Here is a 56,172-nt window from a genome sequence, read left to right on the forward strand (position 1 = left end):
ACCAGTACCTGCGGATCGTCTCCCTGGACGAGTTCGACGGGACCGAGTGGAAGTCCTCCGGGCGCAGCCTGACCGAGGTGCCGGGCCGGTTCCCGCAGCCCCCGGGGCTGAGCAGCCAGGTGCGGCTGAGCGGCACCGAGGTGCGGACCAGCGTCTCGGCGGCCCAGGACTACGTGCAGCGGTACGTGCCGATGCCGTACCCGGCGACCCAGGTGGAGATCGAGGGGCGCTGGCGGTTCGAGCAGGTCGGCCGGACCGTGATCGGCGACGACCTGGGCAAGAACAAGAAGCAGACCGTGCAGGGCGCGCAGTACACGGTGACGAGTCTGCTGCTGCGGCCCACCGCCCGGCAGCTGTCGGCGGCGCCGAAGCCGTCCGCGGAGTTCCTGCAGGAATTCACCCGGCTGCCGGACAACCTGCCGCCGGTGGTGGGCGAGACGGCCCGGCAGGTCACCCGCGGGGCGCGGGACGACTACGCCAGGGCGCTGAAGCTGCAGAACTGGTTCGCGCTGAAGGAGCAGGGCGGCTTCACGTACAACACGAAGACCTCCTCGGGTTCCGGCGCGAACGCCATCGCCCGGTTCCTGAAGGACAAGGAGGGCTTCTGCGTCCACTTCTCCTTCTCGATGGCGGCGATGGCGCGGTCGCTGGGCATTCCGGCCCGGGTCGCGGTCGGCTTCACCCCGGGCACCTCGCTGTCGGACGGCAGCATGCAGGTGACCATGAAGGACGCGCACGCCTGGCCGGAGCTGTACTTCGAGGGTGTGGGCTGGACCCGGTTCGAGCCGACCCCGACCCGGGGCACGGCGCCGGACTACACCCGGCCCGAGGTCCCGGCCGCGCAGCCCTCGGCGCCTGCCCCGCTGCCCTCGACGAGCGCGAGCGCCCCGGCGCCGGCCCCGTCGAAGAGCGCCGACAGCTGCCCGCCGGAGCTGAAGCGGCTCGGCGACTGCGACTCCGCGGCGGCGCCGGTCACCGGTGGGGACGACGAGGACTTCCCGTGGGGTCCGGTCCTCGGGTTCACCGGGCTGGGCCTGGCCGTGCTCGCGCTGCCGCTGCTGCCGCTGCTGTGGCGGAGCCGGGTGCGGGCGCGCCGGCTGGCGACCGGGAACCCGCTGACCGCCTGGCGGGAGCTGGGTGACGCCGCGTGGGACGTGGGCATCGCCCCGGACGGAGCGCTGTCCCCGCGCCGGGCGGCCGCCCGGGTCGTGGAGCTGGGCGGGCTGGATCCGGTGGCCGCGGCCTCGGTGCACCGGGTCGCCTCGTCGGTGGAGCGGGCGCTGTACGCGAAACCGGGTGCGGCCGCCGGATACCCGGAGCTGGCCTCGGACGTGCTGCTGGTACGGGGCGGGCTGCTGGCCGGGGCGGGCCGGGGCGCCCGGCTGCGCGGGCTGCTGCTGCCGCGGTCGGCGGCGCGGATCGGCTGGGCGGTGTCCGCCCGCTGGTCTGCCCTGTCCGGTCGGGTGGCGGAGGGTCTGGCCCGGTTCGGCGCGGCCCTTCCCTTGCCGAAGCGGCTGAAGCGCGGCTGACGGACGGCGGGTGGCCGGCGGGCGGGCGGCGCCCGCGGCCGGGTGCCCGCGCCGCGCGGCCCGCTCGCGCCGCCCGGCCGGGCGCACGCGAAAACGCCGGTGCGGCAGGACCCGTTCCCCCTGGGTCCTGCCGCACCGGCGTTCCGCTTTCCGGGCCCCCGTACTCCCCTGGCTCCCCCGTACCTCTCCCGGATTGGCCGAGGGTACCGGTCCCGCTCCGCAGCCCCGTGTCGGCGGTGCGGGACCGGTACCCCTGTCCATGGCTTCCAGTCTGCTGTTTCCGCAGATGGGAGCCCATCCGTACGCATACTCATCTCTGCGTCTAGGTACGGATACCTAGGTGACGGACACCCAGTTGTACGCGGTGGGGGCCGCGGGCGGCACCGCCGACCGGGGGTCAGCCGGGTTTTCCCGGCCCCCGGACGGCTTCCGTTTCCGCGTCAGCCTCCGCTCACCCGTCCGCGCAGCAGCAGCGAGAGAGCGGAGTGGACGTCGTCCAGGGACCGCTCCCGCTGGAAGGACTGCCAGTCCAGCGCGGCCACCAGCACCATGCCGACCAGGGCGGCGGCGGTGAGCGGGACGTCGATCTCGGCGCTGAGCTCGCCGCGCTCCACGCCCTCGCGCAGCACGCCCTCGACCACGGCCACCGCTTCCTGACGGACCACCATGAGGGTGGACTGCCAGGCGCGGTTGGTGCGCCAGAGCTCGGCCACGTACATCTGGGTGAAGGACGGGTAGCGTTCGATGAAGACCAGGCCGGCGCGGATCATCGCGTCGAGCGCCTCGACCCGGCTGCCGCCGCGCGCCTCGGTCTCCTCGGCCGCCGTCCGCAGCGAGGCGGTGAGCAGGCCGACCCCGTGCCGCAGCAGCTCTTCGAAGAGCTCCGTCTTGCTGGCGAAGTTGTAGTAGACGGTGCCCTTCGCGACGCCCGCGCGTTCGGCGATCTCGTCGACCGTGGTGGCCGAGAATCCCTGTTCGGCGATGAGGGTGACGGCCGCTTCGTAGAGCTTCTGGCGGGTCGCCTGCCGGCGCGTGCTGGTGCTGCTTTCCATGGCGCTGATTGTCACAGGTGTCACCGGTCCCTACAGGCTGAGTTCAGGGTGCAGACGGTCCATGGTCCAGACCTGCTTGCCGCGGGCGGCGAGCGCGGTGAGGGCCAGTGCGCCGAGGGTGAAGGCCAGCAGCACCGCGGAGCCCTGCCAGACCGGGGTGAGGTCACCTCCGGTGATGAGCCGGCGCAGGCTCTCCACCACATAGGACATGGGCAGGTACGGGTGGATGGCGCTGAAGAAGCCGGGGCTGGTCTGCACCGGGTAGGTGCCGCCCGCCGAGGTCAGCTGGAGCATCAGCACGACGAGCACCAGGATCCGGCCGGCCGCGCCGAACTTGGCGTTGAGCCACTGCACCATCGCCGCGAAGCAGGCGGTGACCAGGGCGAGGAAGCCGATGGTCGCGGCCGGGTGGGCCATCTCCAGGCCGAGGCCGAAGTGGAGCACGGACATCAGCAGGGCGACCTGGAGCACTCCGAGGGAGGCCACGGGCAGCCAGCCGGCCAGGGCGATCCGCCAGGCGGGGGCGCCTGCGGCGAGTGCCCGCCGGTTGAGCGGGGTGATCAGCATGTACGCGACCATCGCGCCGACCCAGAGGGACAGCGGGATGAAGTACGGGGCGAAGCCGGTGCCGTAGTTGGGCGCCTTGTGCAGGGACTCGGCGGCGAGCCGGACCGGGTCGGCCATGACCTCGGTGCGGGCGTCGCGCTGCTGCTCGTCGTAGTCGGGGATCTGGCCGACGCCCGCGTGCAGGCCGGAGGCGAGTTCGCCGGAGCCGTCGACCAGCTTGAAGATGCCGCCGTCCAGGCTGTGCGCGCCGTCGCCGAGCTTGCCCACGCCGGTGTCGATCTTCGCGGAGCCCTTGCCGGCGGAGGTGATGCCGGTGTGCAGCTTGTCCATGGCGACGGCGACCTTGTGGGCGCCGGTGTTGAGGGCGTTGACCTTGGCGACGGCGGCGTCGAGGTCGGCGGAGAGGCCGGGGGCCTTCCGCACCACCTCGCGCGCCTTGTCCTCCAGGTCGGTCAGCTGCTTCTTGAGCGTGGCGAGGTCGCCCTTGGAGGTCTTGACGACGGTGTTGAGGTCGCCTGCGAGTTCGGCGGCCTCGGCGGCGTCGTTCTTGAGCCGCTTCATCGTCGGGCAGGTGGCGGGCGCCGGCTTGGGGCCCTTGACGCAGGTCTTGGTGTAGACGGTCTCGGAGTCCTGGGACATCCGCTTGGTGAGGGTGGCGACGGCCGGGGCGTGCTTGGCGAAGTCGTCGAGGTGGCCGCGGACGATCCGGGCGGAGTCGGCGACGAGCTCGGCCTGGGCGGCCAGGTTCTTCGGGTCCTTCAGGAAGGGGCGGGCCTTGGCGGCGGCCCCGTTGACCTTGTCGGCGAGGACCTGGGTGCCGGAGGCGATGTCCTTGGTGCCGGTCTCCAGCTGTCCGGCGGCGGAATCAAGGGTCTTCAGACCGCTCGTCAGCTCGCCGGTCTTCTCCTTGGCGGTGTCCAGGCCGTCGGCCAGGTCCTTGGCGCCCTGCTTGGCCTTGACGGTGCCGTCCTTGAGGCGGGTGGCGCCGTCGGCCGCCTCGGCGGTCTTGTCGTGCAGGTCGGAGAAGGAGATGAAGATCTTGTCGAGGAAGTCGCGGGAGGCCTTGCTGGAGGCGGCCGCGCGGACCTCGGAGAACACGGTCTTCGAGATGGAGCCCACGACGTAGTTGTTGGCGTCGTTGGTCCGCACCTGGAGGGCGCCCGTGGTCGGGTCCTCGCCGGAGCTGGAGGCGATCCGCTCGCTGAAGTCGGCGGGCATGGTGAGGGTCAGGTAGTACGTCCCGTCCTCCAGGCCCTTCGCCGCCTCCTCCGCGCCGACCTCCTTCCAGCCGAAGATCTTCCTGTCCTTGAGCTTCCGGGCGATCTCGTCGCCCGCGTCGATGCGCTTGCCGTCGACGGTGGTGCCGCGGTCGGCGTTGACGAGGGCGACGGGCACCTTGTCGAGCCGGCTGTAGGGGTCCCAGAAGGAGCAGAGGTAGAGGGCGCCGTAGAGGAGGGGGAGCAGCAGCAGCGAGACCAGCGCGGCACGCGGCAGCTTGCCGCGGCCGAAGCGCTTGAGCTCAAGCGCGGCGAGCTTCGGCGAGCGCATCGGCTGCCTCCTTCGTCGTGTCGTGGGTGTCGGCCTTCTCGGCCGGCTCGGGGCCGGCCTTCGGATCGGGCTGGACCGCGCCCCGGGCGGCGGCCTCGGGGGCGGCAGCCTCGGCGGCCGCCTCGGGAGCGGCCTCGGGAGCGGCCTCGGGGGCCGGGCTGCCGGCCTTGGCGGCCGGCTTCTCGGCCGTTCCGGCGTCGGCCGGGGGCTCGGCCCCGGGGGCGGTGCGTCCGGCGGCCGGCTTGCCGGTGGGCTTCGGGACCGACCCGGCGGACGCCTTGGCGTCGGCCGGGGCCGGCTGCGCGGCCGGGCCGGTGGAGCCCCCCGGCTCCACCGACTCGGCCGCGGGTCCGGAGGCCGGGACGGACCGCGGTCCGTCCGCGGGACCGGCATCCGCGGCGGGTACGGCACCCGTGACCGGGGCCGTGCCGGGCCGGGCGGCGGAACCGCCCGGCTCCGCCGCCGTCGGCTTCCCGGTGGCCGCCGCCCGGGACCTGGTGCGCCTGCCGGACCGGGCGGTCCCGGATCCGGCGGGGGCGAAAGCCGCCGAAGCGGGCGCGGCCGGGGCGGAACCGGCCTCGGCGGGAGCCGTGGTGCCGGTCCGCACGACGACCGCGTCGGCCGGGGCTTCGCTGCAGACCGCGAGGACGGTGGTGCCCTCCCCGGCCAGGCCCCGCAGCAGGTCCCAGGCCTCGGCGCGCTCGGCGTCGGAGAGCTTGAGGTCGGCGTCGTCGACGGCGATCAGCCCGGGGTCGCCCAGCAGGGCGATGGCCAGGGAGAGGCGGAACCCCTCCAGCCGCTCCAGGTCGCGCACCGAGGTCCGCATCCCCTTCGGCAGGGACTCGACGTCCAGGCCGACGGCCGCGACCGCCGCGTCGATGCGGGCGGCGGTGGCGGCGGCGCGGACCCGCGGGGAGCGGAGCAGCGCCCGGACCGGCCCGCCGTAGCGGCGCCGCAGCAGCGCGCCCTCGCGCAGCTGCTCGGCGACGGTCAGGGCGGGGTCGAGCTCGTTGACGCCGGTCACGGGGCCGAGCGCGGTGTTCCGGCGGACCGCGGCCAAATGCTTGGGCAGGTCGTGGCCGCCGACCCGGGCGTGGCCCTCCGTCGCCTTCATCCGGCCGGTGAGCGAAAGCAGCAGACAGGTGCGGCCGCTGCCGGACGGTCCCTCCACGGCGATGAGCGAGCCGGGCGCAGCGTCGATGCCGACGCCCCGGAACACCCAGCCCCGCGGCCCCTTCAGGCCGAAGTCCTCGGCCTTGACGGCCGCGCCCCGCGGGCTGTCCACAGCCCTCCCCTTTCTTTTGAACTGACTGGTCAGTTCAAAAACTAGCATCCTTCGTAGCCGGGCCCGAACCGCAGGGCGGGTTCCGCCGTGAAACACGGGAAAAGCGCAGGTCAGCGCAATTGTCAGTGGGTGCCTTCACGATGGGGACAGAGAAGGAACCGGCAGTACCCCTTGAGCAGTACGCACTGACAGGAGGTTCGTCATGGCCACACCGTCCCCGTCCCCTGTCCACCCGGTCCCGCGGAGGTCGGCCGCCCCGCCGGCCGCACTCGACCTGCTCGCCAAGGCCCGCCGCGGCCTGGACGAGGCCGCCCTGCTCCCCGTCCCCAACGAGCGCTACGCCACCGCCCACCTCGCCGCGCTGCGCACCGCCGCCGCCGTGCTGGCCGCCCGCGGCCGCCCGGAGCCGGTGAATCCCCGCCGCCGGCCCCGGATCCGCAGCGCCTGGGAGGTGCTGCCGGAGATAGCACCGGAACTGACCGAGTGGAGCGCCCTGTTCGCCTCCGGAGCCGCCCGCCGGGCCCGGGCCGAGGCGGGCATACCGGGCGCCGCCGGCGACCGGGACGCGGACGACCTGCTGCGCGCGGCCGGGATGTTCCTGCGCCTGGTCGAGCGGATGCTGGCACTGCATCCGACACTGCCGCAGCCACGCCCCGACGCGGGATGACCGGCCCGGCGACGGAAGGCAATAGGGTGTGGAGAAGCCGCACGTCCACCCCTTCCGCGCCGAGGAGCCACACGTCGTGTCCGACAATTCCCGTCCCCGCGCCTCCCTCCGTACCGCCGTGGTGTGGGAGGTCCTCAAGGACGCCCTCGACCGCCGGGTGAAGGCGACCGGACGGGACGTGCTGGACGTGCTCGACACCGGCGGCGGCACCGGCAAGTTCGCGGTCCCGGTGGCCCACCTCGGCCACCGGGTCACCGTGGTCGACCCGAGCCCGAACGCCCTGTTCGGGCTGGAGCGCCGGGTCGCCGAGGCCGGCGTCGCCGACCTGGTGCGCGGGGTCCAGGGCGATGCCCAGGGCCTGCTGGACGTCGTCGAGCAGGGCTCGTACGACGTGGTGCTCTGCCACGGCGTCCTGGAGTACGTGGACGACCCGGCCGAGGGGGTGGCCAACGCCGTCGCCGCGCTGCGTCCCGGCGGCACCCTGAGCCTGCTCGCCGCGGGCCTCGGCGGGGCCGTGCTGGCCCGCGCCCTGGCCGGGCACTTCACCGAGGCCCGGACCGCCCTCACCGACCCCGCCGGCCGCTGGGGCGCCGGCGATCCGGTGCCGCGCCGGTTCACCGCGGACCAGCTCGCCGAGCTGGTCGGCGGCGCCGGCCTGGAGGTCGGCGCGGTGCACGGCGTCCGGGTCTTCGCGGACCTGGTGCCGGGGGTCCTCGTGGACACCGAGCCGGGCGCCGTCGAGGCCCTCCTCAAGCTGGAGGAGGCGGCCGCCGAGCTGCCCGCCTTCCACGCGGTCGCCACCCAGCTGCACGTCCTGGGCGAGAAGCAGGCCTGAGCTGCGGCGGCGCCGCCCGGCGGCCGCCCGCGCGACCCCGTCGCACGGCCGGTCACACCCCCATCACCGCGAGGTGATGCAGTCCTGCGCAAGCCCTCCGTTTCAGCCACCGGACCCGTATGATCGGGGCAACGCCGTCCGGTGTGGTGGAGTTGCCGTTGGGGAACAATGGCCTCACCGGCCCACCCGCCCGACGGTACGGTTGGCCGCAGTGCTGATGTCGGCAGTGCTTGTCGTTGAAGCACTGCTCTGTTCTCGAAAAGCGTGGCCTTGAAAAGCGTGGCGTCGAGGGGCGGGTTTCACGGGGGCGATTCCCTGCCTATCCTGAAGGGGACCCCGGTCGCTCCCCCCGCGACCGACGGATGAGGAGGACTCCCGTGCCGCTCTCGGAGCACGAGCAGCGAATGCTCGAGCAGATGGAGCGAGCGCTGTACGCCGAAGATCCCAAGTTCGCGACAGCGCTTGAGGGAAGCGGGCTGCGTACGTACACCCGGCGACGGGTCTACCAGGCGGTCGCAGGCTTCCTGGTGGGTATCGCGCTCCTCATGACCGGAATGGTCGCGCAGGGAAATCTGATCTGGATCAGCGTGGTGGGTTTCCTCGTCATGCTGGGCTGCGCGGTCCTCGCGGTCACCGGATGGCGCAAGGCACCCAAACCCGGCGAGCAGCCCGTCTCCGGCAGTGCCGGCGGCTCGGGCCGCGGCCACAACCGGCAGCGCCGGTCGATGATGAACCGCATCGAACAGCGGTGGCAGCGTCGCCGCGACGAACAGCAAGGACACTGACGCTCTTGTGACGAGGGGTGGCCGCCCGGGGCGGCCACCCCTCGCGCGCACCGGCCTGTCCCCCGGCCCGATGAGGGCTTCCTGGGGCATGCTGGCCGGATGAGTGTGCTCCCTCTGGTGTTCACCAGCGGCTGGGCCAGCGGGATCAACGCGTACGCCGTGGTCCTCCTGCTCGGCCTGTTCGGCCGGGCCGGGCTCACCGACGAGGTCCCCGCCTCCCTCCAGCGCACCGACGTCCTCGTCGCCGCCGGCGTGCTCTTCCTCTGCGATTCCGTCGCCGACAAGATCCCGCTGGTGGACTCCCTCTGGGACACCGTCCACACCGTGATCCGCCCGCTCGCCGGCGCCGTGATCGGCGCCCTGCTCGCCGGGCAGAGCGGCTCGCTCTCCGATCTCGCGGCCGGGGCGGTGGGCGGGACCACCGCACTGGCCAGCCATCTGGTCAAGGCCGGCACCAGAATGGCGATCAACACCTCCCCGGAGCCGTTCAGCAACATCGCCATGAGCACCGCCGAGGACCTGGGGGTCGCCGGGATCGTCACCTTCGCCATGTTCAACCCCGAGGCGGCCGCGGTGATCGCCGGCGTGCTGCTGCTGGCCGGCCTGATCGTGCTCGTCTACCTGTGGTCCCGGATCCGCCGCTTCCTGCGCCGCCGCGCCCAGCGCCGCGAGGAACGGCGCCTGGCCCGCCCGGAGCGACCGGGATCCGCGGCGCGCACGGACCCGGCGGCCCGGGGCGGTCCCCCCGGCGCCCCCTCCGACCGGACCACCGCGCCGCCCCGCTGAGCAGGGCCGATAAGGTCGGCCGCATGGCACGAATTGCGGTGATCGGCGCCGGGATGGGCGCGATGGCGACGGCGGCCCGGCTGGCCGTGGCAGGCCACCGGGTGACGGTGTACGAACGCTCGGCGACCTACGGCGGAGCGGTCGGACACCACGAACGGGACGGGTTCTCCTTCGACACCGGCCCCGGCCTGCTGCACCTGCCCGCCGTCTACCGCGACCTGTTCGTCAAGACCGGCAAGCGGAGCCTGGAACAGTGCGTGGACACCGTCCAGATCGACCCGCAGGTCTGCCACGTGCTGCCCGACGGCACCGCGGTCACCCTGCCGGGCGCCTCCCGGGGCGGCGTGGCCGCCGCCCTCGACGAGGCGTTCGGAGCCGGCGCCGGGGACCGCTGGAACGCCCTCCTGGGCCGGGCCCGGGACGCCTGGGAGCGGACCCGCCGCCCCCTGCTGGAAGAACCACTGTGGACCGACTGGCAGGTCCTCGGCCGGGACCCCTATCCCGCGCTCCGCAAGTCCGGCCTGCTGCGCCGCCGCCCGCCCACCCTGGCCGAGGCCGCCGAGCGGGAACTCGGCGGCCACCTGGCCGCCCTCCCGCAGGGCGCGGTGCTCGCGCACGGCCTCACCCCGCACACCGCCCCCGCGGCCGCGGCGGTGATCCCGTACATGGAGCAGACCTTCGGCAGCTGGTACGTGCGCGGTGGCATGCGCGCCCTGGCCACCGCCGTGTACGAGCGCTGCCGGGAACGGAAGGTGGAGTTCGTCTTCGGGGCCGAGGTGCGGGAGGTCCTGACCCGGGACGGCCGGGCCTGCGGCCTGCTGCTCGCCGACGGCACCCGGACCGGGTGCGACACCGTGGTCAGCGCCGTCGACCCGCGCCGGTTCCTGGCCCCCGCCCTCCCCGGCGGCCTGCCCTGGTCCGGTGACCGGGCGGAGGACGCCGCGGTCCGGCCGCGGGCCGGAATGCCCAGCCGGTTCACCCTGTTCCTCGCCCTGCGCGGGGGACGCCCGGGCGGCACCCCGCACCGGACCGTGGTCCACTCCCCCGACGCGGCGGCGGAGGGCCGCGCGGTGTCCGCGGGGGCCCACGCCGAACGGCCCACCGTCACCGTGCTGCGCCCCGACGACCCCTCGCAGGTGCCCGACGCCGGCCACGAGGCCGTCACCCTGACCGCCGTGTGCGCCCCGCAGGGCGTGCTGGACTGGGCGGATCCGGCCCTGGTCGCCCGCTACACCGAGGATCTGCTGGAGGCCGCCGGGCGGGCCGTCCCGGACCTCCGCGAGCGACTGCTGTGGCACGAGGCCCGGACCCCGCTGGACGTCGAGGCCGCGACCGGGGCGGTGGGCGGCTCGGTGCCGGCCCCGGCCCTCGCCGGCGCCGGGGGCCGGATGCTGTACCCGGCCAACGCCACCGCCCTTCCCGGGCTCTACCTGGCCGGCGGGTGGGCGCACCCGGGCGGCGGGCTGGCGCACGCCGGGATGACCGGCGCGCTGGTGGCCGGGCTGATCGTGGAGGGCGCGGACTTCCGCGGCTCCCAATAGCCGGCCCCGGCAACGGACCCCGGCGGCGGACCCCGCCGGCGGTCCTCAGTAGCGGTACTGCTCGTACTCGCCGGTGCCGTGGTACGGGTACTGCTGCGGGTCGTACTGCTCCTGGCCGGACCACTGCTGGGGGTAGGCGTCGGGCTGGGCGGCCTCCGTGGACCGCTGCTGCGGCACCCACACCCCGCCGGGCGGGGTGTCCGTGGAGTACTGCGCGTACTGGGCGTACTGCTGCTGGTACGGGTCCCCGTAGCCGTACGGCTGCGGCTGGGCGACGCCCGCGGTGCCGATGTACGGGTCGGAGTACGCCGCGTACACCTGCTGCTCTCCGCCGGGCTGGAAGCCGCCCTGGTAGGCGTAGCCGCCCTGGGTCTGCGGGTCGTAGTAGGCCGCGTACTGGTGGGCGTCCTGCTCGGCGGTGGTGAAGGGCGAGGCGAAGGGGGCGGTCTGCGCCGGATCGGCCGCGGGCGCGAAGCCGCCGGCGCCGGGTGCGAAGCCGCCGCCGTCGGGGCTGAAGCCGCCGCCGTCGGGGGCGAAACCGGCGCCGGGCGCGAAGCCCGGACCGGGGCCGGCGGGCTGTCCCTGGCCCTGGTTGCGGTCCGGCAGGCTCTGGATGCCGTACGAGCCGGTGTCCTCGGGCAGCGGCTCCGGGCGGAAGAAGGCCGGCTCGGGCCGGTCGTCGGCCTCGTCCTCGGGGCTGCCGGGGCCGGGGCCGCCCGCCGCGCCCCGCTCGTCGTACGCGAGGTCGGAGACGCGGAGCCCGCCGGCCGGGCCGCCCGCGGCGCCGCGGCGGCGTTTGGCGGCCGGCTGCGGCTGCTCCTCGGGCGCGCCGCGGCGCAGTGCCCAGCCCGCCACGAATCCCTTGCGGAAGGACAGTGTCACCAGGGTCTGCCCCACGGCGAAGGCCAGGGCCCCGGCGCCGATGACCGGAACGGAGGGGAGTATCACGCCGGCGACCACGCCGAGGAACCCGGAGAAGGCCAGCAGGCGCCAGCGGAGCCGGGCCTTGTACTGGAGCAGGACCTCGGCGAGCAGCCACAGCGCGACCAAGCCGAACGCGCCGTAGAGCACGTACATCCCCATGCCTGGCCCCTCTCGCTACGGCCGCCCCGGGGTGCGGCCGGTCTAGGCCCGCTGGTGCAGACCGAGGTTCTCGTAGATCTCGAGAGTCGCCGTGGAGTTGTTCAGCGTGATGAAGTGCAGCCCCGGGACACCCTCGGACAGCAGCCTCGCGCAGAACTCCGTGGCGAACTCGATGCCAATGGAGCGTACAGCGGCCGCGTCGTCCTTGACGGCGAGCATGCGCTCTTTCACGTCCGCGGGGAAGACCGCGTTGCTGAGCTGGGGCAGCCGGTCGAGCTGCTTGATGCCCACAACAGGCATGACCTCAGGGATGATCGGGGTGTCGCAGCCCGCCTTCTGGACGCTGTCGCGGAGCCTCAGATAATTCTCCGGATCGAAGAACATCTGGGTGATCGCGTAGTCCGCACCGGCACGGCATTTGTCCACGAAGTGCTGGATGTCCGTGTCCCAGTCGCTCGACCGCGGGTGCATCTCGGGGAAGGCCGCGACGCCGACGCAGAAGTCGCCGGACTCCTTGAGCAGCCGGACCAGGTCGGCGGCGTAGTGGACGCCGTCCGGGTGCGGCACCCACGTCCCCATCGGGTCGCCCGGCGGGTCGCCGCGCAGGGCGAGCATGTTGCGGATGCCGGCGTCCGCGAACTGCCCGATGACGTGGCGCAGTTCGGCGATGGAGTGGTCGACGGCGGTGAGGTGCGCGACCGGGGTGAGGGTGGTGTCGGCGGCGATCTCCTGGGTGGCCTTGACGGTGCCGCCGCGGGTGGAGCCGCCGGCCCCGTAGGTCACGGAGACGAAGCTCGGGGAAACCGCCTCGACCCGGCGGAGGGCGTTCCAGAGGTTCCGCTCGCCCTTCTCGGTCTTGGGCGCCCAGAACTCGAAGGAGTACGAGGGCGCGCCGGACGAGAGCAGTTCATGGACCGTGCGTGCACGGTCCGTCCAGGTCGAAGCGGTTCCAAGGGCCATACGGGCAGGTTAGACGGGCGCCAGTGCACTCCGAAGCCCTGTCCACGTATTGGACGCGTTTTTGGACACCCTGCCCGCCGGGCCGCAGGGAGCCCGGCGATTCGGACAAGCTGATCCAGAGGGCGCGTATCCGTCGGTCCGCGGCCGGGGTCGCCGCCGAGGTCCTCGTCAAGATCCCCGTCAGGGTCCTCGTCAGGCGAGCCGCTCGCGGACCCGCTTGGCCAGGTCCGCGGCGGCGGCACCGGGGTCGGAGGCCTCGGTGAGGGCGCGGACGACCACGACCCGGGTGGCGCCGGCGTCCAGCACCTCGTCCAGGTTCCCGGCGTCGATGCCGCCGATGGCGAACCAGGGGCGGGGCTGGTCGAGGGAGGCGGCGTAGCGGACGAGGTCCAGACCGGGCGCGTGACGGCCGGGCTTGGTGGGGGTGGGCCAGCAGGGGCCGGTGCAGAAGTAGTCGACGCCGGGCTCGGCGACGGCCGCGTCCACCTCGGCCTCGGCGTGGCAGGAGCGGCCGATGACCACCGAGGCGGGCAGGATGGCGCGGGCGGCCGGGACGGGGATGTCGCCCTGGCCGAGGTGCAGCACGTCGGAACCGATGGCGTGGGCGACGTCGGCGCGGTCGTTCACCGCGAGGAGCTTGCCGTGGCGGCGGGCCGCCTCGGCGAAGACCCGGAGGTGTTCGAGCTCCTCGGCGGCCTCCATGCCCTTGTCGCGGAGCTGGACGATGTCCACGCCGCCGCCGAGGACCGCGTCCAGGAACTCGGGCAGGTCGCCCTGGCGCTTGCGGGCGTCGGTGCAGAGGTAGAGCCGGGCATCGGCCAGGGACATGGGAAACCCCCCGGGTGGGCGGGGTACGGGCCCGCGAGGGGCCCGTACGCCCGTGAGTGGATCGGTGGTGTCTGTCGCGACGCTGCGACGGGTGCGGCTGTGCGTCCGTCGCGACGTCGCGACCGGTGCGGCTGAGCGGGACGGTCAGACGGCGAGCGCCTGTGCGCGGCGCTTCACCTCCGTGCCGCGATTCTCGCTCAGGGCCTGCGCGGGGGTGCCGGGCAGGGTCGGGTCGGCGGTGAAGAGCCACTCGAGCATCTCTTCGTCGGTGAAGCCGTCGTCCCTGAGCAGGGTCAGGGTCCCGGCGAGGCCCTTGACCACCTTGTCGCCGTCGATGAAGGCGGCGGGCACCTGGAGCGCCCGGTTCTCACCCCTCCGTACGGCGATGAGCTGGCCCTCCTTGACCAGCTGGCGGATCCGGGTCACCTCGACGCCGAGCATGTCGGCGATGTCGGGGAGGTAGAGCCACTCGGGGACGAGAGCGTCGGTTTTTGCGTCAATCTCGGTCACGCGGCCAAGCCTGCCATCCCTGGCGGGCGCCCGGTACCCGAGCCGCCCGTCCGGGGGCCCCACCCCCCGGACGGTCGGCGGCCCGGCGGAGGACGGAGCCGCCAGGGCCTGTCCGGCGGATCATGGCCGGACAGACCCTAAGCGGTGGCGGATTTGAGGGGGACCGCGGGGTCGGAGAGCTTGGACGGGTCCATGGGGGTGGCCGATTCGATCAGGCGGCGGCCCTGGGCGATGTCGCGGGGGCGGCCGACCGCGAGGAGGGCGGTCAGGGCGCCGTCCCGGAGCCAGCAGACCGACCAGGACGCCTCCGCTGGGTTTCCGCGGAGCAGCCGGGTGTCGGCGCCGGCGTGGTGGCCGGCGTACTGGACGAAGCGGCCGAACTGCTCCGACCAGAAGTACGGCACCGGGTCGTACGCCCGGTCCCCGCCCAGGATGTTCAGCGCGACCGTCCGCGGGCCCTGCAGCGCGTTGTCCCAGTGGTGCACCAGCAGCCGCTTGCCGTAGCGCGCGGAGGGGAAGGAGGCGCAGTCCCCGACCGCGTAGACCTCCGGCAGCGAGGTCCGCAGCCGGTCGTCGGCGGTGACCGAGCCGTCCGGGCCGAGCTCCACGCCCGTGCCGGCCAGCCAGTCGGTGGCGGGGCGGGCGCCGATGCCGACCACCACCGCACCGGCCGGCAGCTCCCGGCCGTCGGCCAGCCGGACCAGGCCGGGCTCGACCGAGGCGACCTTCACGCCGGTGAGCAGGCGGACGCCGGCCTCCGCGTACCAGTCGGCCATCGGGCCGGTGACCTCGTCGGGCAGCGTGCCCGCCAGGACCCGGTCGGCGGCTTCGACCACGGTCACGGCGCAGCCGGCCGCGCGGGCGGCCGTGGCGAACTCCGCGCCGATCCAGCCCGCGCCCACGACCACCAGGTCACGGGCCTCGGCGAGGACCGGCCGCAGCCGCTCCGCGTCGTCCAGGGTGCGCAGCAGGTGCACGCCGGGGACGCCTTCGGTGCCCGGCAGGGTCAGCGGTCCGGCGCCGGTGGCGAGGACCAGGTGGCCGTACGGGACCGGGCCGGCGGCGGTGTCCAGTTCCCGGGCCTCCGGGCGCAGCGCGGTGACTTCCAGGCCGAGCCGGAGCTCGATGCCGAGGTCCTCGAAGTCCACGTCGAAGGCGGAGCCCTCGGCCTCGCCGAGCAGGACCGCCTTGGAGAGCGGGGGCCGGTCGTAGGGCTGGTGCGGTTCGGCGCCGATCAGGGTGACCGGGCCGGTGTACCCCGCCTCGCGCAGGGCCACGGCCGTCTGTACGCCGGCCATTCCGGCCCCGACGATGACCACGCCACCCGCGGCCGGCGCGTCCGCGGGGTCCTTCTGATCCGTCAGTTCGATCTGATTGCTCACGCCCGACACCCTAACTATCTGACGCTCCGTCAGGAATAGGCGGCGGCCGGTCGCCCTTACCCGGGTCCGGCGGCGGAGGTAGGGTGGCCACCGTATCCAACCGCGGGAGTCCGGGCGCACCGGACTGAGAGGGAGGCTGGCCGGCCTCCGACCGTACGAACCTGATCCGGGTCATGCCGGCGAAGGGAGGGGCTCGACGCCCATGCGTTCATTCACCCACGGATCCGGGGATTCCTCCGGGCTCCCGTCCGGAAGTCCGTCCCAGGGCTCGACCCGGAGCTCGTCCCGGGGCCGGTCCGCCGGCTCGGACGTGCTCGTCGTCGGGGGCGGCATCATCGGGCTGGTCACCGCCTGGCGGGCGGCCCGGCGCGGCATGTCCGTCGCGCTCGCCGACCCGGCGCCCGGCGGCGGCGCCGCCCAGGTCGCGGCGGGCATGCTGGCCGCCGTCACCGAGCTGCACTACGGCGAGGAGACCCTGCTGGGCCTCAACCTCGCCTCCGCCGCCCGGTACGAGGAGTTCGCCGCGGAACTCGGCCACGCCAGCGGCGGACTGGACATCGGCTACCGCGCCTGCGGCACCCTCGCGGTGGCCCTGGACTCCGACGACCGCCTGCACCTGCGCGAACTCCACGCCCTGCAACGGCGCTGCGGCCTGGAGTCCGAGTGGCTGACCGGCCGCGAGTGCCGCCGCCTGGAGCCGATGCTGGCGCCCGGCGTCCGCGGCGGGCTGCGCGTGGACGGCGACCACCAGGTCGACCCGCGCCGGCTGGCCGCCGCCCTGGTCGCCGCCTGCGAGCGGGCCGGAGTGGTCTTCCACCGCGCCACCGCAGAGCGGCTGACCGTCACCGCCGGCCGGGCCTCCGGCGCCCTGCTCGACGACGGCACGCAGCCGGCCGCCGACCAGGTGGTGCTGGCGGCGGGCAGCCTCAGCGGACGGCTGGACGGAGTCCCGGCGGAAGCCGTGCCGCCCGTACGCCCGGTCAAGGGGCAGGTGCTCCGGCTCACGGTGCCGGCGGCGTACGCGCCCTTCCTGTCCCGGACGGTCCGCGCGGTGGTGCGCGGCAGCCACGTCTACCTGGTGCCGCGGGAGAACGGCGAACTCGTCGTCGGCGCGACCAGCGAGGAACTCGGCTGGGACACCACGGTCACCGCGGGCGGGGTGTACGAACTCCTGCGGGACGCCCACGAGCTGGTGCCCGGCATCACCGAACTCCCGCTCACCGAGACCCGGGCGGGACTGCGGCCCGGCTCCCCGGACAACGCTCCGCTGCTGGGCCCGACCGAACTCCCCGGACTGCACCTGGCCACCGGCCACTACCGCAACGGGGTGCTGCTGACACCGGTCACCGGGGACGTGCTGGCCGAGGTCCTGGCCACCGGCGAACTCCCCGACGTGGCCCGCCCGTTCACCCCCCGCCGGTTCTCACCCGGCCCCGTCGGGGCGACGGCCGCCCGAGAGGAGTCCTACGCATGACCATCTCCGTCAACGGCGAGCCCCGCGAGGTCGCCGCGGGCACCACGCTGGACCTGGTGGTGGCCACCCTCACCACGGCCCCGTCCGGGGTCGCGGCCGCCCTCAACGAGACCGTCGTACCGCGTGGGCAGTGGCCGGCCACGCCGGTCGGCGAGGGCGACCGGGTCGAGATCCTCACCGCCGTCCAGGGAGGCTGAGCGCGATCATGGCTGATGACCTGTTCTCCCTCGGCGGGCGGACCTTCTCCTCCCGCCTGATCATGGGCACCGGCGGCGCGCCGAGCCTGGAGATCCTGGAGCGGGCGCTGGTCGCCTCCGGAACGGAGCTGACCACCGTCGCCATGCGCCGACTGGACCCCACGGTCCAGGGCTCGGTGCTGTCGGTCCTCTCCAAGCTCGGCATCGGCGTGCTGCCGAACACCGCCGGCTGCTTCACCGCGGGCGAGGCCGTGCTGACCGCGCGGCTCGCGCGGGAGGCGCTGGGCACGGACTGGATCAAGCTGGAGGTCGTCGCGGACGAGCGGACCCTGCTGCCTGACGGCGAGGAGCTGCTCGCCGCCGCGGAGACGCTGGTGGACGACGGCTTCACGGTGCTGCCCTACACCAACGACGACCCGGTGCTCGCCCGGAAGCTGGAGGACGTGGGCTGCGCGGCGATCATGCCGCTGGGCTCGCCCATCGGCTCGGGGCTGGGGATCCGGAACCCGCACAACTTCGAGCTGATCGTGGAGCGGGCGGGGGTACCGGTGATCCTCGACGCGGGGGCGGGCACCGCGTCGGACGTCGCGCTGGCGATGGAGCTGGGGTGTGCGGCGGTGATGCTGGCGTCGGCGGTGACCCGGGCGCAGGAGCCGGTGCTCATGGCCGCGGCGATGCGGGACGCGGTATCGGCGGGCCGGCTGGCGTACCGGGCGGGGCGGATCCCGGTCCGCCGCTTCGCCCACGCCTCGTCCCCGGCCGAGGGCGTCGCCGCCCTCGACCCCGAACGCCCGGCGTTCTGACCGCGTCCGCCGCGCGGCACGTTCCCCCTCCCCACCCTCCCCCACACTTCGTGCGGGGGACCCCCATCCCGAAACCGGGGCCTGCGGCCCCGGACCCCGCCCACCTGCGGGCCCCGGGGCGCCCCCCGGTGTGAGCAGGCGTTCCGCAGGGCGGAACGGGTGGGCACACCGGAACCCAGCTCCGCTCGTGCAGCGGGGTCCGGGGCGGAGCCCCGGTTTCGGGAAAGGGGCGGGAAGGGGAATGGCCCCGCGCAGCGGCAGGCGCAGCCATGGCCACGTCACAGGTGTGCCGCAAGCTCGACCACCACGGCCAGGCGCAGCCGGCCCGCTCGTAGAATCGCCGGGTGGATACGACCCTGGATGACCCCCTCGTCGGGCGCGTGCTCGACGGCCGCTACCGCATCGACGCCCGGATCGCGGCCGGCGGCATGGCCACGGTCTACCGCGCCCTCGACACCCGCCTCGACCGCGTCCTCGCGCTGAAGATCATGCACCCCGCCCTCGCGGCCGAGCCCGGCTTCGTCGAGCGGTTCATCCGGGAGGCGAAGTCGGTGGCCCGGCTCGCCCACCCCAACGTGGTGGCGGTCTTCGACCAGGGCACCGAGGGGCCCTACGTCTACCTCGCCATGGAGTACGTCTCCGGCTGCACCCTGCGCGACGTGCTGCGCGAGCGCGGTGCGCTCCAGCCGCGGGCGGCGCTGGACGTCCTGGAACCGGTGCTCGCCGCGCTCGGCGCCGCGCACCGCGCGGGGTTCGTGCACCGGGACATGAAGCCCGAGAACGTCCTGATCGGCGACGACGGCAGGGTGAAGGTCGCCGACTTCGGGCTGGTCCGCAGTGTGGACACCGTCACCAGCACCACCGGGGCCGTCCTCGGCACCGTCTCCTACCTCGCCCCCGAGCAGATCGAGAACGGCACCGCCGACACCCGGGCCGACGTCTACGCCTGCGGCGTGGTGCTGTACGAGATGCTCACCGGCGGCAAACCGCACACCGGCGACACTCCCGCCCAGGTGCTCTACCGGCACCTGGGCGAGGACGTGCCCGCGCCCTCCGCCGCCGTGCCGGGCCTGCCGGCCGCGCTGGACGGGCTGGTCGCCGCGGCCACCGCACGCGCGCCCGAGCGGCGCCCGGACGACGCGGTGGCGCTGCTGGGCCTGGCGCGTGACGCCCGTGCCGGGCTGACCGAGGCCGAGCTGGACGCCGTACCGCCGCAGGCGCGGGCCGAGGTGCGCTCCTCCTCCGAGGACCGCACCGGGGTGATCCCCCGCCCGATGGGCGTGCCCACGCACAACCCGCACCACACCTCGCGGCTGGAGATGCCGCCGGTGCCGCCCGCTCCGTCCGCGCCTCCGGCCTCCCGGCTGCGGGCGCCGCGCCGCGGGGTACTGCTCGCGCTGGCGGGGGTGCTGCTCCTGCTCGGCCTCGGCACCGGTGTCTGGTACATCAGCTCCGGGCAGTTCACGCAGGTCCCGCCGGTGCTGGGGAAGACCGAGCAGCAGGCCCGGAAGCAGCTGAAGGAAGCCGGGCTCGGGGTGAAGGGCGTGGACCGGAAGTTCAGCGACACCTTCGAGCGCGGCGCCGTCATGGACAGCGTCCCGGCGCCCGGGAAGCAGATCCGCGGGAACGGCGCGGTCACCCTCGTGGTGTCGCGGGGACCGGAGATCGTGTCCGTACCCAACCTCAGGCGCAAGCCGCTGGAGGCGGCCAAGGCCGAGCTCACCAAGGCGGGCCTGGCTCCCGGCATGGTCACCCAGGCCTTCAGTGAGGCCGTCCCGCAGGGCGCGGTGATCAGCAGCGACCCGGCGGGCGGCGAGAAGCGCGCACCGGACACGGCGGTGGCGCTGGTGGTCAGCAAGGGTCGGCCGGTGCCGGTGCCCGCCACCGTCGGACTGCCGGCGGACCAGGCCCGGGCCGCCCTGGAGGGCCTCGGACTGAAGGTCGAGACGGCCGCCGAGCAGGTCAACTCGCCGCAGCCGGCCGGCCGGGTCGCGAACCAGTCGGTGGCGCCGGGCACCCAGGCCGCGGCGGGGGACACGGTGACGCTGACCGTGTCCAAGGGTCCGCGGCTGGTGCCGGTCCCGGACGTGCGGGGCCGGAACGTGGACGACGCCCGGAAGGCGCTGGCGGCCGCCGGGTTCCAGGTGAAGGTGGACCGGCCGTTCCTGTCGTTCTCCGACACCGTGGACGCCCAGTCGGTACCGGGCGGCTCCACCGCCCCCGAGGGCAGCACGATCACCATCCGGGCCAAGGGGCTGTAGCAGCACGTGAACGACGCCGTACGCAATCCGGTGGGCGGGCACGTGCCCGTCGCGGGCGGGCTCGCCACCGTCGGGCTCACCTACGCGCGCGAGATGGGTGCCGAGGCCGTGCAGGTCTTCGTCGCCAATCCGCGCGGCTGGGCCACCCCGACCGGGAACCGGGCCCAGGACGAGCTGTTCCGCACGCAGTGCGCGGAGGAGGGCGTCCCCGCCTACGTGCACGCGCCGTACCTGATCAACTTCGGCTCGCACACCGAGGCCACCGTGGAGAAGTCGGTGGAATCGCTGCGGCATTCGCTGCGCCGCGGGCGGGAGATCGGTGCACTGGGCGTGGTGGTGCACACCGGTTCGGCGACCGGGGGCCGACCGCGCGAGGCGGCGTACGCGCAGGTCAGGGAGCACATGCTGCCGCTGCTGGACGAGCTCACGCATGACGACGACCCGTTCCTGCTGCTGGAATCCACCGCCGGGCAGGGGTCCTCGCTCTGCTCGCGGACCTGGGACTTCGGGCCGTACTTCGAGGCCCTGGACTCCCACCCCAAGCTCGGGATCTGCCTGGACACCTGCCACGTCTTCGCGGCGGGCCACGACCTGGCCGGGCCGGGCGGGGCCAAGGAGACCCTGGACCTGCTGGTGGAGACCGTGGGACCGGGCCGGCTGAAGCTGATCCACGCGAACGACTCCAAGGAGGGCGTGGGCGCGCACAAGGACCGGCACGCCAACATCGGCGCCGGGCACATCGGCCGGGACGCCTTCGCCGAGCTGATGACGCACGGGGAGACGGCCGGGGTGCCGCTGATCATCGAGACGCCGGGCGGCAAGGAGGGGCACGCGGCCGATGTCGCGCTGCTGAAATCGCTCCGCTGATCGTTCACCCGTTGAGGAATACCCCTAGGGGGTATACGGTTCTGTCTGTCGGCAGGACCGTTACTCTGACGTTCCCAGGGGGTTCCCATGGACCACGCGCAGCACGCACACGGCACAGACGCCCATCACGACCGGCACGGGCAGCACGGACAGCACGAGCAGCACGGCGAGCAGCACCAGCAGCACGGGCACGGCGAGCACCACGGTCCGTCCGGCCATGAGGGCCACCAGGGACACGAAGGACACCAGGGCCACGAGGGCCACGCCGGCCCGCACGAGCACCACGGGCACGGCCACCACGGCGGCGGCCCCGTCAGCTGGGCCATGGCGGCGAAGGCCACCCTGCACTGCCTGACCGGATGCGCCATCGGCGAGGTACTGGGCATGATCATCGGCACCGCGCTGGGCTGGGGCAACGCCCCGACCATGGTCCTGGCGATCATCCTGGCGTTCTTCTTCGGCTACGCGCTCACCCTGCGCGGGATCATGGGCGCCGGGGTCGACTTCCGTACCGCCGTCCGGGTGGCGCTGGCCGCCGACACCCTGTCCATCGCCGTCATGGAACTGATCGACAACGGTGTGATCGCCCTGTGGCCGGGCGCCATGGACGCCCACCTGTCGGACCCGCTGTTCTGGATCGTGCTGGCGATCGCCCTGGCGGCCGCCTTCGTGATCACCACCCCGGTCAACAAGTGGATGATCGGCCGCGGCAAGGGCCACGCGGTGGTCCACCAGTACCACCACTGAGCGACCCGCCGAGCGACGGCTCCCAGGAGGAGCCGGGGGACGGCCCCCGAGGACTAGAGTTCGGGGCCGTCCCCCGGCTCCTCCTGGTACGAGTAGCGCTGCTCCCGCCAGGGGTCACCGATGTTGTGGTAGCCGCGCTCCTCCCAGAAGCCGCGGCGGTCGGCGGTCATGTACTCCACGCCGCGCACCCACTTGGGCCCCTTCCAGGCGTAGAGGTGCGGGACGACCAGCCGGAGCGGGAACCCGTGCTCGGCGGTGAGCAGTTCACCGCCCTGGTGCGTGGCGAAGACCGTGCGGTCGGAGGCGAAGTCCGAGAGCCGCATGTTGGAGCTGAAGCCGTACTCGGCCCACACCATCACGTGGGTGACCTCAGGCGCCGGCGGCGCCAGTTCGAGCACGGTGCGGGCCAGCACCCCACCCCATTCGGCCCCCTGCATGCTGAACTTCGTGACACAGTGCAGGTCCGCGACGACCGAGGTGAAGGGCAGGGCCGAGAACTCCTCGTGGTTCCAGCAGTGCTTCTCGCCGTCGGCGGTGGCCCCGAAGACCCTGAACTCCCAGCGGTCCGGCTTGAACTTGGGCACGGGCCCGTAGTGCGTGACCGGCCAGCCCCGCTGCAACCGCTGCCCCGGGGGGAGCTCCAGCTGCTCTGCTCCCGGAGATTCCCGGCTGTCCGGCTGACCCATGACTCCATGGTGACAGACGGGCAAGGGTGGTCATGACCAGGTGACCTTGATTCGGGCAACTCCTACTAAGGAGGCACTTACTGGACGGCCCTCGGCGGCGGTGCAAGGATGCGCGCACTGCCACGTTCTCTTGTCTTTGGAAGGAGCCTGTTGCCATGCAGGGCGACCCCGAGGTCCTCGAGTTCCTGAACGAACAGCTCACCGGTGAGCTCACCGCGATCAACCAGTACTGGCTGCACTACCGCATTCAGGACAACAAGGGCTGGACCAAGCTCGCCAAGTACACGCGTGAAGAGTCCATCGACGAGATGAAGCATGCGGACAAGCTCACCGAGCGGATCCTCATGCTGGACGGCCTGCCGAACTACCAGCGGCTGTTCCACGTCCGGGTGGGCCAGACCCTCACCGAGATGTTCCAGGCGGACCGGCAGGTCGAGGTGGAGGCGATCGACCGGCTCAAGCGCGGCGTCGAGGTCATGCGCGGCAAGGGCGACATCACCTCGGCGCGGCTCTTCGAGGAGATCCTGGCGGACGAGGAGCACCACATCGACTACCTCGACACCCAGCTGGAGCTCATCGAGACCCTGGGCGAGCCGCTCTACATCGCCCAGCTCGTCGAGCAGCCGGAGAGCTAGGCCGCTTCGGCGAGCTCGGACTCCGGCGCCAGGACGGCGGCCGTCGTCCGGCCCTTCTCCAGCAGCTCGCGCCGGGGGCACGCCCCCCGGCCCAGCAGGCCCTGGATGGTGCGGACGCAGGAGCCGCAGTCGGTGCCGGCCTTGGTGGCCGAGGCGATCTGGCGGGGGGTGCAGGCCCCGGCAGCCGCGTGTTCCTTCACCTGCTTGTCGGTGATGCCGAAGCAAGAGCAGACGTACACGCGGTTCACCTCCCTGAGAGGAATGCTCGGACCAGCCATCCCCTATTCGGTGAGGCTTACCTAACCGTACCCAAACTTAGGTTTCCCTAAAAGGCCTGGAGACGACTGTGGGGCGCGGATCACAGATCCACGCCCCACAGCTCGTAGGAAGCCACCTACTGATCACGACTCACTGGTCGCGGTACATCTCCGCCACCAGGAACGCCAGGTCCAGCGACTGGCTGCGGTTGAGCCGCGGGTCGCAGGCCGTCTCGTAGCGCTGGTGCAGGTCGTCGACGAAGATCTCGTCGCCGCCGCCCACGCACTCGGTGACGTCGTCGCCGGTGAGCTCCACGTGGATGCCGCCCGGGTGGGTGCCCAGCGCCTTGTGGACCTCGAAGAAGCCCTTGACCTCGTCGAGCACGTCGTCGAAGCGGCGGGTCTTGTGGCCGGAGGCCGCCTCGAAGGTGTTGCCGTGCATCGGGTCGGTGACCCAGGCGACGACCGCACCGGACGCGGTGACCTTCTCCACCAGCTCGGGCAGCTTGTCGCGGACCTTGTCGGCGCCCATGCGGACGACGAAGGTCAGCCGGCCCGGCTCGCGGTCCGGGTCGAGGCGGTCGATGTAGGTCAGGGCCTCGTCCACCGTGGTGGTGGGGCCGAGCTTGATGCCGACCGGGTTGGCGATCTGCGAGCAGAACTCGATGTGCGCGTGGTCCAGCTGGCGGGTGCGCTCACCGATCCAGACCATGTGGCCGGAGGTGTCGTACAGCTTCCCGGTGCGGGAGTCCGTACGGGTGAGGGCGCCCTCGTAGTCGAGCAGCAGCGCCTCGTGGGAGGCGTAGAACTCCACCGCCTTGAACTCGGCCGGGTCGGTGCCACAGGCCTTCATGAAGTTCAGGGCGTTGTCGATCTCCCGCGCGAGCGCCTCGTAGCGCTGCCCGGACGGGGAGGACTTCACGAAGTCCTGGTTCCAGGCGTGCACCTGGCGCAGGTCCGCGTAGCCACCGGTGGTGAAGGCGCGCACCAGGTTCAGCGTCGACGCGGACGCGTGGTACATGCGCTTCAGGCGCTCCGGGTCCGGGACCCGGGCCTCCTCGGTGAAGGCGAAGCCGTTGACGGAGTCGCCGCGGTAGGTCGGCAGCGTCACCCCGTCGCGGGTCTCGGTGTCCTTGGAGCGCGGCTTGGAGTACTGGCCGGCGATGCGCCCGACCTTGACCACCGGCACGGAGGCCGCGTAGGTCAGGACGGCCGACATCTGGAGCAGCGTCTTGAGCTTGGCGCGGATGTGGTCGGCGGACACGGCGTCGAAGGCCTCGGCGCAGTCGCCGCCCTGGAGGAGGAACGCCTCGCCCCGGGCGACGGCTCCCAGGCGGGCGCGCAGCTGGTCGCATTCACCCGCGAAAACGAGGGGAGGATACGACTCGAGGTCCGCGACGACAGCGCGCAGAGCCTCGGCATCGGGGTACGAAGGCTGCTGCGCCGCGGGCAGGTCTCGCCAGGTCGCCTTGACGGCGGAGGCGTGGGTTTCAGCGTTCACGGTCACCTCGTAAACATTACGTCGTGAATGCCGTTGTCCGACCCGGTGCCCACAACGTGAGACGGGAATCTCCGGATTCACACGCTGGAAGGTGTAGGGTCACCGGCATGTTCGCGCAGTGCAACCAGAACTGGTGGTGGACCGCTCATCCGGCGGCCCACTGACTGCGCGTACCCGTTACTGACGCGAAGGCCGCCCGAGGGGCGGCCTTCTTCCTTTCCCGGGCCGTTCCTCCGCGCCTCCCCGGCCGCCCCTGGAAGGAACCGCAATGAGTCAGGTCAGTCCCCCCGGCAGACTGCTCGACCGGCTGCTCGATCCCGCCGGTCCGCCCTTCGCCCTGCTGCGGCGCCGCACCCCGGGCCGCGACCACGACACCGTCGAGGTGCTCACCGGCCCGGTCCGGGAGGTCGCACGCCTGGCCGACCTCCCGGTCGGCGGGCTGCCCTCGCTCGCCCTGGTCCCGTTCCGGCAGATCCGCGAGCGCGGGTTCGACGTACGGGACGACGGCACGCCGCTGTGCGTCCTGGAGGCGGAGGAGGCCCACGAGGTCCCGCTCGCGGAGGCCCTGGCCGCACTTCCGGACCGGCCGGTCGCCGTCACCGGCGGGGGCTTCGACGTCACCGACGAGGAGTACGCGCGGACCGTCCGCCGGGTGATCGAGGACGAGATCGGCCGGGGCGAGGGGGCGAACTTCGTCATCCGCCGCACCTACCGGGGCCGGATCGACGGGTTCGGGCGGGCCGACGCCCTCGCCCTGTTCCGGCGACTGCTGGCGGGCGAGCGGGGCGCGTACTGGACGTACGTCGTGCACACCGGCGACCGGACGCTGGTCGGGGCCAGTCCCGAGGTGCACGTCCGGATGTCCGGGGAGACCGTCGTGATGAACCCGATCAGCGGCACCTACCGCTACCCGGCCGGCGGGCCCGACGCGGAATCACTGCTGGCCTTCCTCGACGACCGCAAGGAGCGCGAGGAGCTCTCCATGGTGGTCGACGAGGAACTGAAGATGATGTGCACCGTCGGCGACCGCGGCGGGGTGGTGGTCGGGCCGCGCCTGAAGGAGATGGCCCACCTCGCGCACACCGAGTACGAGCTGCGCGGCCGCTCCTCGCTGGACGTGCGCGAGGTACTGCGGGAGACCATGTTCGCCGCCACCGTGACCGGCTCTCCGGTGCAGAACGCCTGCCGGGTGATCGAGCGGTACGAGGCCGGCGGCCGGGGCTACTACGCGGGCGCGCTGGCCCTGCTGGGCCTGGACGCGAACGGGACGCAGACCCTGGACTCCCCCATCCTGATCCGCACCGCCGACATCTCCCCCGACGGCACCGTGCGGGTGCCGGTCGGCGCCACGCTGGTCCGGCACTCCGACCCGGCCGGGGAGGTGGCCGAGACACACGCGAAGGCGGCCGGGGTGCTGGCGGCGCTGGGCGTACGGGCGCCCGCCGGGTCGCGCCCGGCGGCTCCGGCCGGCCCGGCCGCCCCGCTCGCGGAAGACCCCCGGGTGCGGACCGCGCTGGCCTCCCGGCGCGCCGGACTGGCCCCGTTCTGGCTGCGGATGCAGGACCGGCCCGCCGGACCGGCCGGCCGCGCCCTGGTGGTGGACGCCGAGGACACCTTCACCGCGATGCTGGCCCACCTGCTGCGGGTGTCCGGCCTGGACGTGACCGTACGCCGACATGACGACCCCGGGCTGCGGACGGCCGCGCTGGCCTGGGAGGGCCCGGTCGTCCTCGGCCCCGGCCCCGGCAACCCGGGGGACTCCGCCGACCCCCGGATGCGCACCCTGCGCGCGCTGACGGCGGACCTGCTCGCCGGCCACCCGCACGGCCTGCTCGGGGTCTGCCTCGGCCACGAGCTGCTCGCCGCGGAGCTGGGGCTGCCGCTGGTCCGCAAGGCGGAGCCGGCGCAGGGGGCGCAGACCCGGATCGGCTTCTTCGGGTCGCCGGAGGTGGTCGGCTTCTACAACACGTACACGGCGGCCTGTGACCCCGAGCTCGCGGCACGGCTGGCGGAGCGGGGCGTGGAGGTCTCCCGGGACCCGGCCACGCAGGAAGTGCACGCGCTGCGCGGGCCGGGCTTCGCCGGGGTCCAGTTCCACCCGGAGTCGGTGCTCACCCTGCGCGGGGCGGAGCTGGTGGGGGAACTGCTGGCCGGGATCACGGCCCGGACGGCGGCGTAGCGGCGACCCGGAAGCGGGGCCGCGTCGGAGCGAGGGCGTGGCAGCCGCGGGCCGGGCCTGGCATGCTCACGATGGATCTTCGAATTGGATCTTGATCTGAGCGGGCCGGACCCCGAACGGGCCGGCCGGGGGGAGTCGAGGATGTCGGACGGGCAGTTGCTCCTGGCGGAGCGGTTCGAGGCGGACCGGGCGCACCTGAGGTCGGTGGCCTACCGGATGCTGGGCTCGCTCAGCGAGGCCGAGGACGCCGTGCAGGACGCCTGGCTGCGGGCGAGCGGCGCCGACATCAGCGCGGTGCAGAACCTCACGGGGTGGCTGACCACGGTGGTGGGCCGGGTGTGCCTGAACATGCTGCGGACCCGGCGGACCCGGGGCGAGGAGTCGCTGGACGCCCCGGGGACCGGCGATCCCGCTCTCGGGCCCGGACAGGGCACGGACCCCGAGCGGGAGGCCGTGATGGCCGACTCGGTCGGGGTGGCGCTGCTGGTGGTGCTGGACACGCTGGCGCCGGCCGAACGGGTCGCGTTCGTCCTGCACGACATGTTCGCCGTGCCCTTCGAGGACATCGCCCGGCTGATCGACCGGACCCCGGCGGCGACCCGGCAGTTGGCCAGCCGGGCCCGCCGCCGGGTCAAGGGCGGCAGCCCGCTGCCCGAGTCCGACCTGACCCGGCGCCGCCGGGTGGTCGACGCCTTCCTGTCCGCCACCCGCGGCGGGGACTTCGAGGCGCTGCTCGCCCTGCTCGACCCCGACGTGGTCCTGCGGGCCGACCGGTCGGTGGTCCCCACCCCCGAGCCGATCCTGGTGGGCGGTGCCGTCGCGGTCGCGCAGGGTGCCATGGCGGCCATGGCACGGGCCCGGCTCACCGGCCCCGCGCTGGTCGACGGGTCGGTCGGGCTGGCCATGGCCCGGCACGGGCGGCTGTACCTGGTCCTGTCGTTCACCTTCGGGGAGGGCGAGAGCGCCGGCCTCATCACCGGGATCGACATCATCGCGGACGAGGAACGGCTGGCCGGGGTGGAACTCGGCGTGCCGGCCGCATAGGTCCCGGTGCCGCCGGGGCGCGAGACGCCCCGGCGGCGCGGTGTCGGCGCCGACACCGGTGACGGCACCGGCGTCAGCCGAAGAAGACCCCGACCTCCCGGTACAGCTCGGGGTCCACCGTCTTCAGCTTCGCCGTGGCCTCGGCGATGGGCACCCGCACCACGTCGGTGCCCTTCAGCGCCACCATCTTCCCGAAGTCCCCGTCCCGGACCGCATCGATGGCGTGCAGACCGAAGCGGGTGGCCAGCCAGCGGTCGTACGCGCTCGGGGTGCCGCCGCGCTGGACATGCCCGAGCACGGTGGTCCGGGCCTCCTTGCCGGTGCGCGCCTCGATCTCCTTGGCGAGCCACTCGCCGACGCCGGAGAGCCGCACGTGCCCGAAGGAGTCCTTGGTCGCGTCCTTGAGTACCATCTCGCCGTCCTTGGGCATGGCGCCCTCGGCGACCACGACGATCGGCGCGTAGCTGGCCTTGAACCGGGAGGTGACCCAGGCGCACACCTGGTCCAGGTCGAAGCGCTGCTCGGGGATCAAGATGACGTTGGCGCCGCCGGCCAGCCCGGAGTGCAGGGCGATCCAGCCGGCGTGCCGCCCCATCACCTCCACCACCAGGACCCGCATGTGGGACTCGGCGGTGGTGTGCAGGCGGTCGATGGCCTCGGTGGCGATGCCCACGGCGGTGTCGAAACCGAAGGTGTAGTCGGTGGCCGACAGGTCGTTGTCGATGGTCTTCGGCACGCCCACGCACGGGACGCCGAACTCGGCGTGGAGGCGGGCGGCCACCCCGAGGGTGTCCTCGCCGCCGATCGCGATCAGGGCGTCGACCTCGTTCTTGGCGAGGTTCTCCTTGATGTCGCGGACGCCGTTCTCGGTCTTGAACGGGTTCGTGCGGGAGGAACCGAGGATGGTGCCGCCGCGCGGCAGGATGCCGCGTACGGCGGGGATGTCCAGCGGGAGGGTGGCCCCCTCCACCGGTCCCCGCCAGCCGTCCCGGAAGCCGACGAACTCGTAGCCGTACTCCTGGACACCCTTGCGGACGATGCCGCGGATCACCGCGTTGAGCCCGGGGCAGTCGCCGCCGCCGGTGAGCACTCCGACCTTCATGGAATCTCCCTCTCCCTTCGCCATGGCGGTCACGCTAGGGGGCCGTGACCTGGGCCGTTCGGGCGTGAAGCGGCAATTCCGCAGGAACGACGGGGTGTGGTGCGCGTCAGGTTCACCCGCAGGAGGGAGGGGCGAGGGACGGTGAGCGACGGTTTTGCCGTCTCCGCAAACTTCCTGGGCCGCCGGAGACGTACGGACGCACGCTGGCCGGGCACGTGCTTCCGGACGCGAGGGGCGGACCATGACAGACACACGGAACGGCACACAGACCGGCATACAGACCGGCACGCAGACCGGCATCCAGACCGGCTCACGATCCGGGGCCGGGATTCCGGCGGGAACCGGAACGGGCGAGGAGGGCGTTCCGGGCGGACCGAGCGCGCGGAGGCGCTGGACGGTGCTGGCCGTCTGCGCCCTGAGCATGTTCCTGGTGGGCCTGGACACCACCGTCGTCAACGTGGGCCTGCCGGCGATCGGGCAGGGCCTGGGAACCGGTACCCGCGGTCTGGAATGGACCGTGGACGCGTACACCCTCGTCCTGGCCGCCCTCCTCATCTCCTCCGGCGCGCTCGCGGACCGCTACGGCCGCCGCCGCGTGTTCCGGTGCGGGCTGGCCGTGTTCGGTGCGGCCTCGCTGGTCTGCGCGGTCGCCCCGTCCCTGGAGGTGCTCGTCGCCGCCCGGGCCCTCCAGGGGGTCGGCGCCTCCATGCTCAGTCCCGTGGCCCTGGCCATCGTGGTGAACGCCATGCCCGACCCGAGGGAGCGGGCCCAGGCGATCGGCGTCTGGGCGGCGGTCTTCGGGCTCAGCATGGCCGCCGGGCCCGTCACGGGCGGCGCCCTCGTCGCGGCCTTCGGCTGGCGGTCGCTGTTCTGGGTGAACCTGCCGGTCGTCGTGGCCGCGCTCGTCCTCACCACGGTGTTCGTGCCGGAGTCCCGGGCGGCCCGGGCCCGGCGGCTCGACCTGCCCGGCCAGGCCCTGCTGACCGTGATCGTCGCCGTCTCGGTCGGCGTCCTCATCGAAGGCCCGCACCTCGGCTGGACCTCGCCCGCGGCCCTGGCCGGCTACGCCCTCGCGGCCGCGGCCACCGCCGGGTTCGTACGGGTGGAGTCCCGCCGGGAGGAGCCGCTGGTGGACCTGGAGCTGTTCCGGCGTCCGGCCTTCCGCGGGGCGTTCCTGGGCGCGGTGGCGGTCTTCGCCGCCCTCAGCACGGCGTTGCTGCTCAACACCCTCTACCTGCAGCACGTCCGGGGCTGGACACCGCTCGCCTCGGGCCTCGCGACCCTGCCGATGGCCCTGGGGGCGACCGTCTGCGCCCCCTGGTCCGGGCGGCTGACCGGCCGGACCGGACCCCGGCTGCCGCTCGTCCTGGCCGGCGGCTTCATCACCGCCGGCGGACTGTGCCTGGCCCGGCTCGACGACGGCACCGGCGTGGCCCTGCTGCTGTCCGCGTATCTGCTCGTCGGCATCGGATTCGGCTTCGCCAACGCCCCGATCACCAACACCGCGGTCGGCGGACTGCCGCCCGCCCGGGCCGGCGTGGCCGGAGCGATCACCTCCGCCGCCCGCCAGCTCGGCTCCGCGATCGGCATCGCCGTCGCGGGCGGCCTGGTCGCGGGTGCCGGACCGGACGGGCTCGCCCACGCCTCCCGGCCGGGCTGGATCCTGGTGGCCGCGTGCGGAGCGCTGCTGCTCCAGGTCGCTCGCACGGCCCGCCCGGCCGGCCGGGGCGCGTAGGCGAGCCGAGGCCGCGCGCTTTCGCGCCGCGCGCTTCGTGCCTCGTGCCGCGCGCTTCGTGCCTCGCGCCTCAGGCGTCGTCGAGGCCGCGCTCGATGGCGTAACGGACGAGCTCCACCCGGTTGTGCAGCTGCAGCTTGCCCAGGGTGTTCTGGACGTGGTTCTGCACCGTGCGGTGCGAGATCACCAACCGCTCCGCGATCTGCTTGTACGACAGCCCCTTGGCCACCAGCCGCAGCACCTCGGTCTCCCGGTCGGTCAGCTGCGGGGCCTTCGGCTCGTCGGCGGCGGCCGGCGCCGGGTCGGTGGCCAGCCGCCGGTACTCGCCGAGTACCAGCCCGGCCAGGCCCGGCGTGAACACCGGGTCGCCGACCGCGGTCCGGCGCACCGCGTCGATCAGCTCCCCGGCGCCCGCGGACTTCAGCAGATAGCCGGTGGCGCCGGACTTCACCGCCTCCAGTACGTCGGCGTGCTCACCGCTCGCCGACAGCACCAGCACGCGCAGCGCCGGGTTGACCCCGACCAGCTCCTTGCAGACCTGCACCCCGGGCATACCGGGCAGGTTGAGGTCGAGGACGAGCACGTCGGGGCCGGCCGCCAGGGCACGGCGGACCGCCTGCGGGCCGTCCCCGGCCGTGGCGACCACGTCGAACCCGGCCGCGCCGAGGTCACGGGCCACCGCGTCCCGCCACATCGGATGGTCGTCCACGACCATCACCTTGATACCGCTCACGCCGTCGGCGCCCTGCACGTCGGCTCTGCCGTTCACGTCGGCCGTCATCCCTTGTCCGTCCTCCCCCTGGGTACCTTCAGTTCCACTTCGGTGCCCTGTCCCGGTACGGACACCAGCTCGGCGGTGCCGCCGAGATCACGCAGTCGGCCGCGGATGGACAGGGCCACCCCCATCCGGCCCTCGCCGGCCGCCTGGTCCAGCCGGCCCGGCGGGATCCCGGGCCCGTCATCGCGGACCGTGACGATCACCTCGTCGCCCCAGTCCTCCAGCAGGATCCAGGCCCGGGCCCCGTCCCCGGCGTGCTTGCGCACGTTGTCGAGGGCGGCTCCGACCGCGGCGGCCAGCTCCCGGGCCGCCGGGCCGGGCAGCACGACCGGGGTGCCCGGCTCCGCGAAGCTCACCCGGGACCCGGCGTGCGGGGCCAGCAGGGTGCGCAGATCGATCTCGGCGGCCTCGTCCTCACCCGTCCCCGGGTCGGCCACGTCGACGGTGTCGACCAGAGCGCCGTACGCGGCGTCACGGGAGACCCGGGAGGGCGGCACCAGCCCGCCGGCCACCAGGGTGCGCAGCGCCACCTCCTGCTCCCCCGCCATCCGGCCGAGCTCCGCGGCCTCCCCGCCGATCTCGCTGCCGCGCCGCTGGACCATGGCGAGGACCTGCAGGACCCCGTCGTGGATGTCCCGGGCCAGCCGCTCCCGCTCCCGGGTCGCGGCCTCGATCTCCAGGGCGCGGGCCAGGGTGGCCTCACTGGCCCGTGCGACCTCGACGACGTACCCGATGGCGATCGAGGCGACCCACACCAGCAGGACGTTGTGCAGGGTGTCCCGGGTGGGTTCGCCGCGCTGGACGATGTTGGCCACGGCCACGAAGGAGGAGGCGAAGAGGGCCCAGCGCCAGCCGCCCTTGATGGCGAAGGCGAGGACCGAGCCGGCGGTCCAGATGCTGGGGAGCGTGGGGCCGCCGCCCGCTATCCGCTCGGGGGCGTCGGCGAGCGGGGTGAGGAGGATGCCGGTCAGGGCGAGCGTGAGGTCGGCGCCGAGGAACCGGTTCGTGCAGCTCGCCGCGTTCGCGACCTTGCGGGTGGTGGCCAGGGTCCACACGGCCAGCACCCCGAGGTAGCACGCGGCCACCCAGGGCCGGACGAAGTTCCGGTGCGCCGAGGCGAACAGCAGCACCGCGTAGACCACGGTCAGCAGCCGGTAGGCGGTCAGCGCCCGCCACAGCGGCTGCTCGACCGACATGCGCACCACGCGCTCGCGCTTGACCATCTCCCCCACCCTTCGCGGGCCCCCTGACGGGTGGCCCCGAGGGTCACTCCGCGCCCTTGTCCTTGTCCTTGGCGGCCTTCTCGGCCTTCTCTGCCTTCTCGGCCTTCTCGGCTTCCTTGGCGGCCTTCTCGGCATCCGCGATCTGCCGCTTGGCGGCCGTCGCGTAGATGTCGACGTACTCCTGGCCGGAAAGCTTCATGATCTCGTACATGACCTCGTCGGTCACCGAGCGGAGGATGAAGCGGTCGCCGTCCATGCCCTTGTAGCGGCTGAAGTCCAGCGGCTTGCCGATCCGGATGCCCGGACGCATCAGCTTCGGGACGACCTTGCCGGGCGGCTGGATCTTCTCCGTGTCGATCATCGCGACGGGGATCACCGGAGCGCCGGTGGCCAGCGCCACCCGGGCCAGGCCGCCGGGCTTGCCGCGGTAGAGGCGTCCGTCGGGCGACCGGGTGCCCTCCGGGTAGATACCGAAGAGCTCACCGCGCTCGATGACCTCGATACCGCTCTTGATGGCGGCCTCACCGGCACCGCGGGCGCCCGAGCGGTCCACCGGGAGCTGACCCACGCCCTTGAAGAACGCGGCCGTGAGCTTCCCCTTCACACCGGGCGAGGTGAAGTACTCGGCCTTGGCGATGAAGGTGACCTTGCGGTCCAGCACCGCCGGGAGGAAGAAGGAATCGGAGAACGACAGGTGGTTGCTCGCGAGGATCGCAGGCCCCTCGGCGGGAATGTTCTCGAGGCCCTCCACCCAAGGCCTGAAGGCGAGCTTCAGAGAACCCCCGATGGAGAACTTCATGGCGCCGTAGATCAACTGATGAGCCTTCCTGTGTCTGTCGGAACAGACCTTAACCCCTGGCCGTGTCCGGAGAGCCCTACGACCCTGGTCGGTACCTGCCCCGTCGCGTACGGTGAAGTCACACGGCGCACCCGTGCGCCGAGCGCCGCCCCCCCTCATCGTCGTTACACCGTCGTTCCGTCGTAGTTGCGTCGTCTTCGTCGCCTTGACCGGCTTCATCGACGCCATCGACCCCCACTCGTTCTCAAGGAGATCCTGGTGCCCGTCCTCCCCGGTGCCGAGCCGTTCCGCCACGAGGGCGGAGAGGTAGGCGTCCTTCTCTGCCACGGCTTCACCGGCTCCCCGCAGTCCATGCGGCCGTGGGCCGAGTATCTGGCCGAGCGTGGTCTGACGGTGTCCCTCCCGCTGCTGCCCGGTCACGGCACGCGCTGGCAGGACATGCAGCTGACCGGCTGGGAGGACTGGTACGCCGAGGTCGACCGCGCTCTGCGCGAGCTGCTGGGCCGGTGCACCAAGGTGTTCGTGTTCGGCCTGTCCATGGGCGGCGCGCTGTCCCTGCGGCTGGCGGCCAAGCACGGGGACGCGGTCGCCGGCGTGGTCGTCGTCAACCCGGCGAACAAGGTCCACGACCCACTGGCCGTGACCCTTCCGGTGGTCAAGCACTTCGTACGGTCGACGCCCGGCATCGCGAGCGACATCGCCAAGCCGGGATCCGCGGAGGTCGGCTACGACCGGGTGCCGACCCGGGCCGCGGATTCCCTGCGGAAGTTCCTGCAGCTGGTGGACGGGGAACTGCCGCAGGTGACGCAGCCGCTGCTGGTGCTGCACAGCCCGCAGGACCACGTGGTCCCGCCCGTCGACTCCGCGCGCGTACTGGCCCGGGTGTCGTCCACCGACCTGACGGAGACCCTCCTGGAACAGAGCTACCACGTCGCGACGTTGGACCATGACGCGGAGCAGATCTTCGCGGACAGCTATGCGTTCATCGGACGGCTCGCGGGAACGAGCGACAGGGAGGGGGCGGCTACCGGTGGCTGAGCAGGAGGAGCCGTCGGGCGGCGTCCCGCCGCTCGACGAGGAAGCGGCGTGGGCGGCGATCGTCGCCGGGTACGGCGAGGAGCCGCCGGACCCGCCGGGCGCCCGGCCGTTCAAGCCGATCGAGGACTTGCTGCTCCCCGAGGAGGACGTACTGCCGGAACCCCCGGCGTCCACCCCGAAGCCCCCTGAGAAGGGCACGGGGAAGGACACCGGGAAGGACAGGCCGAAGGACTCGGCGAAGGACCCGGGGACGGACACCACGAGGAACACCGACGGCCCGCTGGGCAGCTCGGTCGTCTTCGCGCCGGGCGTGGGCGGGGCCGGCCCCCGCGACCACACCCTGGCGGAGCCGTCGGACGACGACCTCGGCGCATCCGACGAGGGCCACTTCGTCCCGCCGGAGCCGCCCCCGCTCCCCGAGGCCGACACCACGGCCAAGTTCGCGTGGCTCGCCGTCATCGGCGGCCCGGTGCTGCTGCTCCTCGCGGTGGTGCTCCAGTGGGACATGACGTGGTGGCTGACCACCCTGGGCGTGGGCGGCTTCCTGGGCGGCTTCGCCACCCTCATCGCCCGCATGTCCCACGGCGACGACGAGGACGACGAGGACCCGGGCCGGGGGGCGGTGGTCTGAGGGGCGGGGCTACGGCCCCTCCCCACGGCCCGCTCCACCCCCCGAGCCCCACCGGGCCCGGCCGGGGGTTGCCCACCCGCCCCCCGGCACCGCCGTGCCGAGCCGGACGATGAAGCGGGGCGGGGCCGGGGTCGGGGTCGGGGTCGGAACAGCAGCCGGACTCCGCGTGAGCGGGACCGGCCTGCGGGGGCGGGGTCTGGGGGTGCCGGTGCTTCGCCCGGGCGGAATCAGGGAGCACCCGGGAGCTGCCCGGCAGTCCCAGTGTCATTACGTGCCGCCCGCCGGCGTCAAGGGCGCTCCTTCGTCGCGTCGGCAAGCCGATGGCCCTTCGGGCCACCCTTGACACCGACGACCGTCACGCAACGACAAGGACTGTCGGGCCGCCCCCGGGGGATGGCATGGAGGGAAACCAAGGCCACATTCACTCCGGCGTTGGCGGGCACCAGCAGCAGCTCCGCTCGGCCAGCCGCCCTCCGGGCGGGACGCGGAAGTGAAGTGGATCAGATCTACGTAATCCGAGCCGGTCCAGGCGCACCAAATCGCTACGCGCTCCGGCCGGACGGCGGATCAGGGCCGCCGGTGGCCGGACATAGACCGCCACCGATCGCTACGCGCTCCGGCCGGACGGCGGATGCGGGTCGCCGGTGGCTGGGTGAAGCGCCTGCGATCGCTACGTGCTCCCGCCGGGACGGCGGCCGACGCGTCGTTCGGACCGATGTGCTGACAACAAGCACGATCACGACGTCGCCGATGCCGCCACCCATCTGCCCCTACCAACCCCACCGGCGGGCCTGTCGGCCAACGCGACGGCAGCAGCATGCAGCAATCGCCGACGCCTTCCCCCTTCTCTCGTCTCTGCCACGGACGGCCTGTCGGCCGCCATGCCAGCAAGAGGATGCAGAACTCGTGGGCGGCCTATGTTCAACCCCCGGCGGCCCGGATCCGCCGACAGACCGGAGCGCGTAGCGATCGTTGGCGGCCTATGTCCGGCCCTCGGCAGCCCGAACCCGCTGATCAACAGGAGCGCGTAGCGATTTGGTGCGCCCGGACCGCCCTGGATTACGTAGAACTGATCCACTTCGCTTCCGCACCCGCCCGGAGGGCGGCTGGCCGAGCGGAGCCGCTGCCCGTGCCCGCCAACGCCAGACCGTCAGGATCCGAAGGCTCCTCCCATGCCATCCCCCGGGGGCCGCCCGACAGTCCTTGTCGTTGCGTGACGGTCGTCGGCGTCAAGGGTGGCCCGAAGGGCCATCGGCTTGCCGACGCGACGAAGGAGCGCCCTTGACGCCGACGGCCGGCACGTAATGACACTGGGACTGCCGGGCAGCCCCCGGGCACCTCCCAGACGCCGCCCAGGCGAAGCACCGGCACACCCCCGCCCCCGTCCCACCGGCAGGATCCGTCCCACTGCGCCCGGCATGCCGCCCCCGCCGCGCAAACCGATCCCGCTCACGCGGAGTCCGCTTGCTGCCCCGGCCCCGCCCTACCCCCTCGCTCCGCTCGCTACGGCGGGGCCGGGGGGCGGGTGGGCAACCCCGGCCGGGCCCGGCGGGGCTCGGGGGGTGGAGTGGGCCGCGGGAAGGGACCGTAGCCCCGCCCCTCAGCCCGTAGCCCTCAAGCGCAGCGCCGCCAGGACCGGGAGGTGGTCCGAGGCCGACTTCAGGTCGGCTTCCGTGATGCCCTCCAGGGTGGTGGGGGTCGGGACGCCGCAGGCCAGGACTTCCACGCTCGGGGTGGTGAGGATGGCGTCGATGCGGCGGTCGGGGGCGGTGGTCGGGAAGGTGTTCTCGTCGCCCCAGGGGGCGACGGTCCGGCAGTCCCGCAGGGCGGTCGTCAGGCGGGTGAAGGCCGGGCCGTCCGGGGTTTCGTTGAGGTCGCCCGCGGCGATGGCGTGCGGGGTGTCCAGCGCGCGGAGCCTCTCCAGGAGGAGCTCCGCCTGGGCGGTGCGTTCCGCCCGCTGGAGGGAGAGGTGCGTGCTCAGCAGCCCGACCCGGGCGCCCGCGATCCGTACGACGGCGGTGGCGAAGCCCCGGCGGTGCAGGCCCGGGGTGAGCGGGAGGAGCACGTCCTCGGTGCGCTCCACGTGGGCGCGCAGTGAGCACATCAGCAGGGGGCCGGCGGCGGTCGCGCCGCCGCCCAGCACCACCAGTTCGGCCTTCGCCGCGAGTCGGGCGGCGTGCTTGCGCCAGCGGAAGAAGCGGGGGGCCTCCTGGGCGAACACCAGGTCCGGGGAGCAGGCGCGGATCACCCGGGCGAGGGCGTCCTCGTCGTCGCGCATCGACCGGAGGTTGTAGGAGAGCACCCGGATCACCGCAGAGCCGTCCGATTCCGTGTGGGACTGAGGCAGATCATCCATGGGGGGCAAGATATGCGGCTGCCCGCCGTACCCACAGGGGGCGCGGCGGGCAGACACCGGAGCCGTTACGGAGTCGCTCAGCCCTGCCGGGCCAGGTCCGCCGCGCCGACCAGGCCGGCCTTGCCGCCGAGCTGCGCGGCCAGCACCTGGGCGTGCGGCCGGTACTGGGCACCGATCAGCCAGCGCCGGAAGGACTTGCGGATCGGTTCGAGGACCAGCTCGCCCTCGTCGGAGACACCGCCGCCGACGATGAACGCGGACGGGTCGAAGAGGGAGGCGAGGTCGGCGAGGCCGGCGCCGGCCCAGCGGGCCAGCTCCCGGAAGGAGTCCACGGCCACCGGGTCGCCGGCCCGGGCGGCCTCGCTGATGTGCTTGCCCTCGATGCCCTCGATCGTGCCGTCGCCGAGGCGGAGGAGGATCTCGGCGCGCTCGGGGGTGGCGTTGGCGCGCTGCTTGGCGTAGCGCACCAGGGCCCGGCCGGAGGCGTACTGCTCCCAGCAGCCCTGGCTGCCGCAGCCGCACAGGAGGCCGTCGGGCACGACGCGGATGTGGCCGAATTCGGCGGCCACGCCGAAGCGGCCGCGGCGCAGCTTGTTGCCGATGATGATGCCGCCGCCGAGGCCGGTGCCGAGGGTGATGCAGATGACGTCCTCGTGGCCCTGGCCGGCGCCGAAGCGGTACTCGCCCCAGGCGGCGGCGTTGGCGTCGTTCTCGACGACCACGGGGAGGCCGATGCGCTGCTCGACCTTGTCCTTGAGCGGCTCGTGCCGCCAGTTGATGTTGGGCGCGAAGAGTACGGTCGCGCGCTTGTCGTCGACGTATCCGGCCGCGCCGATGCCGACCGCCTCGACGGCGTGGTTGCTGCTGACCTCGGCGACGGCGGCGCAGATCGCCTCCGTGACGCCGTCAGGGGTCGGCGGGGTGGGCACCTTGTACGTCTCAAGGATGGTGCCCTCTTCGTCGACCACGCCGGCCGCGATCTTCGTGCCGCCGATGTCGACACCGATGGTGAGTCCCATTAGTCCCTCGGTTTCCGGTCAAACCCCGCCACGGCCAAAGGTACCCGAGGGCGGCCGGGACTCAGTCGAGGTCGATTCGACCCGAGGGGCCGGGGCCGTCGCCGTCGTCGCGCGGGTCGTGGTCGTGGCCGGGGCCCCGGTCCGGGTCCTCCCGGTCGGGGCGGCGGGGGTGTTCCGTGTGGTCGCCGCGGGTCCAGCGGCGTTCGTGGCCCTCCACCGCCGTGCGGTAGGCCGCGAGCAGCTCGGAGCCGGCGGCGGCGAGGTGGTCGAAGACCTCCGGATTGCGTTCGATGACGGGCTTGGCGGCGCTCTTCGCCTGGTTGACGAACTGGCGTACGGCGCCCTGGGCGGCGGTGCCGAACAGCGGGTTGTTCAGCCCGCCGACCTTGTCGGCGACGGCTTCGAAGAGCTTGAACAGCTCCTCGGCGGCGGTGCCGGTACCGCCTCCGGCGGTGCCGCCGGCCGCGTTCCGTTCCGCGCGACGGCGGGCCTCCTCGGCGGCGAGGTCCTCGGCGCAGGCCTTCGCCCAGGCATCGTCGTCGGCGGGACGGTCGGTGGCCTCGCTCATGGCGGACTCTCCTGCGGCAGCTGGGGCGGACACTTCCGACGTTACCCGAACGGGGGTACGTCGCCGGGCGCGCGTGGGGTCGGCCTGTCGGCCCGCCGTCTGTCGGCCCGTCGTTTGTCGGCCCGTCGCCCGCCGTTTGTCGGCCTGTCGTCTCTCGGCCTGTCGGCCTGTCGCGCCGTGTCGGACTCGTCGTCCGGTTCCGTGGTCTCCCCCGGCTTCCCCGTGTCTCCCCCTGCTCTCCCGTCGGTCAGCGCGCCGGCCAGAGGGCCGGGTCGGGGGTGAAGCGGATCCGCAGGCGGCCCTCGGTGAGGGAGGCGCCGGAGACGGTGCAGCGGCGCAGGGCCGAGGGAAGGGGAACGATCCTGCGGTACGGGCCCACGCCGAGCAGGAGTTCGTCGCCGCGCCGGACCAGGTCGAGTTCCCGCTTCTCGGCGCCGGGCAGCGGCACCGTCCAGACCAGCGTTCCGTCCTCGGCGCGGCGGTCCTCGACCGGCCAGTCGGCGCGGTCGGGGGCCTGGAGGGGGCCGGGGTCGAGGAGGGCCAGGTCCTCGGGGCCGCGCGGGGCCCGGCCCAGGTGGGGCAGCGGCCGGTACGCGCCCCACTGCGCGGCGTACTTGTCCTGTTCGGCGGCGAGACCGGCCAGCCAGGGGTCGCCGGAGCCGTCGGGGACCATGCGGTTGGCGATCACCGGGCCGGTCGGCAGCCCGTGCAGGGCGAGGCCGAGCCGGCCCAGCCGCAGGGCCTCGGCGGCGGCCGGGCCGGGCTCGGCCACCAGCCGTACTGAGGTGGTGGCGGCTTCGACGACGGCCTGGACGGCCGCGAGTTCCCGGTCCCAGCGGGTGGCGGTCTCGTACAGCCACTGCGCGGGCATCGGGACCCCGGCGAGCTGGGCGAGTACGGGTCGAAGGGCGCGGGCGGCCTGCCGCTCGGCGGGGACCAGGCGGGCGAGGTAGCGGCGGAGCTGGGCGGGGAGGGCGAGGGTGGTGATGGCCTGGTCGAGCGGGGGCATGTCCACGACGATCAGGTCGAAGGGCGGGGTGGCGGCGGCTTCACCGGTGCCCCCGCCGGTGCCCGGGTCCGCGTCCGTACCCATGTCCGGGCCAGCGCTCGCCGCTCTGCGCAGTGCGCGCAGCAGGGCGAACTGTTCGGCGCCGGGCAGTTCGGTGAGTTCCTCGGCGGTCAGGGGGCGCGCTCCGAGCATGCCGAGTACGGCGGTACCGCGTTCCTGGAGCCGGACGAGGCCCTCGCGGAAGTCGTCGGCGGAGTCGATGCGGGCGCGCCAGAGGTTGTCGGCGGCGAGGGGTTCGGCCGTCAGTCCGGGGGCGGCGGTGACGGCGGGGCCGCGGGGCGGGCCGAGGAGGGTGCCGAGTGGGTCGGCGGTGTCAGCGGAGAGTACGAGGACGCGGTGTCCGCTGCGTGCGGCGGCGAGGGCCGTCGCCGCGGTGACGGTGGTGCGGCCCGCTCCGCCGGGGCCGGTGACCAGCAGGGTGTGCATGTGTGTGCGGTACTCCGGTCGTGGTGGGCGTCGCGGTCCGCTGCGGGTCCGCTGCGGACCCGCAGCGCGGGGCCGCGGTGTCAGGACGCCGACTCGACGCGCTTCTTCAGGCCCGCCAGGGCGCGGTCGATGATGACCTTCTCGGCCTTGCGCTTGATCATGCCGAGCATCGGGATCTTGACGTCCACGGTCAGGGAGTAGGTGACCTCGGTGCGGTCGCCGGAGCCCAGCGGGGCCAGTCGGTAGGAGCCGTCGAGCTGGCGGAGCATCTGGGACTTGTCCAGGGTCCAGCTGACCTCGTCGGTGCCCTTCCAGGTGTAGAGCAGGGTGTGGTCGTCCTTGATCGCACCGGCGTCCAGGAGCAGTCGCACCTTCTCCGCGCGGCCTTCGGCGTCGGTGGCGAGCACCTCGGCCTCCTTCACCTCGCCGGTCCACTCCGGGTAGCGGGCGAAGTCGGCGATCACCGCCATGACGTCGGCCGGCGCCGCATCGATCGTGATGCTCGAGCTGGTGTGTTCCGCCATCGCGGTGGCTCCTCCGGGCTGGTGGTACCTCCCAGCGGGGAGCTGGGGGAATGAGGACTGTGCGGCCACCGGCCGCCCCGCGTGAAGGCTACCGCGCGTCGTGGAGTCACCACTCCAGGGCCCAGGGCCTGCCCGTGGCCGCGAAGTGGCCGACGTTCACGCACTCGGTGGCGCCGACCCGCATCCGCTGGGCCAGCGGCTGGTGGACGTGGCCGAAGAGGGCGTACTTGGGGCGGGTCCGCCTGATCGCTTCGAGCAGGGCGGCGCTGCCCCGCTCGAAGCGGCGCGCGACGGTGTCGTAGCAGAGCTCGGGGACCTCCGGCGGGATGTGCGAGCAGAGCACGTCCACCTCGCCGAGGGCCTCCACCTTGGCGGCGTACTCCTCGACGCCGATCTCGTAGGGGGTGCGCATCGGCGAGGGCAGGCCGCCGCCGACGAAGCCGAAGACCCGGCCGCCGATCTCGACCCGCTCGCCGTCCAGCACGGTGGTTCCGTTTCCGGCGTACTCCGGCCACAGGACCGGTATGTCGACGTTGCCGTAGGTGGCGTAGGTGGGGGTGGGGAAGACGGCGAACATATCGGCGTACTGACGGCGTACGGCCTCCTCGATGAGCTGTTCGCGGCTCTTGTCGCCGGGGAGGGCGGCCCACAGGGTGCGGCCGAACTCGCGGGCCTCCTCGAACCGGCCCTCGGTGCGCAGGGCGACGATCCGGTCGGCGTTCTCGGCGCCGAAGAGCTCGGGGAAGATCCCGCGGGAATGGTCGGCGTAGTCGAGGAAAAGGACCAGGTCACCGAGGCAGATCAGGGCGTCGGCCCCGTCCCCCGCCCTGGCCAGGGCCTCGCTGTTGCCGTGGACGTCGCTGACGACGTGGACCCGCGTGCCGCGTTTTGATCCCCTCATGGCGGTCAGCCTAGGGGGGTGCGCCCGCACTGACCAGAGGTCCTCACAGCCGCCGGACCTGCGGTTACTTCCAAGTCCGGAAAGGGGTGGACTACTGTCGACGCGACAATGCCGCGTCATGTGACGCACGGAACATCTGGCCGGTTCCCCCTACCGGGAACCCACTACCGGTGGGTAACGTCCGGTCGGTCCACATCGTGGCGATGGCGCCCCAGAGGAGCAGCAGTCTTGCGCGAGTTCAGCCTTCCGGCCCTGTACGAGGTCCCCTCCGACGGGAACCTCACGGATCTCATCCGCCGCAATGCCGCGCAGCATCCCGACACCGCTGTCATGGCCCGCAAGACCGCTTCCGGTTCCGGCTGGGAGGACGTCAGCGCCCGGCAGTTCCTCGACGAGGTGCGGGCGACGGCCAAGGGCCTGATCGCGGCGGGCGTGCGGCCCGGCGACCGGGTCGCGCTGATCTCGCGCACCCGCTACGAGTGGGTGCTGATCGACTTCGCGATCTGGAGCGCGGGGGCCGTCACCGTCCCGGTGTACGAGACCTCCTCCCCCGAGCAGATCCAGTGGATCCTCGGTGACTCCGGCGCGGTCGCCGTGGTGGTCGAGGGTGCCGGGCACAGCGCGGCCGTGGCCTCGCTGCGCGACGCGCTGCCGGAGCTGCGCGAGGTCTGGGAGATCGAGCAGGGCGCGCTGGAGAGCCTGCAGGCGCTCGGCGCCGGTGTCACGGACGCCGCGGTCGACGAGCGCAGCTCGCTGGCGAACGCCGACGACCCGGCCACCATCGTCTACACCTCGGGCACCACCGGCCGCCCCAAGGGCTGTGTGCTGACCCACCGCAACTTCTTCGCCGAGTGCGGCAACGTGGTGGAGCGGCTGAGCCCGCTCTTCCGTACCGGCGACTGTTCGGTGCTGCTCTTCCTCCCGGCCGCGCACGTCTTCGGGCGCCTGGTGGAGGTGGCGGCGGTGCTGGCGCCGATCCGCCTGGGCTGCGTCCCGGACATCAAGAACCTGACCGACGAGCTCCAGTCCTTCCGGCCGACGCTGATCCTGGGCGTGCCGCGGGTCTTCGAGAAGGTCTACAACTCGGCGCGGGCCAAGGCCCAGGCCGACGGCAAGGGCCGGATCTTCGACGCGGCGGCCGAGACGGCGATCGCGTACAGCCGGGCGCTGGACGCTCCGGGCGGTCCGTCCTTCGGTCTGCGACTGAAGCACAAGATCTTCTCGAAGCTGGTCTACAGCAAGCTGCACGCCGTCCTGGGCGGCCGCGGCGAGTACGCGATCTCCGGCGGCGCCCCGCTGGGCGAGCGGCTCGGGCACTTCTTCCGGGGCATCGGCTTCACCGTGCTGGAGGGCTACGGCCTGACCGAGTCCTGCGCGGCCACGGCCTTCAACCCGTGGGACCGCCCGAAGATCGGTACGGTCGGCCAGCCGCTGCCGGGGTCCGTGGTGCGGATCGCGGACGACGGCGAGGTGCTGCTGCACGGCGAGCACATCTTCAAGGAGTACTGGAAGAACGAGGCGGCCACCGCCGAGGCGCTGACCGACGGCTGGTTCCACACCGGTGACGTCGGCACCCTGGACGAGGACGGCTACCTCGCGATCACCGGCCGGAAGAAGGAGCTCATCGTCACGGCGGGCGGCAAGAACGTGGCCCCCGCGGTGATCGAGGACCGGATCCGGGCGCACGCGCTGGTCGCGGAGTGCATGGTGGTGGGCGACGGCCGGCCGTTCGTGGCCGCGCTGGTGACCCTCGACGAGGAGTTCCTCGGCCGCTGGGCGCAGGAGAACGGCAAGCCGGCGGGAGTGACGGCGGCGGAGCTGCGCGAGGACGCGGAGCTGGTCGCCGCCGTCCAGAAGGCGATCGATGACGGCAACGCTGCGGTTTCCAAGGCGGAATCGGTGCGGAAGTTCCGCATTCTCGGCTCCCAGTTCACGGAGGAGTCGGGCCACATCACGCCCTCGCTGAAGCTGAAGCGGAACGTGGTGGCGAAGGACTTCGCGGACGAGATCGAGGCGCTGTACCGCGGCTGATGCGGCTGTTCCGGGGCTAGCTCGGGTCCTCGGCGAGGATCCGGGCCATGTTCCGTTCGGCCAGCGCGGTGATGGTGACGAACGGGTTGACGCCGAGGCTGCCGGGTACCAGGGAGCCGTCGACCACGTAGAGCCCCTGGTACCCCTTGGCCCGGCCGTAGGCGTCGGTGGCCCGGCCGAGCACGCAGCCGCCCAGCGGGTGGTAGGTGAAGTTGTCGGCGAAGGCCTTGTTGTCGCCGAACAGGTCGTGCCGGTAGACCGTGACGTTCCTCCGGTTGATGCGGTCGAAGAGGTTCTTCGCGGCGTTGACGGAGGGCGTGCTCTGGTCCCGCCGCCAGTTCAGCCGGGCCGAGTCGGTGGCCGCGTCGTAGGTGAAGTGGCCGCGCTCGGGGTTCTTGGTGATCGCGAGGTACATCGAGATCCAGTGCTCCAGCCCCATGGGCAGCGGAGCGATCTCGGCGAAGACCGGGTTCGCGGCGTTGTCCCAGTCGTCGATGCCGAGGGCGGGCATGGTGGCCTGGTTGGCGCCGACGGTGTCCCACAGGTGGTTGGCGCGGGCGGTCATCACGTTGCCGTTGGTCCCCCAGCCGAGTCCCACCTGTTCGCTCAGGGCGGGCAGGGTGCCGGTCTCCCGGGCCCGCAGGAGGATCTCTGTGGTCCCCAGGCTGCCGGCGCCGAGGAAGAGCCGGCGGCAGCCGAGTTCGCGGGTCTGCGTGACCCGTCCGGACAGGTCGATGGTGTGCACGGTCAGGACGTAGCCGCCGGCCGGATCGGGCCGTACGCCGACGACCCGTTGCAGGGTCTCGATGGTGACGTTGCCGGTGCCCAGGGCGGCGGCGAGGTAGGTCTTGTCCACGCTCCGCTTGCCGTGGTTGTTGCCGTAGATGACCTCGCCGGCCAGCGCCGACCTGGGGACCTCGCCGGCGGCCTCCCGCTTCATGTAGCCGAAGTCGTAGACGTTGGGCACGAAGACGGTGCGCAGCCCGCTGTTGGCGGCGTGCTTGCGGGAGACCCGGGCGAACCGGTACCACTCGGTGGACTCGAACCAGGCCGGGTCGATGTCGTTGACGCCGAGCATCCGGCGGGCCAGCGGGTAGTAGGTCCCGTACATCTCCTCGGCGTCGACTCCGGGGAAGACCTCGGAGAAGTACGAGCGGCGCGGCGTGGGCGCCATGCCGCCGTTGACCAGGGAGCCGCCGCCCACGCCCCGGCCGACGTACACCGACATGTCTCCGTAGTTCACCCGGTCCAGCACGCCCGGGTAGGGGCTGATGTTCCGGTTCACCACGTCCAGCCAGAGGAACTGCGCGAGCGGGGCCTCGGTGCGGGTGCGGAACCACATGGACCGGTGGTCCGGGGCGGTGGTGGGCGGGAAGACCCGGCCGTCGGAGCCGGGGCTGTCCCAGAGCCGGCCCATCTCCAGTACGACGGTGCGCACGCCCGCCTCGCCGAGCCGGAGGGCGGCGACGGCGGAACCGTAACCGGAACCGACGATGATGGCGGGGGCGTACGTGGCGGCCGGGGGCGGCTCCGCGGCCGCGGCCGGGGACAGGCCGATTCTGGTGAAGCCGAGGGCGGCGGCGGTCTGCAGGGCACCGAGGCCCAGTATGTGACGCCGCGTCAGGTTTGGTGTCATGGCCGCATCATGGGCGGAATTCGACGTTCCGCCCATATGCGGTACAGCCAGCGTTGAGCGTGACAGTCTGCTCTGGCGGCGCCGGGCCCCGTCAGCGCCCCGTCAGACCTGTTCGGTGGGGCGGATCTGGACTTCCGCCAGGGAGATGTGGCGGGGGCGGGTGACGATGTACGCCACGGCGTCCGCGATGTCCTCCGGCTGCAGCCGGTCGATCTCGCCGATCGTCCGGTCGATGGCCTGCTGCACCTCGGGGGCGTTGTGGGTGCGCAGCTCGGTGTCCACGCTGCCCGGCTCCACCACGGAGACCCGTACGTGCTGCCGGGCCAGCTCCTGGCGCACCGACTCGCTGAAGGCGTTCACGCCGAACTTGGTGGCGCAGTACGCGGCGCTCCCCGGATAGGCGTAACGGCCCGCCAGCGAGGAGACGTTCACCACGTCGGCCACCCGGCGGGGGCCGGTCGCGGCGGCTTCGAGCAGGTGCGGCAGGGCCGCGTGCGTGGTGTGCATCAGCCCGGTCAGGTTGATGTCCACCATGCGCTGCCAGTCGGCGGTGGCGGACTGGGTGACGTAGCCGAGGAGCATCAGACCCGCGTTGTTCACCAGGGTGTCGAGGCGGCCGAGCTCCGCCACGGTGAGCCGGACCGCGTCCGCGGCTTCCTCGTGGTCGGCGACGTCGGCGGCGAGCGGGAGGGCGGTGCCGCCGACCGCGTGGATCTCGGCGGCGAGGGCGCGGAGCAGTTCGGCGCGGCGGGCCGTGAGCGCGACGGCCGCGCCGCGGGCGGCGAGGGCGAGGGCGACGGCCCGGCCGATGCCGCTCGATGCGCCGGTCACCAGGGCCACGGTTCCGCGCAGCGTGTCGTCGTCGGGCATCGTCCTCACCACTCCCTCGGGGGTGCGGCGCGCGGTACGGGGGGTGGCGCGCGTCGGAGCGATGCCTTCCGCGTGGGCGGGGCCGCGTAACCGCTGCGCGGCGCCTTTCCCCCACCCCGCCCTCCCGCACACGCCGTGCGGGGGGACCCCCATCCCGAAACCGGGGCCTGCGGCCCCGGAACCCATCTGTGGGGGCGCGCCCGCACACCCCCGGCGGGGCTCCGCCCCTGCACCCCGGACGGTGTGCGCCCCGTCAGGGGCGCGGGGAACTGCGCGACCGGCCCGCGGGCCCGGTACCGCGGGGCCGCCCCGGACCGGTCGGGGGTGGGGGCATCGCTCAGCTCAGCGCAGCGCTACAGCAGGTCGCGGAGGCGGTCCGCCAGGAGGTCCCAGCGCCAGCGTTCCTCCACCCAGGCCCGCCCCCTGGCGCCCATGCGGGCGCGGAGTTCCGGGTCCCGCAGGAGGGCCACGATGCGATCCGCCGAGTCCTCCGGGACGCCGCCGCGGACCACCCAGCCGGTCTCGCCGTCCAGCACCGCGTCGGGCGCGCCGCCGGAGTCTCCCGCGACGACCGGCAGGCCGGTGGCGGAGGCCTCCAGGTAGACGATGCCGAGGCCCTCCACGTCCAGGCCGCCGCGCCGGGTCCGGCAGGGCATGGCGAAGACGTCGCCCGCTCCGTAGTGCGCGGGGAGTTCGGACCACGGGACCGCTCCGGTGAAGACCACCGAGTCCGCGACCTCGGTCGTCGCCGCCAGCCGGCGCAGGTCCGCCTCGTACGGTCCGCCGCCCACGATCAGCAGCACCGCGTCCGGCACCGCCGCGAGGATCCGCGGCATCGCCCGGATCAGGGTGTCCTGCCCCTTGCGCGGGACCAGCCGCGAGACGCACACCACGACCGGGCGGTCGGACAGGCCCAGCCGGGCCCGGACGGCGTCGCCGCCCGAGTCGGGGTGGAAGGTCTTCTCGTCCACCCCGGGCGGCAGTTGGACCATCCGGTCCGCCGCCCGCCCGGTCAGCGCGGAGGCGATCCGGGACCGGGTGTACTCGCCGAGGTAGGTGAGGGTGTCCGTGCCCTCGCCGATGCGCCGCAGCAGCTGCCGGGCCGCGGGCAGCTGTGCCCAGCCCGCCTCGTGGCCGTGCGTGGTCGCCACCAACCGGCGCGCGCCGGCCCGCCGCAGCGCCGGACCCATCAGGCCCAGCGGCGCCGCCGCCCCGAACCAGACCGATTCGCAGCCGTGCTCGCGCAGCAGCCCGACGGCCCGCTGCGTCACCCTGGGGGTGGGCAGCAGCATGGTCGTACGGTCGCGGACCACCCGGAACGGCTGCTCGGCGTCGAACGCCGCGGTGGCCTCCCGGCCCTCCGCGCCGTGCTTCCACGTGGAGGCGTAGACGACGATCCGGTCGGGGTCCAGGCGGAGCGCCATATTGTGCAGGAACGCCTGGATGCCGCCGGGCCTCGGGGGGAAGTCGTTGGTCACGATCAGGGTCTTGTGCATCGCCTGCCGACAGTACCGGACTTGTTTCGATTACCGCGTCCCGTGGCCCCGAGGGCTCCGACCTGGGCATCATGGCGCGGTGTTCAAGCTTTCTTCGGCCTGGTCGGCCACACGGATCCTGCTGCTGCTGTGCACCTTCCGGGTGATCACGCTGCCAGGCGCGGACGTCACCGTGGACGTCACGGTGATCTACCAAGGGTGGTACGGGGTCTTCCAGACCGGCACCTTCCCGATGGACGACGTGACCTGGCAGTACCCGCCGGGTGCGGCGCTGGCCATCCTGGCGCCGGGCCTGCTCCCGTTCCTGTCGTACACCGCCGCCTTCATCCTGCTCTGCCTCGCCGCGGACGCGCTGGTGACCTGGCTGCTGGCCCGCCGGGGCCTGCGGGCCGCCTGGTACTGGGTGTGGGCGGTCCCGCTGATCGGCCCGACGGCGTACGCGCGCTACGACATCTTCGTCTCGGCGGTGGCGGTGGCGGCCCTGCTGCTGCCGCGGCTGCGCGGCCCGCTGATCGCGTTCGGCGCGGTGCTGAAGGTCTGGCCGGCGCTGCTGCTGGCGGGCGTCCGCAGCAGGACGGCGTGGCTGTCGGCGGCCGCGACGGGCGTGCTGCTGCTGGCGGTGTTCGCGGTGACGACGCCGGGGTCCCTGGCCTTCCTGACGTTCCAGCGGGACCGGGGCACCGAGGTGGAGTCGCTGGGCGCGCTCCCGCTGCACTTCGCCCGGAGGTTCGGCTGGTGGGACGGCGAAGTGAAGCTGAACTACGGGTCGATCGAGTTCCTCGGCCCGTGGGTGGAGACCATCAGCACGCTCTCGCTGGGGCTGACGGCGGTGGCGTTCGGCTGGCTGCTGCTGTGGCGGCTGCGGACCAGGATCGTGGCCGGTGACGAACGCGTGGTCCTCGACGCGGCGTTCGCGGCGGTGCTGCTGTTCACCGTCACCAGCCGCGTGATCAGCCCGCAGTACCTGGTGTGGCTGGTGGCGCTGGCCGCGGTGTGCCTGACCCTGGCGGACTCGAAGATGGTCCGGGCGACCCGGATCCTGCTGGTGGCGACGGCCTTCACGCAGCTGGAGTTCCCGACGTTCTTCTCGGAGATCATGGGCAGCGAGTGGATCGGCATCGTGCTGATCACCATCCGCAACGGTCTGCTGGTCTGGGCGACCCTGTCCGCCTGCAAGGTGCTGTGGGAGGCCTCCAAGGCGGCCCCGGAGGCCGGGCCGCAGCCGGGCCCCGGCGCCCGCACCGAAGAAGAGGAAGGCGTACCGGCCGGCCGCTGATCCCGGCCGCCGTCCCGGCCGCCGCTCGCCTCCGCCTCGTCAGGCCCCGGCCGTCGTCATCCGGCCGGGGCCGTCGCGGTCCCCAGCTCGGTGCGCAGGACGTCCTGCCAGGCCGCGGTCAGCGATGGCGGGTCCGTGCCGAGGGTGTCCGAGAGGGCGGCGGGCAGCGGGTCGCGGCCCGCGGCGGCGTAGAGGCGCCGCAGCGCCTCCTCGCCCCAGCGGGCCGCGATCGTGCGGCAGGCCAGCCAGGACTCCTCGTAGGCCCGGGACAGCGCCTCCTGGTCCCCGCCGAAGGCGAAGGCCCCGTTCGCGGGCAGGCCGGCCGGGAGGCGGCCCGCCCGGACCGCGCGGGCCGCCGCCGGGGCGACCTCCGCCGGCGTCCGGCCGCTGCCCCGGTACGCCACCCAGTCCGCGAAGCCCTCCGAGAGCCACATCGGGGTCGAGGCGGAGGTCGCCGACCGGGTCGCGACATGGGTGATCTCGTGGGTCAGCACGACGCGGCGGCCCTCCGCGCCCAGTGCGGCCCAGGCCTGCGGGTTGACCACGACCCGGTCCGCGGGAGCCGGGGAGACGCCCACCTTGCCGGTGGTGACCGCGGCCATCCCCGCGTACGCCCCGGGCGCCGCCCCGAGCAGGGCGGCCATCCGGTCCGCCGAGCCGGGCACCAGCACCACCGCCCGGCCGGGCCAGGGCCGGCCGCCCGAGGTGCCCGGAGGGTTCCCGGGCCAGGCCTCGGCCACCGCGGGGACGGCCGCGTCGGCCGCCGCCGCGATGCCGGTCAGCCGTTCCCGCGGCCCCTCTCCCAGTACGAGTACCTGCCTGCCCGGCACCGCCACCACCGGGCCCTGGTCCCACAGCTCCGGCGGGGCGCCCGGCGCGGGCCGGTCGGCCTCGACCCGCCAGTGCCCGCCCCGCTCGGCCAGGCTCAGCGCGCGGGCGCCGCCCGCGGGGGCGGCATCGTGTCCGGCCAGCCGGTAGCGGAGCTCCGCCCCGGCCACCGCCCTGGTCCCGCCGTCCGTGACGCGGACCGAGCGGACCTCGTACGCCCAGGACTCCAGTGGCACTCCGGCCGGCCGGCCGCCCCCGGCGGCCGCCCAGTCGGCGACCGCCCGCCGGACCTCCGCCCCGGCCGCCGCCTCCGCCCGGGCTTGCGGGGCCTCGGCGGACCGCCCGGAGCATCCGGCCGACAGCACGAGCAGGAGCAGCCCGGAGAGCAAACGGAACCCGAAACGGAACCCGGGATCCGGCGGGGAGCCGGGGCCGGTCCGGAGCGGGGCGGGGAAGCGGGACACCCCGCGATCGTACGCAGCCGCCCCGCGGGGTCCGCCCTACGGCCGCGTCACCCCGGACACCGGCATCATGCCGACCGGGTCGTAGCGGACCGGGGCGCCCGGGTAGGGGGCGTGGATGACCTGCCCGTTGCCGACGTACATGCCGACGTGGCTGGCGTCCGACCGGTAGGTGATCAGGTCGCCGGGCCGGGCCTCGGACAGCGGGACCCGGCGCCCGGCGAACCGCTGGGCCTGCGAGGTGCGCGGCAGGGCGATGCCCGCCTGCCGGTACGACCACACCATCAGCCCCGAGCAGTCGAACCCGGAGGGCCCGGTCGCGCCCCACACGTACGGCCTTCCGACGGCGGCGCGGGCCGCCATCACCGCCGCGGCGGCCCGTCCGGAGGCCGGGGCCGCGCCGGATGGGTCGGGGAGCTCCGGCAGCGCGCCGGCCCGGTCGCCCGACCGCGAGGAGCGCTCGTACTCCTGGCGCTCCTGCGCGGGCATCTCGTTCAGCAACCGCCGCGCGGCGGCCAGCTTGGCGGTGACGGAGCGCTTGTGGCGGGCCACGTCCGCGCGCAGGGCGTCGAGTTCGGCGAGCTTGCCGGAGGCCTCCTTGCGCTGCTGGTCCAGCCGGCGCCGCTCCTCGCGGAGTTCGCCGAGCTGCCGGGCCTGGCGCGCGGTCAGCCGGTCCAGGGTGCCGGCCTTCTCCAGGTACTCGTCGGGGTTCTCGGTGAGCAGCAGCTCCATCGTGGGGTCGAGGCCGCCGGACCGGTACTGGGCCCCGGCGAAGGCGCCGAGCAGGCCCCGCATGGTGTTGATGCGGTCCTGGGAGCGGGCCGCCGCGTCCTGGGCCCGGCGTACTTCGGCGCGTAGCTTCGCGCTCCGCTCCCCCGCCTCGTTGAAGCGCTCGGTGGCCTGCTCGGCCTCCTCGAAGAGGCGGTCGACGGTCGCTCTGGCGCCGCCCGCGGGGTCGGCGGGCGCGGCGGTCGCGGGTGCGGCCGTCAGGGCGGTGGCGGTGGCTGCCGCGGCGGCGGACAGGACGTGCACCTTGGAGTTCCGGTCGAGGCCGAGGGGCCCGGTCCGGCGATGGGTCGCCACGGGAAGCCGTACTCCCTTCCGCTGCGCGGGACCCGTGTCCGCCCCCCGTGGACGGCCGGTGCCGGGTTCCGCGCTGGCAGACAGTAGCCGCGCGGACACGCGCCGGCCAACGGCCGTTCGCGCACGGTACGCCGACGCCCCGCCGACAGACGCAGGTCATCGGCGGGGCGTGGGGCGGAGCGGTGTCCTTGGAATTCGCCCGGACGGTCGACGCCGGGTACTCCCTGGCGTCACATCGGGGACGCGCGCCGCGGGGGACGGCCGCGCGCGGGTGGCTCAGAGGCGGACGCCGAACTGGGGCGACATGTAGCTGATCTTCTCGTACTTGACGCCGCCGCGCGGGTTCGAGGCGTGCAGGGTCATGCCGTTGCCGGCGTACAGGCCGACGTGGTGCAGGTCGGAGTAGAAGAACACCAGGTCGCCGGGCTGGAGCTGGCTGATGGGGATGCGGGTCCCCTCCTTGGCCTGGGTCCAGGTGGTGCGGGTGATGCTCACACCGGCCTGCTTGTAGGCCCACTGGGTCAGGCCGGAGCAGTCGAAGGCGGTGGGGCCCTCGGCGCCCGATATGTACGCGCTGCCCAGTTTGGTCTTGGCGGCGGCGAGGGCGGCGCCCGCGCGGCCGGAGGCCTTCACGTTGCCCAGGTTCGCCCGGGTTCCGTCGTCCCGGCTGGCCCGCTGGTCGTCGTCCTTGAGCTGCGCGCGCTCCTGCGCGGTCAGGGTGTTGAGCAGTTTCTGGGCCTCGGCGAGCTTGGCCTGGGCGGCGGCCTTCTTGTCGGCCAGCTCCTTGCGGGTGGCGTCGAGGTCCTTGAGCTTGCCCTGGGCCTCCTGCCGCTGCTGGGCGAGGGTGCGCTGCTTGGACTGGATCTGCTGGACTGCCTCGAGCTGCTGTCCCGTCAACTGGTCGAGGGTGGCGGCCTGGTCGAGGTAGTCCTCCGGGTCGGAGGAGAGGAAGAGGGCGAGGGAGGGGTCGATGCCGCCGTTGCGGTACTGCGCGGAGGCCATCGAACCCAGGGTGTTGCGGAGCTCGTTGAGCTCGCCCTGGCCGCGGGCCACCTGGTCCTGGAGCTGCCCGATCTGCTTTTCGAGCTTGTCCTGCTGCTCCTTGGCGCCGTTCGCCTTCTCGGTGGCCTGCTCGGCCTCCTCGTAGAGCGCGTCGACCTTCGCCTTGACCTCGTCCTTGCCCGGTTTGGCCGGGGCGGCCACGGCCGCGTGCGAGGAGAGGGCGACGGCTGCCGCGGCGGTGGCGGTGAGGACGGTCACGCGCGCGCGGTTCGGCTGCTTGGGTCGACGGTGGGACGCCACGGAGGCGAGCTCCTTCTTCCTCGTGCCGCCGGCGGCGTTCGCACGCGCCCGGCAGCACCTTCGCCGCCACCCGGTCGAGTGATCTACCGCACGAAGGTTTGGGCCAGACCCTAGTGACCCGACTGTGATCACTTCAAATCCCGGAGGCAAAAAATCCGCCCGCTGACCGGCTTCTTTACCTTCACCGCACGCTGCGTGCCGAAGAGTTGACCCAGCGTTCCGCGATCACCGGGTCAATTCGGGCATTGGGTGCAGGAGTTACATCAGTGACAGGTGTTACGAGACGCGCGAAAGCCGCTTCAGCAGCAGCAGGGACGCGACCGGCCGGGCACCCGCCTTGGCCACCCCGTCCGCCACCTCCCGGTCCGTGGAGACCACCACGACCGGACGGCCCGCCGGCTCGGCCCGCACCAGCTGCCGGATGAGCTCGTCCGCCGTCACGCCCGGCTTGGAGAACAGCACCCGCACCCCGCGCGGCGGCGCCAGCAGCACCGGCGCGGCCAGCTCCGCGCCGTCGAAGACACAGGTCATCTCGGCCCCGGTCTGGGCCGCCAGCATCGACAGCCCGCCCAGCAGGCGCAGCCGCTGCTGCTCCAGCGGCATCGTGGGATAGCCGGTCTTGGTGACGTTGTAGCCGTCCACCACCAGATGTGCCTGAGGCAGGGCCAGGAGCTGGTCCAGCAGCGCCGGGTCGGTCTCCGACAGGGCGCGCGCCGCGATGTCCTTGGGGGTCATCCGCCCCGGCTCCACCGCGTCGACGGTGTCGGCCGGGCGGGTCGAGACCGGCGGCAGCGCCAGCTCGCGGCGCAGCCCCTGGGCCGCGTCCAGCACGGTGTCCAGCAGCAGCCGCAGCCGCATGTCCTCGACGCTGCGGCCCTCGCGGGTGGCCCGGCGGGACGCCTCCAGGGCCGACTCGGCCTCGCCGAGCCGCGCCTTGAGCCGCCGGTTCTCCGTCTCCGCGGCCGCCACCTGCGCGGCCGCCTCGCCCTTGATGCCCTCGATCTCGGCCGTCGTCTTGCGCAGCGCCGCCTCCCCGCGCTTGACGTCGTTGAGGGCGCTGCGCAGCTTCCGCTGAAGCGATTCGGCTTCCTTGCGGGCCGCCTCCAGCTCGGAGCGCAGCTGTTCACTGCCGCTGCGCTGCGCGTCGCGGGCAGCGGCCAGCTCCTCGCGGAGCCGTTCCAGCTCGCGCCGGCTCTCCTCGCCGACCCGTTCGGCGTCGGCGCGCTGCGCCTCCTCGCCGGCCGCGGCGACCAGCTTCACCCAGCCGACGGGGCGCAGCACGTACGCGGCGGCGGCGACGTCGAGGGGCTCGGCGGCGGCCGGCGGCGCACCGGACTCCAGGGCGGCGGCGAGCTCGGGCTGCGCCTCGCGCACCTTCTCCGCGACCCGGCCGCGGAAGACCGCGTCCGACTCCACGGCGGCCGCCATCGCGTTGCCCGCGAACTTGGCCCGGCGGGACGGGGTGAAACGGGCGTACTGCCGCAGCTGCGCGGGCAGATCGGCGAGGGTCAGCCCGCCGAACGCGTCCGAGACGAGCGCGACGACCCTGCGCCGCACGCCTTCCGGCAGCGGGCGGTCGAGGACCTCCGCGGCGTCACCGGCCCCGTCGGCCGGCTCAGCACCGCTTGCCGGTTCCACAATCCGTCACCCCTACCGTCGTTTCTTCCCTCGGTCCGCCGCTCCTCTCAGGAGTCCGCGCCCGGCCTGTCCACGAGTTCGATCTGGTCCACCGCGTTGCACCAGCGGCAGCGGACCGACTCGATGGTCTCATTGACCACCTCGCGTTCCTCGACCTTGGGCTCCCCGGCGAGGTCCAGGTGGACGTACTCCACGACCTTGGACGAGCGGGTGACGTCGAACCGGGTGAGGTTGCCGCAGAGCGTGCAGCGCCACCGGGTGGTCTCGGTCGGCAGGGGGACCGTCATGGTGCCGTTCTCTCCTTCGTCGCTCATTCAAGTAAACCGCCTCACCAGCGGCAGCACGTAACCCTACGGCCCACCCGGCATCGGCGGGGCATGCGATCGGTATCCGTCCGGTTACGCCATGCTCTTCGCATGATCGTAAGGTGGCGGACCGTGCGGGAGGCCGCCCGGGGTCCGGTGGTCACGCACGCCCTGATCGCGGGCTGCTGCGCGGTGTTCCTCATCGGCCCGGCCTCGGGCCTGAACCCCGGCTACGGGACGGGAGCGGCGCTGGTGGATTCGGCGACGGAGTACTTCCGGCGCTGGGGGGTGGTACCCGCCGAGCTGTTCACCGGCGGCATACGTGAACTCCTCACCCCGCTGACCGCGCTGTTCGTCCACGGCAGCTGGTTGCACCTGCTGGGCAACATGCTCTTCCTCTTCGTCTTCGGCGCGATGACGGAGGAGCGGATGGGCCGCGCGGAGTTCCTGCTGTTCTCCCTCTGTACGGGCTACCTGTCGCTGGTGGCGTACGCGGCGGCGCACGCTTCCCAGGAGCAGACGCTGGTCGGCGCGTCGGGGGCGATCTCGGCGGTGCTGGGTGCCTTCCTGTGCCTGTTCCCGCGCGCCCGGGTGACCAGCCTCTTCCCCTTCCTGCTCTTCCTGCCGCTGCGCTTCCCGGCCTGGATGGTGCTGCTGTTCTGGTTCGCCCTGCAGTGGCTCGCGGCCCACCGGGCGGGGAGCGGGCCGGGGGTGGCGTACCTGGCCCATCTGGTGGGCTTCTCGCTGGGGTTCGCCTACGCCTGGGTGCGGTACCGGCCTGCGACTAGAGTGAGGCGACCAGCGACGGACACCGAGGGAGACACCACAAGTGATCACCGCGATCGTGCTCATCAAGACCAGCGTTGACCGCATTCCGGAGATCGCGGAATCGATCGCGGCCCTGGAGAACGTCAGCGAGGTCTACTCGGTGACCGGGACCTACGACCTGATCGCCATCGTCCGCGTGGCCCGCCACGAGAACCTGGCGGACATCATCCCCGGCAAGATCAGCAAGATCCAGGGCGTGGAGGCCACGGACACGCACGTCGCGTTCCGCACCTACTCCCA

At 73.3% G+C, this 56,172-nt stretch carries 52 protein-coding genes, 1 pseudogene and 1 riboswitch (2 of these 54 only partly in view); of the genes and pseudogenes, 23 read left to right on the top strand and 30 right to left on the bottom strand.

Going from position 1 to position 56,172, the window contains the following annotated elements; all coding sequences use genetic code 11:
* A protein-coding gene (locus tag AC067U_RS06040) for a transglutaminase TgpA family protein (RefSeq protein ID WP_478828437.1) crosses the window boundary here: on the top strand, positions 1-1,529 show its 3' portion. Its footprint begins 886 nt before the window's first position; 1,529 of the gene's 2,415 nt are visible here — the last part of the coding sequence; the start codon falls outside the window, past its left edge; its stop codon occupies positions 1,527-1,529.
* 440 nt (positions 1,530-1,969) lie between these two features.
* On the opposite strand, the gene AC067U_RS06045 is transcribed toward AC067U_RS06040, so the two are convergent.
* The 3 genes and pseudogenes from AC067U_RS06045 to AC067U_RS06055 all read right to left on the bottom strand — a co-directional run.
* Positions 1,970-2,581, bottom strand: a complete 612-nt coding sequence (locus AC067U_RS06045; protein WP_478828438.1) for a TetR/AcrR family transcriptional regulator — start codon at positions 2,579-2,581, stop codon at positions 1,970-1,972.
* A 30-nt stretch (positions 2,582-2,611) separates the two neighbouring features.
* Complete coding sequence (locus tag AC067U_RS06050; protein WP_478828439.1) at positions 2,612-4,696, bottom strand: YhgE/Pip family protein; 2,085 nt, start codon at positions 4,694-4,696, stop codon at positions 2,612-2,614.
* 526 nt (positions 4,697-5,222) lie between these two features.
* Positions 5,223-5,981 (bottom strand): annotated as a pseudogene (locus AC067U_RS06055) (ATP-binding cassette domain-containing protein); the annotation flags it as partial.
* Between the two features lie 202 nt (positions 5,982-6,183).
* Between AC067U_RS06055 and AC067U_RS06060 the strand changes: the two are divergent.
* The 5 genes from AC067U_RS06060 (at position 6,184) to AC067U_RS06080 (ending at position 10,595) form a co-directional block, all read left to right on the top strand.
* Positions 6,184-6,648, top strand: a complete 465-nt coding sequence (locus AC067U_RS06060) for an SAV_6107 family HEPN domain-containing protein (protein WP_478828440.1) — start codon at positions 6,184-6,186, stop codon at positions 6,646-6,648.
* 76 nt (positions 6,649-6,724) lie between these two features.
* Positions 6,725-7,483 carry a methyltransferase domain-containing protein gene (locus AC067U_RS06065; protein ID WP_478828441.1) on the top strand — a complete coding sequence of 253 codons (759 nt, stop codon included), beginning with the start codon at positions 6,725-6,727 and terminating at the stop codon, positions 7,481-7,483.
* Between the two features lie 377 nt (positions 7,484-7,860).
* Positions 7,861-8,268 (top strand): DUF3040 domain-containing protein, encoded by a 408-nt coding sequence (locus AC067U_RS06070; RefSeq protein ID WP_365109966.1) that lies wholly within the window; start codon positions 7,861-7,863, stop codon positions 8,266-8,268.
* A 99-nt stretch (positions 8,269-8,367) separates the two neighbouring features.
* Positions 8,368-9,054 (top strand): DUF4126 domain-containing protein, encoded by a 687-nt coding sequence (locus AC067U_RS06075; protein ID WP_478828442.1) that lies wholly within the window; start codon positions 8,368-8,370, stop codon positions 9,052-9,054.
* 23 nt (positions 9,055-9,077) lie between these two features.
* Positions 9,078-10,595 carry a phytoene desaturase family protein gene (locus tag AC067U_RS06080; protein WP_478828443.1) on the top strand — a complete coding sequence of 506 codons (1,518 nt, stop codon included), beginning with the start codon at positions 9,078-9,080 and terminating at the stop codon, positions 10,593-10,595.
* Between the two features lie 45 nt (positions 10,596-10,640).
* Here the strand turns inward: AC067U_RS06080 and AC067U_RS06085 are convergent, their stop codons facing one another.
* The 5 genes from AC067U_RS06085 to AC067U_RS06105 all read right to left on the bottom strand — a co-directional run bounded on the left by AC067U_RS06085 (position 10,641) and on the right by AC067U_RS06105 (position 15,274).
* Positions 10,641-11,678 (bottom strand): hypothetical protein, encoded by a 1,038-nt coding sequence (locus tag AC067U_RS06085; RefSeq protein WP_478828444.1) that lies wholly within the window; start codon positions 11,676-11,678, stop codon positions 10,641-10,643.
* Between the two features lie 42 nt (positions 11,679-11,720).
* Positions 11,721-12,638: a methylenetetrahydrofolate reductase [NAD(P)H] gene (metF, locus tag AC067U_RS06090; RefSeq protein WP_478828445.1), complete on the bottom strand. Its 918-nt coding sequence runs from the start codon at positions 12,636-12,638 to the stop codon at positions 11,721-11,723.
* A gap of 192 nt (positions 12,639-12,830) precedes the next feature.
* The gene (gene thiE, locus AC067U_RS06095; protein ID WP_478828446.1) at positions 12,831-13,466 is read right to left on the bottom strand and encodes a thiamine phosphate synthase; all 636 of its coding nucleotides are present in this window, start codon (positions 13,464-13,466) and stop codon (positions 12,831-12,833) included.
* 144 nt (positions 13,467-13,610) lie between these two features.
* Positions 13,611-13,976: an Rv2175c family DNA-binding protein gene (locus AC067U_RS06100; protein WP_478828447.1), complete on the bottom strand. Its 366-nt coding sequence runs from the start codon at positions 13,974-13,976 to the stop codon at positions 13,611-13,613.
* Positions 13,977-14,113: 137 nt separating this feature from the next.
* Positions 14,114-15,274, bottom strand: coding sequence for an NAD(P)/FAD-dependent oxidoreductase (locus tag AC067U_RS06105; RefSeq protein ID WP_478828916.1), 1,161 nt, complete (start codon positions 15,272-15,274; stop codon positions 14,114-14,116).
* Positions 15,275-15,450: 176 nt separating this feature from the next.
* Positions 15,451-15,563: riboswitch (TPP riboswitch) on the top strand.
* On the opposite strand from AC067U_RS06105, the gene thiO reads away from it, so the two are divergent.
* The 5 genes from thiO to AC067U_RS06130 all read left to right on the top strand — a co-directional run bounded on the left by thiO (position 15,561) and on the right by AC067U_RS06130 (position 20,960).
* Positions 15,561-16,832 (top strand): glycine oxidase ThiO, encoded by a 1,272-nt coding sequence (thiO, locus tag AC067U_RS06110; RefSeq protein WP_478828448.1) that lies wholly within the window; start codon positions 15,561-15,563, stop codon positions 16,830-16,832. Its footprint overlaps the riboswitch before it by 3 nt.
* Positions 16,829-17,029 (top strand): sulfur carrier protein ThiS, encoded by a 201-nt coding sequence (gene thiS, locus AC067U_RS06115; RefSeq protein WP_365109989.1) that lies wholly within the window; start codon positions 16,829-16,831, stop codon positions 17,027-17,029. The genes thiO and thiS overlap by 4 nt, the downstream gene beginning before the upstream one ends.
* 8 nt (positions 17,030-17,037) lie before the next feature.
* Positions 17,038-17,832, top strand: a complete 795-nt coding sequence (locus AC067U_RS06120; RefSeq protein ID WP_478828449.1) for a thiazole synthase — start codon at positions 17,038-17,040, stop codon at positions 17,830-17,832.
* 344 nt (positions 17,833-18,176) lie between these two features.
* Entirely contained in the window at positions 18,177-20,093 is a 1,917-nt protein-coding gene (gene pknB / locus AC067U_RS06125; RefSeq protein WP_478828450.1) for a Stk1 family PASTA domain-containing Ser/Thr kinase, read from the top strand.
* A 6-nt stretch (positions 20,094-20,099) separates the two neighbouring features.
* Positions 20,100-20,960: a deoxyribonuclease IV gene (locus tag AC067U_RS06130; RefSeq protein WP_478828451.1), complete on the top strand. Its 861-nt coding sequence runs from the start codon at positions 20,100-20,102 to the stop codon at positions 20,958-20,960.
* A 60-nt stretch (positions 20,961-21,020) separates the two neighbouring features.
* Here the strand turns inward: AC067U_RS06130 and AC067U_RS06135 are convergent, their stop codons facing one another.
* Entirely contained in the window at positions 21,021-21,260 is a 240-nt protein-coding gene (locus tag AC067U_RS06135) for a hypothetical protein (RefSeq protein WP_478828452.1), read from the bottom strand.
* A 24-nt stretch (positions 21,261-21,284) separates the two neighbouring features.
* Here AC067U_RS06135 and AC067U_RS06140 point away from each other — a divergent pair, with 24 nt between their 5' ends.
* A complete protein-coding gene (locus AC067U_RS06140; protein ID WP_478828453.1) occupies positions 21,285-21,707 on the top strand; it encodes a DUF4396 domain-containing protein in 423 nt (140 codons plus the stop codon).
* A 53-nt stretch (positions 21,708-21,760) separates the two neighbouring features.
* On the opposite strand, the gene AC067U_RS06145 is transcribed toward AC067U_RS06140, so the two are convergent.
* Positions 21,761-22,393: a sulfite oxidase-like oxidoreductase gene (locus AC067U_RS06145; protein WP_478828454.1), complete on the bottom strand. Its 633-nt coding sequence runs from the start codon at positions 22,391-22,393 to the stop codon at positions 21,761-21,763.
* Between the two features lie 155 nt (positions 22,394-22,548).
* Here AC067U_RS06145 and bfr point away from each other — a divergent pair, with 155 nt between their 5' ends.
* Positions 22,549-23,028: a bacterioferritin gene (bfr, locus tag AC067U_RS06150; RefSeq protein WP_478828455.1), complete on the top strand. Its 480-nt coding sequence runs from the start codon at positions 22,549-22,551 to the stop codon at positions 23,026-23,028.
* On the opposite strand, the gene AC067U_RS06155 is transcribed toward bfr, so the two are convergent.
* Both AC067U_RS06155 and AC067U_RS06160 read right to left on the bottom strand, forming a co-directional pair.
* A complete protein-coding gene (locus tag AC067U_RS06155; RefSeq protein WP_478828456.1) occupies positions 23,025-23,276 on the bottom strand; it encodes a (2Fe-2S)-binding protein in 252 nt (83 codons plus the stop codon). The two genes, bfr and AC067U_RS06155, sit on opposite strands and share 4 nt — an antisense overlap.
* A 160-nt stretch (positions 23,277-23,436) precedes the next feature.
* Positions 23,437-24,792, bottom strand: coding sequence for a class II 3-deoxy-7-phosphoheptulonate synthase (locus AC067U_RS06160; protein WP_478828457.1), 1,356 nt, complete (start codon positions 24,790-24,792; stop codon positions 23,437-23,439).
* Positions 24,793-24,893: 101 nt separating this feature from the next.
* Between AC067U_RS06160 and AC067U_RS06165 the strand changes: the two genes are divergently transcribed.
* The 3 genes from AC067U_RS06165 (at position 24,894) to AC067U_RS06175 (ending at position 28,009) form a co-directional block, all read left to right on the top strand.
* The gene (locus AC067U_RS06165; RefSeq protein WP_478828917.1) at positions 24,894-24,950 is read left to right on the top strand and encodes a trp operon leader peptide; all 57 of its coding nucleotides are present in this window, start codon (positions 24,894-24,896) and stop codon (positions 24,948-24,950) included.
* A 104-nt stretch (positions 24,951-25,054) separates the two neighbouring features.
* Positions 25,055-26,965 carry an anthranilate synthase family protein gene (locus AC067U_RS06170; protein WP_478828458.1) on the top strand — a complete coding sequence of 637 codons (1,911 nt, stop codon included), beginning with the start codon at positions 25,055-25,057 and terminating at the stop codon, positions 26,963-26,965.
* A 141-nt stretch (positions 26,966-27,106) separates the two neighbouring features.
* A complete protein-coding gene (locus tag AC067U_RS06175) occupies positions 27,107-28,009 on the top strand; it encodes a sigma factor (RefSeq protein ID WP_478828459.1) in 903 nt (300 codons plus the stop codon).
* A 73-nt stretch (positions 28,010-28,082) separates the two neighbouring features.
* Here the strand turns inward: AC067U_RS06175 and AC067U_RS06180 are convergent, their stop codons facing one another.
* Positions 28,083-29,111, bottom strand: coding sequence for a 6-phosphofructokinase (locus tag AC067U_RS06180; protein ID WP_478828460.1), 1,029 nt, complete (start codon positions 29,109-29,111; stop codon positions 28,083-28,085).
* A 241-nt stretch (positions 29,112-29,352) separates the two neighbouring features.
* Between AC067U_RS06180 and AC067U_RS06185 the strand changes: the two genes are divergently transcribed.
* Positions 29,353-30,846 carry an MFS transporter gene (locus AC067U_RS06185; RefSeq protein WP_478828461.1) on the top strand — a complete coding sequence of 498 codons (1,494 nt, stop codon included), beginning with the start codon at positions 29,353-29,355 and terminating at the stop codon, positions 30,844-30,846.
* Positions 30,847-30,916: 70 nt separating this feature from the next.
* Here the strand turns inward: AC067U_RS06185 and AC067U_RS06190 are convergent, their stop codons facing one another.
* The 3 genes from AC067U_RS06190 to AC067U_RS06200 are packed head-to-tail and all read right to left on the bottom strand — an operon-like array spanning position 30,917 to position 33,646.
* Positions 30,917-31,627 carry a response regulator gene (locus AC067U_RS06190; RefSeq protein ID WP_478828462.1) on the bottom strand — a complete coding sequence of 237 codons (711 nt, stop codon included), beginning with the start codon at positions 31,625-31,627 and terminating at the stop codon, positions 30,917-30,919.
* Positions 31,624-32,847: a MacS family sensor histidine kinase gene (gene macS / locus AC067U_RS06195; RefSeq protein ID WP_478828463.1), complete on the bottom strand. Its 1,224-nt coding sequence runs from the start codon at positions 32,845-32,847 to the stop codon at positions 31,624-31,626. The genes AC067U_RS06190 and macS overlap by 4 nt, the downstream gene beginning before the upstream one ends.
* A gap of 43 nt (positions 32,848-32,890) precedes the next feature.
* Entirely contained in the window at positions 32,891-33,646 is a 756-nt protein-coding gene (locus tag AC067U_RS06200; RefSeq protein WP_478828918.1) for a lysophospholipid acyltransferase family protein, read from the bottom strand.
* A gap of 255 nt (positions 33,647-33,901) precedes the next feature.
* Between AC067U_RS06200 and AC067U_RS06205 the strand changes: the two genes are divergently transcribed.
* Both AC067U_RS06205 and AC067U_RS06210 read left to right on the top strand, forming a co-directional pair.
* Positions 33,902-34,684 carry an alpha/beta hydrolase gene (locus AC067U_RS06205; RefSeq protein ID WP_478828919.1) on the top strand — a complete coding sequence of 261 codons (783 nt, stop codon included), beginning with the start codon at positions 33,902-33,904 and terminating at the stop codon, positions 34,682-34,684.
* Positions 34,677-35,315 carry a hypothetical protein gene (locus tag AC067U_RS06210; protein ID WP_478828464.1) on the top strand — a complete coding sequence of 213 codons (639 nt, stop codon included), beginning with the start codon at positions 34,677-34,679 and terminating at the stop codon, positions 35,313-35,315. The genes AC067U_RS06205 and AC067U_RS06210 overlap by 8 nt, the downstream gene beginning before the upstream one ends.
* A gap of 1,600 nt (positions 35,316-36,915) precedes the next feature.
* On the opposite strand, the gene AC067U_RS06215 is transcribed toward AC067U_RS06210, so the two are convergent.
* From AC067U_RS06215 to AC067U_RS06240, 6 genes are all read right to left on the bottom strand, one after another.
* On the bottom strand, positions 36,916-37,671 hold the full coding sequence (locus tag AC067U_RS06215; protein WP_478828465.1) for an endonuclease/exonuclease/phosphatase family protein: 756 nt from the start codon (positions 37,669-37,671) through the stop codon (positions 36,916-36,918).
* 77 nt (positions 37,672-37,748) lie between these two features.
* Complete coding sequence (locus tag AC067U_RS06220; protein ID WP_478828466.1) at positions 37,749-38,690, bottom strand: ROK family glucokinase; 942 nt, start codon at positions 38,688-38,690, stop codon at positions 37,749-37,751.
* A gap of 61 nt (positions 38,691-38,751) precedes the next feature.
* On the bottom strand, positions 38,752-39,258 hold the full coding sequence (locus AC067U_RS06225) for a DUF5304 domain-containing protein (protein WP_478828467.1): 507 nt from the start codon (positions 39,256-39,258) through the stop codon (positions 38,752-38,754).
* A gap of 247 nt (positions 39,259-39,505) precedes the next feature.
* On the bottom strand, positions 39,506-40,753 hold the full coding sequence (locus AC067U_RS06230) for an ArsA family ATPase (protein ID WP_478828468.1): 1,248 nt from the start codon (positions 40,751-40,753) through the stop codon (positions 39,506-39,508).
* A gap of 80 nt (positions 40,754-40,833) precedes the next feature.
* Positions 40,834-41,277 (bottom strand): SRPBCC family protein, encoded by a 444-nt coding sequence (locus AC067U_RS06235; protein ID WP_478828469.1) that lies wholly within the window; start codon positions 41,275-41,277, stop codon positions 40,834-40,836.
* Positions 41,278-41,383: 106 nt separating this feature from the next.
* The gene (locus AC067U_RS06240) at positions 41,384-42,178 is read right to left on the bottom strand and encodes a metallophosphoesterase family protein (protein ID WP_478828470.1); all 795 of its coding nucleotides are present in this window, start codon (positions 42,176-42,178) and stop codon (positions 41,384-41,386) included.
* A 228-nt stretch (positions 42,179-42,406) separates the two neighbouring features.
* On the opposite strand from AC067U_RS06240, the gene AC067U_RS06245 reads away from it, so the two are divergent.
* Positions 42,407-44,209: an AMP-dependent synthetase/ligase gene (locus AC067U_RS06245; RefSeq protein ID WP_478828471.1), complete on the top strand. Its 1,803-nt coding sequence runs from the start codon at positions 42,407-42,409 to the stop codon at positions 44,207-44,209.
* Positions 44,210-44,225: 16 nt separating this feature from the next.
* Here the strand turns inward: AC067U_RS06245 and AC067U_RS06250 are convergent, their stop codons facing one another.
* The 3 genes from AC067U_RS06250 to AC067U_RS06260 all read right to left on the bottom strand — a co-directional run bounded on the left by AC067U_RS06250 (position 44,226) and on the right by AC067U_RS06260 (position 48,211).
* Positions 44,226-45,845: a GMC oxidoreductase gene (locus AC067U_RS06250; protein ID WP_478828472.1), complete on the bottom strand. Its 1,620-nt coding sequence runs from the start codon at positions 45,843-45,845 to the stop codon at positions 44,226-44,228.
* Positions 45,846-45,947: 102 nt separating this feature from the next.
* Positions 45,948-46,715, bottom strand: coding sequence for an SDR family NAD(P)-dependent oxidoreductase (locus tag AC067U_RS06255; protein ID WP_478828473.1), 768 nt, complete (start codon positions 46,713-46,715; stop codon positions 45,948-45,950).
* 353 nt (positions 46,716-47,068) lie between these two features.
* A complete protein-coding gene (locus AC067U_RS06260; RefSeq protein WP_478828474.1) occupies positions 47,069-48,211 on the bottom strand; it encodes a glycosyltransferase family 4 protein in 1,143 nt (380 codons plus the stop codon).
* A 79-nt stretch (positions 48,212-48,290) separates the two neighbouring features.
* Between AC067U_RS06260 and AC067U_RS06265 the strand changes: the two genes are divergently transcribed.
* Positions 48,291-49,487 carry a glycosyltransferase 87 family protein gene (locus AC067U_RS06265; protein WP_478828475.1) on the top strand — a complete coding sequence of 399 codons (1,197 nt, stop codon included), beginning with the start codon at positions 48,291-48,293 and terminating at the stop codon, positions 49,485-49,487.
* A 56-nt stretch (positions 49,488-49,543) separates the two neighbouring features.
* On the opposite strand, the gene AC067U_RS06270 is transcribed toward AC067U_RS06265, so the two are convergent.
* The 5 genes from AC067U_RS06270 to AC067U_RS06290 all read right to left on the bottom strand — a co-directional run bounded on the left by AC067U_RS06270 (position 49,544) and on the right by AC067U_RS06290 (position 55,086).
* Positions 49,544-50,779: a hypothetical protein gene (locus tag AC067U_RS06270; RefSeq protein ID WP_478828476.1), complete on the bottom strand. Its 1,236-nt coding sequence runs from the start codon at positions 50,777-50,779 to the stop codon at positions 49,544-49,546.
* Positions 50,780-50,815: 36 nt separating this feature from the next.
* Complete coding sequence (locus AC067U_RS06275; protein ID WP_478828477.1) at positions 50,816-51,859, bottom strand: C40 family peptidase; 1,044 nt, start codon at positions 51,857-51,859, stop codon at positions 50,816-50,818.
* 276 nt (positions 51,860-52,135) lie between these two features.
* Positions 52,136-53,161 (bottom strand): C40 family peptidase, encoded by a 1,026-nt coding sequence (locus tag AC067U_RS06280; protein ID WP_478828478.1) that lies wholly within the window; start codon positions 53,159-53,161, stop codon positions 52,136-52,138.
* 276 nt (positions 53,162-53,437) lie between these two features.
* Positions 53,438-54,802 (bottom strand): NYN domain-containing protein, encoded by a 1,365-nt coding sequence (locus tag AC067U_RS06285; RefSeq protein WP_478828920.1) that lies wholly within the window; start codon positions 54,800-54,802, stop codon positions 53,438-53,440.
* A 44-nt stretch (positions 54,803-54,846) separates the two neighbouring features.
* On the bottom strand, positions 54,847-55,086 hold the full coding sequence (locus AC067U_RS06290) for a hypothetical protein (RefSeq protein WP_356409713.1): 240 nt from the start codon (positions 55,084-55,086) through the stop codon (positions 54,847-54,849).
* Positions 55,087-55,215: 129 nt separating this feature from the next.
* On the opposite strand from AC067U_RS06290, the gene AC067U_RS06295 reads away from it, so the two are divergent.
* Complete coding sequence (locus AC067U_RS06295; RefSeq protein WP_478828479.1) at positions 55,216-55,971, top strand: rhomboid family intramembrane serine protease; 756 nt, start codon at positions 55,216-55,218, stop codon at positions 55,969-55,971.
* On the top strand, positions 55,934-56,172 hold the 5' portion of the coding sequence (locus tag AC067U_RS06300; protein ID WP_365110544.1) for an Lrp/AsnC family transcriptional regulator. The gene runs 43 nt beyond the window's last position; 239 of the gene's 282 nt are visible here — the first part of the coding sequence; it begins with the start codon at positions 55,934-55,936; the stop codon falls past the right edge of the window. The genes AC067U_RS06295 and AC067U_RS06300 overlap by 38 nt, the downstream gene beginning before the upstream one ends.

The sequence above is a fragment of the Streptomyces sp. NPDC043853 genome (assembly GCF_056436025.1).

Coding starts and splice junctions, on each gene's coding strand:
- AC067U_RS06105 (WP_478828916.1), bottom strand. CDS start 15,274: ATGGCCGGCGTACAGACGGCCGTGGCCCTGCGCGAGGCGGGGTACACC.
- AC067U_RS06250 (WP_478828472.1), bottom strand. CDS start 45,845: ATGACACCAAACCTGACGCGGCGTCACATACTGGGCCTCGGTGCCCTG.
- AC067U_RS06235 (WP_478828469.1), bottom strand. CDS start 41,277: ATGGCGGAACACACCAGCTCGAGCATCACGATCGATGCGGCGCCGGCC.
- AC067U_RS06045 (WP_478828438.1), bottom strand. CDS start 2,581: ATGGAAAGCAGCACCAGCACGCGCCGGCAGGCGACCCGCCAGAAGCTC.
- AC067U_RS06200 (WP_478828918.1), bottom strand. CDS start 33,646: ATGAAGTTCTCCATCGGGGGTTCTCTGAAGCTCGCCTTCAGGCCTTGG.
- AC067U_RS06215 (WP_478828465.1), bottom strand. CDS start 37,671: ATGGATGATCTGCCTCAGTCCCACACGGAATCGGACGGCTCTGCGGTG.
- AC067U_RS06185 (WP_478828461.1), top strand. CDS start 29,353: ATGACAGACACACGGAACGGCACACAGACCGGCATACAGACCGGCACG.
- AC067U_RS06290 (WP_356409713.1), bottom strand. CDS start 55,086: ATGACGGTCCCCCTGCCGACCGAGACCACCCGGTGGCGCTGCACGCTC.
- macS (WP_478828463.1), bottom strand. CDS start 32,847: ATGGTCAAGCGCGAGCGCGTGGTGCGCATGTCGGTCGAGCAGCCGCTG.
- AC067U_RS06085 (WP_478828444.1), bottom strand. CDS start 11,678: ATGGGGATGTACGTGCTCTACGGCGCGTTCGGCTTGGTCGCGCTGTGG.
- AC067U_RS06175 (WP_478828459.1), top strand. CDS start 27,107: ATGTCGGACGGGCAGTTGCTCCTGGCGGAGCGGTTCGAGGCGGACCGG.
- AC067U_RS06225 (WP_478828467.1), bottom strand. CDS start 39,258: ATGAGCGAGGCCACCGACCGTCCCGCCGACGACGATGCCTGGGCGAAG.
- AC067U_RS06060 (WP_478828440.1), top strand. CDS start 6,184: ATGGCCACACCGTCCCCGTCCCCTGTCCACCCGGTCCCGCGGAGGTCG.
- AC067U_RS06295 (WP_478828479.1), top strand. CDS start 55,216: ATGATCGTAAGGTGGCGGACCGTGCGGGAGGCCGCCCGGGGTCCGGTG.
- AC067U_RS06140 (WP_478828453.1), top strand. CDS start 21,285: ATGGCGGCGAAGGCCACCCTGCACTGCCTGACCGGATGCGCCATCGGC.
- AC067U_RS06260 (WP_478828474.1), bottom strand. CDS start 48,211: ATGCACAAGACCCTGATCGTGACCAACGACTTCCCCCCGAGGCCCGGC.
- AC067U_RS06050 (WP_478828439.1), bottom strand. CDS start 4,696: ATGCGCTCGCCGAAGCTCGCCGCGCTTGAGCTCAAGCGCTTCGGCCGC.
- AC067U_RS06145 (WP_478828454.1), bottom strand. CDS start 22,393: ATGGGTCAGCCGGACAGCCGGGAATCTCCGGGAGCAGAGCAGCTGGAG.
- AC067U_RS06220 (WP_478828466.1), bottom strand. CDS start 38,690: ATGGGACTCACCATCGGTGTCGACATCGGCGGCACGAAGATCGCGGCC.
- AC067U_RS06190 (WP_478828462.1), bottom strand. CDS start 31,627: ATGACGGCCGACGTGAACGGCAGAGCCGACGTGCAGGGCGCCGACGGC.
- AC067U_RS06180 (WP_478828460.1), bottom strand. CDS start 29,111: ATGAAGGTCGGAGTGCTCACCGGCGGCGGCGACTGCCCCGGGCTCAAC.
- bfr (WP_478828455.1), top strand. CDS start 22,549: ATGCAGGGCGACCCCGAGGTCCTCGAGTTCCTGAACGAACAGCTCACC.
- AC067U_RS06170 (WP_478828458.1), top strand. CDS start 25,055: ATGAGTCAGGTCAGTCCCCCCGGCAGACTGCTCGACCGGCTGCTCGAT.
- AC067U_RS06120 (WP_478828449.1), top strand. CDS start 17,038: ATGGCTGATGACCTGTTCTCCCTCGGCGGGCGGACCTTCTCCTCCCGC.
- AC067U_RS06080 (WP_478828443.1), top strand. CDS start 9,078: ATGGCACGAATTGCGGTGATCGGCGCCGGGATGGGCGCGATGGCGACG.
- thiO (WP_478828448.1), top strand. CDS start 15,561: ATGCGTTCATTCACCCACGGATCCGGGGATTCCTCCGGGCTCCCGTCC.
- thiS (WP_365109989.1), top strand. CDS start 16,829: ATGACCATCTCCGTCAACGGCGAGCCCCGCGAGGTCGCCGCGGGCACC.
- AC067U_RS06230 (WP_478828468.1), bottom strand. CDS start 40,753: ATGCACACCCTGCTGGTCACCGGCCCCGGCGGAGCGGGCCGCACCACC.
- AC067U_RS06255 (WP_478828473.1), bottom strand. CDS start 46,715: ATGCCCGACGACGACACGCTGCGCGGAACCGTGGCCCTGGTGACCGGC.
- thiE (WP_478828446.1), bottom strand. CDS start 13,466: ATGTCCCTGGCCGATGCCCGGCTCTACCTCTGCACCGACGCCCGCAAG.
- metF (WP_478828445.1), bottom strand. CDS start 12,638: ATGGCCCTTGGAACCGCTTCGACCTGGACGGACCGTGCACGCACGGTC.
- AC067U_RS06075 (WP_478828442.1), top strand. CDS start 8,368: ATGAGTGTGCTCCCTCTGGTGTTCACCAGCGGCTGGGCCAGCGGGATC.
- AC067U_RS06240 (WP_478828470.1), bottom strand. CDS start 42,178: ATGAGGGGATCAAAACGCGGCACGCGGGTCCACGTCGTCAGCGACGTC.